General features: G+C 55.7%; 48 protein-coding genes (1 of these 48 cut by a window edge). 17 read left to right on the plus strand and 31 right to left on the minus strand.

The window, feature by feature from the left end:
- From pstC to O77CONTIG1_RS19810, 4 genes are all read right to left on the minus strand, one after another.
- Positions 1-511: the 5' portion of a phosphate ABC transporter permease subunit PstC gene (gene pstC, locus O77CONTIG1_RS19795; protein ID WP_317134147.1), read on the minus strand. The gene continues 494 nt to the left of window position 1, outside the view; only the first 511 of its 1,005 coding nucleotides appear in the window; it begins with the start codon at positions 509-511; its stop codon lies beyond the left edge, outside the window.
- A gap of 258 nt (positions 512-769) precedes the next feature.
- Complete coding sequence (locus tag O77CONTIG1_RS19800; protein WP_068514234.1) at positions 770-1,849, minus strand: PstS family phosphate ABC transporter substrate-binding protein; 1,080 nt, start codon at positions 1,847-1,849, stop codon at positions 770-772.
- A 298-nt stretch (positions 1,850-2,147) separates the two neighbouring features.
- A complete protein-coding gene (locus O77CONTIG1_RS19805; protein WP_172799731.1) occupies positions 2,148-2,717 on the minus strand; it encodes a DUF4126 domain-containing protein in 570 nt (189 codons plus the stop codon).
- Positions 2,718-3,116: 399 nt separating this feature from the next.
- Entirely contained in the window at positions 3,117-4,292 is a 1,176-nt protein-coding gene (locus O77CONTIG1_RS19810) for a bifunctional sterol desaturase/short chain dehydrogenase (RefSeq protein ID WP_068514240.1), read from the minus strand.
- Between the two features lie 223 nt (positions 4,293-4,515).
- Between O77CONTIG1_RS19810 and O77CONTIG1_RS19815 the strand changes: the two genes are divergently transcribed.
- Positions 4,516-5,400: an SDR family oxidoreductase gene (locus O77CONTIG1_RS19815; RefSeq protein ID WP_068514243.1), complete on the plus strand. Its 885-nt coding sequence runs from the start codon at positions 4,516-4,518 to the stop codon at positions 5,398-5,400.
- A 96-nt stretch (positions 5,401-5,496) separates the two neighbouring features.
- On the opposite strand, the gene O77CONTIG1_RS19820 is transcribed toward O77CONTIG1_RS19815, so the two are convergent.
- Positions 5,497-5,889, minus strand: coding sequence for a hypothetical protein (locus O77CONTIG1_RS19820; protein WP_068514247.1), 393 nt, complete (start codon positions 5,887-5,889; stop codon positions 5,497-5,499).
- A 303-nt stretch (positions 5,890-6,192) separates the two neighbouring features.
- Between O77CONTIG1_RS19820 and O77CONTIG1_RS19825 the strand changes: the two genes are divergently transcribed.
- From O77CONTIG1_RS19825 to O77CONTIG1_RS19835, 3 genes are all read left to right on the plus strand, one after another.
- Positions 6,193-9,237: an ATP-binding protein gene (locus O77CONTIG1_RS19825; RefSeq protein WP_172799732.1), complete on the plus strand. Its 3,045-nt coding sequence runs from the start codon at positions 6,193-6,195 to the stop codon at positions 9,235-9,237.
- A 184-nt stretch (positions 9,238-9,421) separates the two neighbouring features.
- A complete protein-coding gene (locus tag O77CONTIG1_RS19830) occupies positions 9,422-11,461 on the plus strand; it encodes a PAS domain-containing protein (RefSeq protein ID WP_068514253.1) in 2,040 nt (679 codons plus the stop codon).
- A complete protein-coding gene (locus O77CONTIG1_RS19835) occupies positions 11,440-12,645 on the plus strand; it encodes an ATP-binding protein (RefSeq protein ID WP_068514255.1) in 1,206 nt (401 codons plus the stop codon). Before O77CONTIG1_RS19830 ends, O77CONTIG1_RS19835 begins: the two co-directional genes overlap by 22 nt.
- A 149-nt stretch (positions 12,646-12,794) precedes the next feature.
- Here the strand turns inward: O77CONTIG1_RS19835 and O77CONTIG1_RS19840 are convergent, their stop codons facing one another.
- Complete coding sequence (locus O77CONTIG1_RS19840; RefSeq protein ID WP_068514258.1) at positions 12,795-13,427, minus strand: CP12 domain-containing protein; 633 nt, start codon at positions 13,425-13,427, stop codon at positions 12,795-12,797.
- Positions 13,428-13,685: 258 nt separating this feature from the next.
- On the opposite strand from O77CONTIG1_RS19840, the gene O77CONTIG1_RS24900 reads away from it, so the two are divergent.
- Positions 13,686-13,853 (plus strand): hypothetical protein, encoded by a 168-nt coding sequence (locus O77CONTIG1_RS24900; protein WP_156435498.1) that lies wholly within the window; start codon positions 13,686-13,688, stop codon positions 13,851-13,853.
- Positions 13,854-13,951: 98 nt separating this feature from the next.
- On the opposite strand, the gene cphA is transcribed toward O77CONTIG1_RS24900, so the two are convergent.
- Together cphA and O77CONTIG1_RS19850 are read right to left on the minus strand one after the other, a co-directional pair.
- Positions 13,952-16,684 carry a cyanophycin synthetase gene (gene cphA, locus O77CONTIG1_RS19845; protein WP_084782868.1) on the minus strand — a complete coding sequence of 911 codons (2,733 nt, stop codon included), beginning with the start codon at positions 16,682-16,684 and terminating at the stop codon, positions 13,952-13,954.
- A gap of 252 nt (positions 16,685-16,936) precedes the next feature.
- Entirely contained in the window at positions 16,937-17,854 is a 918-nt protein-coding gene (locus O77CONTIG1_RS19850) for a cyanophycinase (RefSeq protein WP_286132424.1), read from the minus strand.
- 523 nt (positions 17,855-18,377) lie between these two features.
- Between O77CONTIG1_RS19850 and trmD the strand changes: the two genes are divergently transcribed.
- Positions 18,378-19,112: a tRNA (guanosine(37)-N1)-methyltransferase TrmD gene (gene trmD, locus O77CONTIG1_RS19855; RefSeq protein ID WP_068514261.1), complete on the plus strand. Its 735-nt coding sequence runs from the start codon at positions 18,378-18,380 to the stop codon at positions 19,110-19,112.
- A gap of 114 nt (positions 19,113-19,226) precedes the next feature.
- Here the strand turns inward: trmD and O77CONTIG1_RS25270 are convergent, their stop codons facing one another.
- The 6 genes from O77CONTIG1_RS25270 to O77CONTIG1_RS19880 form a co-directional block, all read right to left on the minus strand.
- The gene (locus O77CONTIG1_RS25270; protein WP_172799733.1) at positions 19,227-19,403 is read right to left on the minus strand and encodes a hypothetical protein; all 177 of its coding nucleotides are present in this window, start codon (positions 19,401-19,403) and stop codon (positions 19,227-19,229) included.
- A gap of 122 nt (positions 19,404-19,525) precedes the next feature.
- Positions 19,526-19,999, minus strand: a complete 474-nt coding sequence (locus O77CONTIG1_RS19860) for an SRPBCC family protein (protein WP_068514265.1) — start codon at positions 19,997-19,999, stop codon at positions 19,526-19,528.
- 136 nt (positions 20,000-20,135) lie between these two features.
- The gene (locus O77CONTIG1_RS19865; RefSeq protein WP_197673249.1) at positions 20,136-21,650 is read right to left on the minus strand and encodes a GTP-binding protein; all 1,515 of its coding nucleotides are present in this window, start codon (positions 21,648-21,650) and stop codon (positions 20,136-20,138) included.
- Positions 21,651-21,968: 318 nt separating this feature from the next.
- Positions 21,969-23,231, minus strand: a complete 1,263-nt coding sequence (gene sigC / locus O77CONTIG1_RS19870; RefSeq protein WP_068514267.1) for an RNA polymerase sigma factor SigC — start codon at positions 23,229-23,231, stop codon at positions 21,969-21,971.
- 1,087 nt (positions 23,232-24,318) lie between these two features.
- The gene (locus tag O77CONTIG1_RS19875; protein WP_068514270.1) at positions 24,319-24,651 is read right to left on the minus strand and encodes a peptidoglycan-binding domain-containing protein; all 333 of its coding nucleotides are present in this window, start codon (positions 24,649-24,651) and stop codon (positions 24,319-24,321) included.
- A 635-nt stretch (positions 24,652-25,286) separates the two neighbouring features.
- Positions 25,287-26,282: a PRC-barrel domain-containing protein gene (locus O77CONTIG1_RS19880; RefSeq protein ID WP_068514272.1), complete on the minus strand. Its 996-nt coding sequence runs from the start codon at positions 26,280-26,282 to the stop codon at positions 25,287-25,289.
- A gap of 335 nt (positions 26,283-26,617) precedes the next feature.
- On the opposite strand from O77CONTIG1_RS19880, the gene O77CONTIG1_RS19885 reads away from it, so the two are divergent.
- Positions 26,618-28,168, plus strand: coding sequence for a sensor histidine kinase (locus O77CONTIG1_RS19885; protein WP_084783069.1), 1,551 nt, complete (start codon positions 26,618-26,620; stop codon positions 28,166-28,168).
- Between the two features lie 37 nt (positions 28,169-28,205).
- Here the strand turns inward: O77CONTIG1_RS19885 and O77CONTIG1_RS19890 are convergent, their stop codons facing one another.
- Both O77CONTIG1_RS19890 and O77CONTIG1_RS19895 read right to left on the minus strand, forming a co-directional pair.
- Entirely contained in the window at positions 28,206-28,409 is a 204-nt protein-coding gene (locus O77CONTIG1_RS19890; RefSeq protein ID WP_068514275.1) for a hypothetical protein, read from the minus strand.
- Positions 28,410-28,486: 77 nt separating this feature from the next.
- Complete coding sequence (locus O77CONTIG1_RS19895; RefSeq protein WP_068514278.1) at positions 28,487-28,738, minus strand: hypothetical protein; 252 nt, start codon at positions 28,736-28,738, stop codon at positions 28,487-28,489.
- A 461-nt stretch (positions 28,739-29,199) separates the two neighbouring features.
- Here O77CONTIG1_RS19895 and O77CONTIG1_RS19900 point away from each other — a divergent pair, with 461 nt between their 5' ends.
- Positions 29,200-29,769 (plus strand): cell division protein SepF, encoded by a 570-nt coding sequence (locus tag O77CONTIG1_RS19900; protein ID WP_068514282.1) that lies wholly within the window; start codon positions 29,200-29,202, stop codon positions 29,767-29,769.
- A gap of 83 nt (positions 29,770-29,852) precedes the next feature.
- On the opposite strand, the gene O77CONTIG1_RS19905 is transcribed toward O77CONTIG1_RS19900, so the two are convergent.
- Entirely contained in the window at positions 29,853-30,329 is a 477-nt protein-coding gene (locus O77CONTIG1_RS19905) for an acyl-CoA thioesterase (protein WP_068514286.1), read from the minus strand.
- A 163-nt stretch (positions 30,330-30,492) separates the two neighbouring features.
- Here O77CONTIG1_RS19905 and O77CONTIG1_RS27220 point away from each other — a divergent pair, with 163 nt between their 5' ends.
- Positions 30,493-30,624 carry a hypothetical protein gene (locus tag O77CONTIG1_RS27220; RefSeq protein ID WP_286132425.1) on the plus strand — a complete coding sequence of 44 codons (132 nt, stop codon included), beginning with the start codon at positions 30,493-30,495 and terminating at the stop codon, positions 30,622-30,624.
- 137 nt (positions 30,625-30,761) lie between these two features.
- Entirely contained in the window at positions 30,762-36,038 is a 5,277-nt protein-coding gene (locus O77CONTIG1_RS19910) for a helix-hairpin-helix domain-containing protein (protein WP_068514288.1), read from the plus strand.
- Between the two features lie 438 nt (positions 36,039-36,476).
- Here the strand turns inward: O77CONTIG1_RS19910 and O77CONTIG1_RS19915 are convergent, their stop codons facing one another.
- The 6 genes from O77CONTIG1_RS19915 to O77CONTIG1_RS19940 all read right to left on the minus strand — a co-directional run bounded on the left by O77CONTIG1_RS19915 (position 36,477) and on the right by O77CONTIG1_RS19940 (position 42,843).
- The gene (locus O77CONTIG1_RS19915) at positions 36,477-37,106 is read right to left on the minus strand and encodes a heme-copper oxidase subunit III (protein WP_068514291.1); all 630 of its coding nucleotides are present in this window, start codon (positions 37,104-37,106) and stop codon (positions 36,477-36,479) included.
- A gap of 186 nt (positions 37,107-37,292) precedes the next feature.
- Positions 37,293-38,945 (minus strand): cytochrome c oxidase subunit I, encoded by a 1,653-nt coding sequence (gene ctaD, locus O77CONTIG1_RS19920; RefSeq protein ID WP_068514294.1) that lies wholly within the window; start codon positions 38,943-38,945, stop codon positions 37,293-37,295.
- A 98-nt stretch (positions 38,946-39,043) separates the two neighbouring features.
- A complete protein-coding gene (locus O77CONTIG1_RS19925) occupies positions 39,044-40,126 on the minus strand; it encodes a cytochrome c oxidase subunit II (RefSeq protein ID WP_068514302.1) in 1,083 nt (360 codons plus the stop codon).
- A gap of 206 nt (positions 40,127-40,332) precedes the next feature.
- The gene (locus O77CONTIG1_RS19930) at positions 40,333-41,361 is read right to left on the minus strand and encodes a tetratricopeptide repeat protein (RefSeq protein ID WP_068514305.1); all 1,029 of its coding nucleotides are present in this window, start codon (positions 41,359-41,361) and stop codon (positions 40,333-40,335) included.
- Positions 41,362-41,564: 203 nt separating this feature from the next.
- Complete coding sequence (locus O77CONTIG1_RS19935; protein WP_156435500.1) at positions 41,565-41,903, minus strand: hypothetical protein; 339 nt, start codon at positions 41,901-41,903, stop codon at positions 41,565-41,567.
- 121 nt (positions 41,904-42,024) lie between these two features.
- Positions 42,025-42,843: a Uma2 family endonuclease gene (locus tag O77CONTIG1_RS19940; protein ID WP_317134148.1), complete on the minus strand. Its 819-nt coding sequence runs from the start codon at positions 42,841-42,843 to the stop codon at positions 42,025-42,027.
- Between the two features lie 173 nt (positions 42,844-43,016).
- On the opposite strand from O77CONTIG1_RS19940, the gene O77CONTIG1_RS19945 reads away from it, so the two are divergent.
- On the plus strand, positions 43,017-44,216 hold the full coding sequence (locus O77CONTIG1_RS19945; protein ID WP_068514310.1) for a Coenzyme F420 hydrogenase/dehydrogenase, beta subunit C-terminal domain: 1,200 nt from the start codon (positions 43,017-43,019) through the stop codon (positions 44,214-44,216).
- A 113-nt stretch (positions 44,217-44,329) separates the two neighbouring features.
- On the opposite strand, the gene O77CONTIG1_RS19950 is transcribed toward O77CONTIG1_RS19945, so the two are convergent.
- Positions 44,330-44,824, minus strand: coding sequence for a DUF4079 domain-containing protein (locus O77CONTIG1_RS19950; RefSeq protein WP_068514313.1), 495 nt, complete (start codon positions 44,822-44,824; stop codon positions 44,330-44,332).
- Between the two features lie 217 nt (positions 44,825-45,041).
- Between O77CONTIG1_RS19950 and O77CONTIG1_RS19955 the strand changes: the two genes are divergently transcribed.
- On the plus strand, positions 45,042-46,448 hold the full coding sequence (locus O77CONTIG1_RS19955) for a sensor histidine kinase (protein ID WP_068514316.1): 1,407 nt from the start codon (positions 45,042-45,044) through the stop codon (positions 46,446-46,448).
- Between the two features lie 138 nt (positions 46,449-46,586).
- On the plus strand, positions 46,587-47,252 hold the full coding sequence (locus O77CONTIG1_RS19960; RefSeq protein ID WP_068514319.1) for a response regulator transcription factor: 666 nt from the start codon (positions 46,587-46,589) through the stop codon (positions 47,250-47,252).
- Positions 47,253-47,397: 145 nt separating this feature from the next.
- Here the strand turns inward: O77CONTIG1_RS19960 and O77CONTIG1_RS19965 are convergent, their stop codons facing one another.
- Entirely contained in the window at positions 47,398-48,363 is a 966-nt protein-coding gene (locus O77CONTIG1_RS19965; protein ID WP_084781952.1) for a transposase, read from the minus strand.
- Positions 48,364-49,105: 742 nt separating this feature from the next.
- Here O77CONTIG1_RS19965 and O77CONTIG1_RS19970 point away from each other — a divergent pair.
- The 3 genes from O77CONTIG1_RS19970 to O77CONTIG1_RS19980 all read left to right on the plus strand — a co-directional run bounded on the left by O77CONTIG1_RS19970 (position 49,106) and on the right by O77CONTIG1_RS19980 (position 51,691).
- Complete coding sequence (locus tag O77CONTIG1_RS19970; protein ID WP_068514323.1) at positions 49,106-50,026, plus strand: hypothetical protein; 921 nt, start codon at positions 49,106-49,108, stop codon at positions 50,024-50,026.
- Positions 50,023-51,228, plus strand: coding sequence for a tocopherol cyclase family protein (locus O77CONTIG1_RS19975; protein ID WP_068514326.1), 1,206 nt, complete (start codon positions 50,023-50,025; stop codon positions 51,226-51,228). The genes O77CONTIG1_RS19970 and O77CONTIG1_RS19975 overlap by 4 nt, the downstream gene beginning before the upstream one ends.
- A gap of 238 nt (positions 51,229-51,466) precedes the next feature.
- The gene (locus O77CONTIG1_RS19980; RefSeq protein ID WP_068514330.1) at positions 51,467-51,691 is read left to right on the plus strand and encodes a hypothetical protein; all 225 of its coding nucleotides are present in this window, start codon (positions 51,467-51,469) and stop codon (positions 51,689-51,691) included.
- 89 nt (positions 51,692-51,780) lie between these two features.
- On the opposite strand, the gene O77CONTIG1_RS19985 is transcribed toward O77CONTIG1_RS19980, so the two are convergent.
- The 5 genes from O77CONTIG1_RS19985 to O77CONTIG1_RS20005 all read right to left on the minus strand — a co-directional run bounded on the left by O77CONTIG1_RS19985 (position 51,781) and on the right by O77CONTIG1_RS20005 (position 56,103).
- A complete protein-coding gene (locus O77CONTIG1_RS19985) occupies positions 51,781-52,272 on the minus strand; it encodes a YajQ family cyclic di-GMP-binding protein (protein ID WP_068514333.1) in 492 nt (163 codons plus the stop codon).
- Positions 52,273-52,346: 74 nt separating this feature from the next.
- Complete coding sequence (locus O77CONTIG1_RS19990; protein ID WP_068514336.1) at positions 52,347-52,772, minus strand: MAPEG family protein; 426 nt, start codon at positions 52,770-52,772, stop codon at positions 52,347-52,349.
- Between the two features lie 26 nt (positions 52,773-52,798).
- On the minus strand, positions 52,799-53,302 hold the full coding sequence (locus tag O77CONTIG1_RS19995; protein WP_068514339.1) for a DNA recombination-mediator protein A: 504 nt from the start codon (positions 53,300-53,302) through the stop codon (positions 52,799-52,801).
- An 82-nt stretch (positions 53,303-53,384) separates the two neighbouring features.
- Positions 53,385-54,194, minus strand: coding sequence for an FHA domain-containing protein (locus O77CONTIG1_RS20000; protein ID WP_068514342.1), 810 nt, complete (start codon positions 54,192-54,194; stop codon positions 53,385-53,387).
- Positions 54,195-54,906: 712 nt separating this feature from the next.
- A complete protein-coding gene (locus tag O77CONTIG1_RS20005; RefSeq protein WP_068514344.1) occupies positions 54,907-56,103 on the minus strand; it encodes a glycosyltransferase family 4 protein in 1,197 nt (398 codons plus the stop codon).
- 199 nt (positions 56,104-56,302) lie between these two features.
- On the opposite strand from O77CONTIG1_RS20005, the gene O77CONTIG1_RS24905 reads away from it, so the two are divergent.
- A complete protein-coding gene (locus O77CONTIG1_RS24905) occupies positions 56,303-56,680 on the plus strand; it encodes a hypothetical protein (RefSeq protein WP_156435502.1) in 378 nt (125 codons plus the stop codon).
- A gap of 65 nt (positions 56,681-56,745) precedes the next feature.
- On the opposite strand, the gene O77CONTIG1_RS20010 is transcribed toward O77CONTIG1_RS24905, so the two are convergent.
- Complete coding sequence (locus O77CONTIG1_RS20010) at positions 56,746-57,621, minus strand: LysR family transcriptional regulator (protein WP_068516852.1); 876 nt, start codon at positions 57,619-57,621, stop codon at positions 56,746-56,748.
- Positions 57,622-57,671 lie beyond the last annotated feature (50 nt).

The raw sequence follows: 57,671 nt of genomic DNA on the forward strand, positions 1-57,671 counted from the left end.
TTACCGTGAGGAGGGCAAAGTAGCCAAACACCACGCTAGGCACCCCAGCCAAGATTTCGAGCGCTGGCTTTAGCCATTTGCGAACCTTGGGATTTGCATATTCACTCAAATAAACTGCTGCCAGCAGCCCGAGGGGCAGCGCTACCAAAATGGCAATGCCAGTGGTCAGCAGCGTAGCGCTAACTAGCACCCAGATACCATACTGGGCATTGGAAAACAGCGGCGTCCACTGGCGATCGCTCAGGAATCTCCAGAGTGGCACCTCCCGAAAGAACTCAAAGGTTTCAAAAATAAGGGTGAGGACGATACCGAGCGTCGTTACCACAGAAATTAAAGCGAAGCCTCCAAACAAAACCTTTACAATGGCTTCAACTCTTTTATTAAGTTGCCGATTGGGTTGCCAAAGCCCAGCCGCCTGAGCATTGGGTGAGTCACTAGTCATGCCAGATAGCCCGTAGAAAGAACAAAGAACGCCGCAATAATAAAGCCTGAAAAGCCTGAAAGAAGCCAATCCGCTCGACAGGAGTTGGGAGCGCGTCTGGCATTAGCCAACCAATCACGACTCAAAGCTGCAAAGTACACTGAGAAAGTAGACTGAGGCGAGCAATAGTCTAGCCAGTCTTCTGTTAAACCAGACCCACCTCAGCCCAATCGATCACAGGATTTGATTCGTGCGTGAGCTGAAAGGCTTGATTGAGGGAGGCAGCCATCCATTGATGCGGCTGCCTCAATCAAGAGAATTCAACCAGAAGCCTCAACCGAGAGGTTCCTATTGTTCCTTGCTCAGAAGCTCGCTCAGCTTCAAACCGACAGCAGATCCGCCGTTAAACAACGTCCCGATTTTGCGCTCGTCGATGCGGGCGGTGGAAGGAGCTTGAATTTCAGGAGGCAGAGGCACATAGCCCACTTCAGAGACTAAGCCAGCATTGGCGGGGTCAATCTGAAAGCGCGCAAAAGCCTCGACTGCTGGATTGTCTAAAGAGGTGGACTTGACATAGAAGAACTCAGGACGCGACAGCGGGGCATAGCTGCCGTCTGCAATCGTTTCTGGGCTGGGGGCAACACAGCCGTTCCCGTTGTCAATCTCAACTGCCTTCAGTTTGCCCTCGTTTTCGATGTAGTAGGCGTAGCCGAAGAACCCGACGCTATTGGGGTCGGCACTGACGCCCTGCACGATCACGTTGTCATCTTCACTGGCGGTATAGTCTCCCCGGCTTTCGCCCTCTTTGCCCACGATGGCAGCGGTGAAGTAGTCATAGGTGCCAGAGTCGGTGCCCGCACCGTAGAGGGACAAGGGACGATTGGGAAAATCAGGGCGAATCTGGTTCCAGTTGGTGATGGTGCCTTGGGCGGCGGGTTCCCACATCTTTTTCAGCTCGTCTACAGTCAGACAACTCACGAAATCGTTGTCGGGGTGAACCACCACCGTTAGACCGTCAAACGCAATAGGTATTTCGACGTACTCAATACCGTTCTGTTTGCAGAGTTCAATTTCTTCGGCCTTGATGGGACGAGACGCGTTGGAGATGTCGGTTTCACCCGCGCAGAACTTCTTGAAGCCGCCGCCCGTGCCAGACACGCCCACAGTGACGCGGACGCCGGGGTTTGCTTTCATGAACTCTTCTGCCATTGCTTCAGAGATAGGGAAAACGGTGCTGGAGCCATCGACTAGCACGCTGCCCGTGAGGTCAGACGCGGTGGTGGTGCCGCCAGCGGCTGGGCTTTCGGCGGTGGTGGTGCCGCCGCCTGTGGTGGTGCCGCCGCAGGCAACTGCCAGACCCAGAGTAGCCGCTGTCAGAGCCGCAAACGCAGCAGAGCGCTTAGAACGAAGATGGAGTTGGAATGCCATAGTCTAGAAATTCCTGTTAGGGTTTGTTTCTGTCAAACGTTGGCATTCTACAGTTTCATCGTAAAGAAGAGGTTAAGCCGATCCGAAGAAATGTATCTTAGACGACTGAAAATGGTCTTTGGGGTTCGGATCGATGGCAGAGGAGGGCGATCGCCATTTTGTAAATCCGTTGTAGAGCGGGGATTCCAGCGATCGGGCGACGCCAGCCCAAATTCATTCAGCGGCTTTTCTCAGCCTGTGGGAACCAGGTCATGAAATCGACATTTAGCAAAAGAATTCGGCTTTTCTGGGGGGCAGGCTATCTAAACCGACGGCGACGACCAAAGAAGCGCCACACTTTGTAAGCCGCGTAGCCGAGCAGGCCGATAATAACGACCCCCGTGAGCAGCGGAATCAGAATCGCCATCACCGAAATCACCGATGAGGTGAACAATTCCATCGTGGAGAGCGCGGGGTTGGCGATGCCGCCTGTGGTGGCGGTGGAGGTGAGGCGGGCCACGTCGGTCATGCCTTTGGTGAGTCCGGCGGCTCCGGCTCCGGCGATGATGGCCAGCGTCCACTGGAGGAAGGGGCTAATATCCACCAGGGTGGAGGCGGTTAGCACCGCTCCCGCAACGAGGGCCGCGGGCGTGGTGATCAAATCCAAAATTTCATCGACCCAGGGGATGTAGTAGCCTGCCACTTCGACCCCGGTAGCCACGGCAAAGGCCGTAATGGCGACTGGAGAGCCGATCCATTCAAAGCCCTGGGCGGGGGTCATGTGCCCTGTGGCTGTGGCGATGCTCATCACCAAAAACGGCACAAACAGCCGAAACCCGGTGGCAGCGCTGAGGCTGACGCCCGCCAGCAAGCTGATTAAAGTTTCCAAAGAATCCTCCAGCCCATGAGGGAAGTATTGCAGGTTTATTGATGCATCTGCTGTTAAGCGCTTCTTAAAATCCGGTTTCTAGCAAAATTGGATCGTTTTAGCCCAAACCAGCCCGAAATTAGCGCAGTTTGCTAGATTTTTCCTAACTTGATTTTTCCAAAGTATTTTAGATGATTTTTAGTCAGGCGCGATAGATTTCGCCGCAACTAGAGGCTGTCATCAGTTATCGGCGAAATATTAGATTTCTTAGGAGTTTCAGCCCCTAGCCTGGTTTGTTTGGGCGGGTGCTGCTGATTCCTCAAGGGTTCTGAGGTGAGTTGATGACGCGCCCCAGACCTGCTGTGGCGATCGCGATCTTGATTTGCTGATTCGCTGTGCTGTCTCAGCAGTGGGGCGAGTTTATCGAGAAAACAGGCGAAAATAGAGCGATTTCAGCGCTTCTTTAATCGGAAACGCAATGTAGGTCAGCGGATTAATCGTGACGATAATGTCGCGAAAATCGCGCTTGGCCAGCGCCACGATCGCCCCAGCCACCCAGGTTGCATCCATCACGCCGATCGGGTTGAGGTTGCTTTTGAACGGGCCCAGGATCAGCTTGCGAATCACGCAGGGCGCATCCAGCCGCCGCAGCGTAATCAGGTCGCCCAGCGTCCGCTTCGACATTTCATAAAGCGGGCTGAGGGCGGGGCTGACTTCGGCTTCGGAGGTGTTGATCCAAAGTTCCTTCAGCGCTCGGTGTTCTGACTTTTGCACGGTGCTGAGGAACAGTTCCGCTAGGTTCCACGCTGAAAACGTGTTGACCTGGAAGGATTTTTGGATGGCTTCGGGTGTGCGATCGCCATGCACGTTGATCCCGTGATTAATAATTAGAATATCTACAGTTTGCAGCCGTTCCGCTAACTCAAACTCGCGCCCCGCACACCAGGGCAGCACCTCGACGCGATCGCCAAACTCGGCCCCCTCGCAGGTGGTGATGGCGATCGGCTTTGCGCCCTGCTGCTGCAACTGGTGGATCAGCGCCCGCCCCAGCGTGCCCGATGCGCCCGTCACCGCAACCGTTTTCCCTTTGAGCGAAAGCGCCGTGCCCAGTATCTTGTCCACGATGGTAAAGTACCCGCAATAATAAGCATTGCCCTGGTCAAAATGATGCCGCCAGTGGTACGTGCGGTTTACCGTCCACTGCGAAGGAATCGTATCCAAATCGCCGGGTTTGTGCGTCAGGTCGGTGGCCAGCAGCCAGCCCCGCGATCGCGAGTATGCGGTAATCAGAAACCCCAGCGAATAGAGGCAGCCCGCTGCCAGCGCCAGGTTTTGAGTCATCGCCACCAGCAGCGCCCCGGCCGACAGCATGGCGATCGCCTCTGGCACGTCATTATAAAGTTGCGCTTGCTTGTATGCCTCCAGGCTGACGATGCTGAGGTCGCGGCGATAGGCCTTGTGGTGCAGATTGTGGCTGCGCTGGAGCGGTTGCCAATAGTGCCCCGCAATGTGATAACAGTCGCGCACCAGTTCGGCAAACACCACGGATGCCGCCGCCAACAGGATAAAGCCGAGAAGACCGCCGGGGGTAATCATTTAGAAAAACTAGCAATAAACGGTTGAATACGCAGAGTAAAAGTGGAAGCGAATGTCTAACGTAGGGCCAATGCCCGATCTTCAAGGGCTGCGGTATGGTGGAAATCATAGACAGTGTAACGTAATGTGACATCGTTTCAGAAGACGCGATCGCTCTGCTAGCAAGCTGAGAAACGGGCGATCGCCAGCAAGCTTGTAAAATCCAGGATTCAGGACGGGCGATATGTTTTTAGTCACCGGGGCAACGGGCGGATTGGGCAAGCGCATTGTGCGGCAACTGCGCGACCAAGGACAGCCCGTGCGGGCATTTGTGCGGCTCACTTCTCGCTACAGCGAATTAGAAAAGCGCGGCGCAGACATTTTCATCGGTGATCTAACGCAAGAGCGAGATCTGCAAAAAGCGCTCCAGGGCGTGCAATTTGTCATCAGCGCTCACGGCTCAAACGAAGCCAGCGGAGGCGCTCAGGCGCTCGACTATCGCGCCAATATCGATCTGATCGATTTGTCGAAATCGGCGGGCGTGCAGCATTTCACCTTTATCTCGGTGATGGGAGCTGACCGCAACTATGAAGATGCGCCCGTGTTCAAAGCGAAGTCGGCGGTCGAAAAATACCTGCAAGCCAGCGGGCTAAACTACACCATTCTGCGGCCAGCGGGCTTTGCATCGAATCTGCTGCCGCTGGCGGAGCAGTTCCGCAAGAGCGGCGTGTATCTGCTGATTGGCGACCCCAAAACGCGCACCTCTATTATTAGCACTGATGATCTGGCCAAACTGGCGATCGCCTCGGCCACCACACCCGCTGCCCACGGACAAATCTTCAATGCAGGCGGCCCGGAAATCCTGGAGCGCGGCGAAATTCCCAATATCTTTGCCCGCATCTTCAAAAAGGAGCCGATTTTGATCAACCCGCCGCTGCTGGCAATCGACGGGCTGCGGGCAGCAATCGGTCTGGTGAATCCAGAACTCAAAGCCTCGCTGGGCACCTTCCGCACGCTGCTAGCCAACGAGTTTTACACTACGCCTGCCGAAGTCGAGCAACTTCAATCTGCCTACGGTATCCAGCTAGAAACGCTGGATACCTTCCTGCGGCGATATCTCAGCGCCTAAGAATGAACAGTCGAGCAATTATCCCGCAATTGATCAAGCTGCTGCTCGGGCTACTCCGCCGTTCAAGCCATAGGCAGAAATCTAGAAGCGCTATCCCTACTCCTCCTGCGCTTCCTCAATCGGCTTGGCTTTAATCTCGACAGCCTGCACATCAATCGTGCCTGGTGGCGTGATGCGATAAAACGCGCCCTTCTCGACGCGCAGCGCTTCGCCGCAATTGGGGCAGCGGAGTTGGGTGCCATTAATCCCTGCGGAACGGGTTTCGCAGACGGGGCAGAGCGCTTCTACCAGGTTGCGGCTGAGCCACCAGCGAAAGGCAAAAAAGGCAATCACGGGCGTTAGAATCAGTAACCCAATCAGCACAATAAAAGACTTCACCAGCCAGCCCAGCCCTACCATGCCCAATAGCCAGGCGATCGCCAGCAAAGTCATCCAAAATCCTAATCCTGACAGGGTAAACCGCAACCCTCCATAGCCGTTTTGATTCATGGCTGTCTCCCTAAACAATCGGGATTTCTGCGAATCCACTCCTTTATTGTGATAACGCGCATCATACCAAGCCCAGATGGAAAGCTCGAATTTCCCAGGAGAGATTTCCGAATTCTGAGTCTGTTCCTGGACGGCTCGAAAATTCAGACTGGGCAGATGGGAAAAACTCACCCTAAAAAATCAATTTTTGAAACAGACCTACTTGTGAATGCAGATTCCGTAAGCCGCCTGGGGTTATATAGAAACAGCGGTGTGTAACTGCAAAGAAATGCTGAGTGGCATAGGTAGATGCTGTAAAGCCTCTTGGAAAGGGCAGGCGATATGGGGCTAAAGCGCCAACTGGGGCAACTCACTGGTTTTCCTCTCCGGCGCAGAAGTATTCTGGGTCTACTGATTTTGCTCGTCGCCAGCTACCTGGGCAATCTGGCGCGATGGAACTTGTTTTTTAATATTGACCTGATTTTTGGCTCCATTGCCGTGTGGCTGGTGGTGGGGTTTTATGGGGTTCGCTGGGGCGTTTTGGCGGGTGCGCTGAGTGGTGCCTGTACCTACTTTCTGTGGGGACACCCTTATGCAGGAATGGTTTTTACGCTGGAAGCGCTGTTTGTTGGGTTTTTGTTTTATCACAGCTGCTCCGCAAGCCGTCCAAACCTTGTGCTGCTGAATGGACTCTTCTGGCTGCTGATCGGGGTTCCCCTGGGCTGGTTTTTCTACGATAAAGTGTTGCAGATTGATCCTGTGCAGGTGCAAATTATTTTACTCAAGCAGCCTGTGAATGGCATCTTCAACGCACTGATTGCCAGTCTGCTGATGATCTACTTGCCCATCCATCGCTGGATCGATCGCCCCAAAGCGCTCAACTCTCTTGCGCTACAGCAAGCGCTGTTTAACCTGCTGGTGGCTTTTGTATTTTTGCCGACGCTGCTGCTGATTATGTTTGCCAGCCGCGATGTGATTGATACGATTCGCTCCGATGCTCAGGCAGACTTGAGTCGCGTATCGGGCCATGCCGTAGCGTCGCTGCGATTGTGGCATCAGGAACACTTGCAATCGGCAAGTGAGCTGGCGCTGCAAGTTGCGAAATATGGCGAGTCTGATCAGGAGCATTTGCAGCACCATCTCGAATCGTCTCAGCGGCTCTTGCCCGATTTGCATCGGGTGCAGGTGTGGGATCGGGAGGGTCGGGTAATTGTATCTAGCGATACCATGTCTGATGGGGAGTCGGATGTAGCGATCGCCCTCCGGCAAGAAGATATCCGCTTGGCCCGACAGACGCTTCAGCCCATCTTGTCGGATGTGATTCCTGGAGCGCTGCCACGTGTGGTTTGGAGTGTACCTATTGTGCAGAGGCTGCGGCTGGAGGGACTGATCCTCAGCGAGGTGGGGTTGGGCCGCGTGGAGACGCTGCTGCGGCAAAGCCTCAGCGGGGAGGGAATGGATCTCACACTCGTCGGGCGAAACCAGACTGTGGTGCTGAGTACGCGGGGCGATCGCCCGCCAGGCTCCCGGTTTCAACAGCCACAGGACAGTATCGTAGAACCTTTGGGCGACAATTTTTATCAGGTGTTTCCTGAGCGAAGCCGGCCCATCATGGCCCGCTGGATGAACTCCTGGTTTGGGCAGGCGGTGCCTGTGGCAGCGGGGCTACCGTGGACGCTAGTTGCCGAGGCTTCAGCTCAATCCGATGTCCGCAACATCCAGCGCATCTATTCCCGCAATCTGGCGCTGCTGCTGGCGATCGCGCTCTTGGCGCTGCTGGTGTCGGCGCTGGTGAGCCAGCGGATGGTGCGCCCCCTGTCCCGACTTGCCCAGGTCACGACCAATCTACCCGACAAGCTGCTGGCTGGGCAGCCCATCGACTGGCCCGACAGCCAGATCACCGAACTCGCGTTTCTGGTCAAAAACTTTAGAACGATGGGCAAAACGCTGACCCAGCAGTTTGGCGCGATTCAGCAGGCGCTGAGCTACGAAGCATTGGTCAGGCGCATTACCGACAGCGTGCGCGACAGCCTGGACGAGTCGCAGATTTTGCAGACGGCGGTGCAGGCGCTGGGGCAAGAGCTAAACCTCCTCTGTTGTGATGCAGCGCTCTACAGTGCCGACCAAAAGTATTCGACAATTCAGTACGAATATACAATTGCCCTGCCGTCGGCGCTGGGCACGAGCTTTGCCATTCCCAATGAGTTTTCAGAGGTTCATGGTTTGCTGCTGCGGGGAGAATCCTGCCAGTTTTGCGCCGCGCTGCCCCATCCAGTCCGCCCCACTGCCTGCATGATGACGGTGCTGGCCCATCCAATTTGGGACGATCAGGGCGTGTTGGGGGATCTATGGCTATTTAAGCCCCAGGGCGAATGCTTTGAGGAGCCAGAGGTGCGGCTGGTGCAGCAGGTGGCCAGCCAGTGTGCGATCGCCCTACGGCAGGCGCGGCTATATGAAGCAGCCCAAATTCAGCTCAAGGCGCTGGAAGACCTGAATCTGCTCAAAGACGATTTTCTCAGCACCGTCTCTCACGAACTGCGAACCCCGATTACCAACATCAAAATGGCGATTAATATGCTGAAACTGTCGCAGCAGAACGAACGGCGCGAGCAATATCTGAAGATTTTAGAGGCGGAGTGCGAACGTGAGGCTAATTTAATCAACGACCTGCTCGATTTACAGCGCCTCGCCTCCGGGACGCAGGCCCTTGAGTTGGAACCCATCTCCCTCCAGGACTGGGTGCTGCACATTGTCGAGTCGTTTCAGGAGCGCATCCGCAACCGCCAGCAGACTTTGCAGATTGAAATTTCCGACAAGCTGCCCGTCATCACGTCCGACCCAGCCTGCCTAGAGCGCATTTTGACAGAACTGCTCAACAATGCCTGCAAATACACACCGCCCGGTGAAAAAATTCGGGTGGCTGCTTGCGCTGTCGGCCTGTTTGACTGCGAAGCTGCGGTGATGACTGAAACGACGGCTGAAACGACGGCTGAAACGATAGCCAAAACGACCGGGGGCGATCGCCCGTTTGCCCTCAAGCCCTTCTCCGCTGCCCCAAATCTCGACTCAGCGCAAAATTTCGCCTCTCTTCCCTCGCCCAATCCAGGCTTTTTTGTGCTGCGTGTCTGCAACTCTGGCGTGGAAATCCCTGCCGAGGCGCTGGAGCATATTTTTGAGAAGTTCTATCGCGTCCCTGGCATCGACCGCTGGAAACAAGGGGGCACAGGGCTGGGGCTGGCCTTGGTGCAAAAGATGACGGAACATTTGGGTGGCAGCATTCAGGTCGCCAGTGCCGCCCGACAAACCTGTTTCACCGTCGCGCTGCCTGTGTCCCCACCCCACCAGACAGCCCCCCAATCCACTGTATAGTCTTTCAGAGGGAAGGGAACTCTAGGAAAGATAGGCGATTGGGGGCGTTGTCCCCTCGTCTGGCGCTGGTATTTTGGAAAATACTGAACCGAGTCAGAACCGAGTCAGAAATTTTCCGTCGCTTCATACGTTCGCAGCCCGTGCCTATCCGCCCCTCATTTCTCTTGCTTTCCGTGCCACAACTATGCCAGTTCCCGACTTTGCTACGCTCGATGTGCTGCGTCAGTACAACATTTTAGATAGCACGCCCGAAGAGGGGTTTGATGGGCTGGCGCGGTTAGCAGCGCAATTAGGAGGCGTGTCGGTGGGGCTGATCGCCTTTTTGCGAGGCGACAGTTCGGCGCTGGCAGGCGAAGACCGCTACTGGCTGAAGGCGCTGACGGGCTGGCCTGAGAACACGCCCTGCCATCCGCTGGTGTGTTTGGACAGCACGCTGACCGCCGAAGACGGGCTGCTGGTGACAGATTTGCAGCAGGATGAGCGGTTTGTGTTTGAGCCGATTGCCGTGGGCACCCCTGCGGTGCGGTTCTATGCGGGCGTGCCGCTGCTAAGTCCGGCGGGGGCGGCGCTGGGCGTGTTGGCGGTGATGGGTTGGGAGGTGGGAAATCCATCGGAAGGGCTGATGGATGGCTTGCGGCTGCTGGCGCGACAGGTCATTGCTCAACTTGAGCTACGGCGGCGCACGGCGGCTCTGACAGAGGCGATCGCCCAGCACCACGCCGCCGAAACCGAGCAAAAGCTGCTGTTTTCCCTGTCGGCCCATCTGGCCTGCGTGATGGGCGCAGACGGCTACCTCAAGCGGCTTAACCCCGCCTGGCGCAAGCTGCTGGGCTATACAGCAGCAGAACTCATGGCCAAGCCGTTCCTGGAATTTATCCATCCCGATGACTGGGAAATCACCCTCAACCACATTCAAAAAGTCGTCGCCAAGGGCAAAAAGGTGACGTTTCAAAACCGATGCCGCCACCGCAACGGCAGCTATCATCGCCTCCAGTGGCGGATTGGGCCGCTGCAAGATCGCCAGCTCTTGTGCGCCACTGCCAGCGAAGTTTCAGCAGACGCGCCGCCCGACTCCGCGCCGCCGCAATACGACTTGCTCTCTGATCTGGCCTTCGCGCTAAATCAGCACTCCATCGCCGCCATCACCGACCCCCAAGGCAAGATCCTCTACGCCAACGATAAATTCTGCGAGATCTCCTGGTACTCTCGCGAGGAGCTAATCGGGCAAGATCATCGGCTGATTAGCTCTGGCTATCACTCGCGGGAGTTTTTTCGCGACCTGTGGCAGACGATCGCCTCTGGCAACGTGTGGCGCGGCGAAATTTGCAACCGGGCTAAGAATAACATCCTCTACTGGGTGGATACGACCATCGTGCCCATCCTCGACGACTCAGGCAAGCCCCAGCGCTATATCGCCCTGCGAACCGATATTACCGAGCGCAAAGAAGCCGAGCAGGAACTCAAAGCGCGATCGCACCTAGCAGAACTGGGCGCGGCTGTTGGCGTAACCCTGTCTCAGGGCGGCACCGTCACCGACATTCTGAAGCGCTGCACCGCCCAACTGGTGCAATATCTCGATGCCCATTCTGCGTATGTGTGGACGCTGAATCCTGAAACCCGGCTCCTGGAGCTACGAGCTAGCGCAGGCGGCTTATCCTGCCCCAAGGAGTTTCAAAACCGCATCCCCATTGGCATATCGGTCATTGGCTACGCCGCCCAGACGCGCCGCCCCTACCTCACTGACAACGTGCTAAACGACATGTGCATCGGCTCCAAAGACTGGCTGGAGCAAGAGCGCGTGGTCGGCTTTGCGGCCTACCCGCTGGTGACGGAAGACCGCCTGATTGGGGTCATGGCACTGTTTAGCCATCTGCCCTTTGCCCAAACGGTGCATAAAACCCTGGGCTGGATTTCCAACAGCTTGGCTGTGGCCATCGACCGGACGCTGGCGCGAGAGGAACTGCTGAGTCGGCGGGAAGCGCTGCTGTTTCGCCTGGCAAGTCAGATTCGCGCCTCGCTCGATCTGGTGGCAATTTTGGAAACGACAGTGAGCGAGGTGTGGTCGTTGCTTCAGGTCGATCGCTGCCAGTTTCTCTGGTGTCGATCGACGCTAGAGGCGACGCGGCTGGAGATTACGCACGAAGCGCGGAATCCGGCGTTGATTAGTTTGCTGGGGGATTATCCACTCGGGGCCAGGACGGGGTGCTGGGCGAAAAGGTGCTGAACCTAGAAATGGTGCGGATTGCCGATGGGCGACCGGGGACGGTGGAACCCGGATTGCTAGAGGTGCTGAACCGGGCCGATGCAGTAGCGCTGCTGCTGCTGCCGCTGGAGACCCATTCCCACAAACTAGGGGCGATCGCCTGCTATCACAGTAGCCCCCGCGCCTGGACAGACAGCGAGGTAGAACTGCTGCAAGCCGTCGCCGACCAGGTAGCGATCGCCATCGACCAGGCAGAGCTATATGCCCGCAGCCGAGAAGCGGCGATCGCCGCCGAAGCCCAAGCCGCCCAGCTCAGCCAGACCTTGCAGCACCTCCAGCAGACCCAGGCGCACCTGATTCAATCTGAAAAAATGTCCAGTCTGGGGCAGATGGTGGCGGGCATTGCCCACGAAATCAACAATCCGGTGAATTTCATCAACGGCAATCTGGTTCATGCCAACAACTACACCAAAGACCTGCTGCACCTGCTGCATCTGTATCAAAACCACCTTCCTGATCCACCGCCTGAGGTGGCCCAGGCGCTCCAATCTATCGACTTGGACTTTATTGGCGACGATCTGCCCAAGCTGATGGCCTCAATGAAAATTGGCGCGGATCGCATCCGCCAGATCGTGCTGTCGCTGCGAAACTTCTCTCGGCTCGACGAAGCAGAGAAAAAGCCTGTGGATATTCACGAAGGCATCGACAGCACGCTGTTGATCTTGCAAAATCGCCTGAAAAATTACGCTGAAGGGACGGGAATTGACGTTGAAAAAGAATACGGATCGCTGCCCAAGGTGGAATGCTATGCGAGCCAGCTAAATCAGGTGTTTATGAACATTCTGGCGAACGCAATCGACGCGCTGGAGGGCTGCCCCCCGCCTCGTCGGATCACTATTTCGACCGAGTTTGAGCCGCAGCCCGCGATCGCCCCCGTACCTGCTGCCCAATCCGCAACCCCCCAGTCGCAAGAGCCTACTGGCTTCGTTGTTATTCGCATTGCCGACAACGGCCCGGGCATGTCTGCCGAAACGCGCGATCGCCTGTTTGACCCTTTCTTTACCACCAAGCCCGTCGGCAAAGGCACCGGACTGGGCCTGTCCATCAGCTACCAGATTGTGGTGCAGCGTCACGGCGGCAGCCTGGAATGCGAATCGGAACCGGGCAAAGGGACGACCTTTACGATTCGCATTCCGCTAACCTAAGAGCGTAGGGAGTGGTTAAAAAGTCGAAAATCAGAAAGTCGAAAACCAGGATGGTTAGGATAAACATTAAACTTCAAAGCTTCATTTAGCAGAGATTTCAGCCCTAACCGCTAACCCCCAACCCCTAACCCCCAACCCCTAACCCCTACTCACGAATCGTACATCCGGGCTTCGGGTGCGTCGGGATTTTCTTCACAATATTGCTCGAAGGCCGACTTGCCGCCCGTGATATCGCCGTAGGCGCGATCGGCTTTTTGGTGGGCGGCTTCGGCTCGCAGTTCTTCCACAATGTCCCAGGCAGCGGCGCAGTCGGGCGAGTCGATGCCTTTGGCGGCGCAAACCTGGCGGGCATAGGCGATCGCCTCTTGCAGTTGGTTTTCCAGCAGCACGGCTTTGGGCTGTTCTACAAAGTCGCCCTTGGTGAGAATGTCGTTCAGCGTGATCAGCCCCAGCAGCCCACCCTGAATCACCGGGGCGCTGTGGATGCCCGTGTTGGCAAACAGCCGCGCTACGTATTCTACGCCCAGGTCAGGGTTCACCACGATGCAGGGCTTGGTCATGATTTCAAACACGCGCACCCGCGCTGGGTCGAGGCCGTAGGCAACGACTTTGTAAACTACGTCGGTCTCGGTCACAATCCCATAGGCATCCTGGTCATGGTGCAGCTCGACAATCAGCGTCCAGGTTGCCTTTTCCTTCATCAGCTTGACTGCTTCGTAGACCGTGGCCGAACCGCGAATGGTCACCACCTCTTTTGACATCACCTCAGACGCTTTCAGCATGATTCTTTCCTTTGAGAAACCCTAGAAAAACTGAATGTTGCCGATTATTGCAAAATGCTACCAATCATTTCTGAATTGCCCAAACCTTAGCCCACACGTTGAGCCAGCACTATCCTCACATAGTTTGCCCCTGGCTGCTTGGCACAGAGCCAAAAAGCTCGAAACCTGGCTTGTCCGAGAGAACGGCGAGCTGTGAAATTTGGCTAACCCGACTGAATGCTTACATTGCAGTGAAAGTGCCGCGGTGAAAGTGCCGCAGTGAGCCTGCCTGAAATCTGGCTCTACGACTCAGGCACACTCCAGATAAACGTTTTGCAGGGCGATCGCTCCGTTGAATCTGCAACCAGTCCGACTTTTCCTGGCCTCCCCATTGCCAAAATTATTCCAAATGCTGTAAAGCGAGCAAAGCAAATGGGCACCAGCTAGGCGCTCAGGCAATTTGAAGACTGGCTCAATCGGCACTATACCTGAAACAGGCTCACAGGTCTTTCGACCGTACCCAAGCGCTAAACCCTGATCCCGGTCTACCCCTCTGCCACAGACGGCACAAACTCTTCAAAGCCTGTTTCAAAGGGGTTGCCTTCTAGCTTTGGCGGCTCTGGTGGAGCTTCCGGTGTAGGCTGGAGCGTGGTCGCCTCCGAAATCGGGCGACGGGCATCGATCAGGCTCATGGCGCGGCTGACGCTTTCTGGAAGGATTACCACCAGCGCATCCTTCGGGGCCCGATCCAGCGCGGTGTTGATGGCCTCGATTTCATCCAAGATGACATCATATTTCATCCCCGGCTGGATCTGTCGAATGCCTTCTTCGATGAGAGCAGCAGCGCTGCCCCGCGCTCGTCCACGGGTGTCGTTGTCTTCTTTGATGTAGATCCGGTCGAAGATGGCGGCCGAGAGGCGGCCCAGCGTGATGAAGTCCTCATCGCGGCGATCGCCCGGCCCACCAATCACCCCAATCCGCTCGCCATTCCAGTTCCGCACAAAGCCACCCAGCGCCTCATAGCTGTGCGGGTTGTGGGCATAGTCTAGCAGGACGTGAAACTCGCCCAGGTTAAACAGGTTCATGCGGCCGGGGGTCTGACTGGCGGAAGCCTGGAAGGTGGCAAGCCCCTGCCGGATGGCTTCGACCGGAACGCCTTGGGCAAAGGCCGCCAGCGAAGCCGCCAGCGCATTGGCAATCATAAACGGCGCACGGCCGCCCATCGTCAGCGGTACGCTAGCCGCCTCCATTAGCCGCAGCGCCCAGTCGCCCTTCACCAGCGTCAAGTAGCCGTTTTCGTAAATTGCTGCCAACCCGCCCTGAGCGACATGGCTTTGCACCACAGGATTCTCTGGATTCATGGCAAAGTAGGCCACCTGCGACTTGACGCGGCTAGCCATCGCCGCCACCAGCGGGTCATCCGCATTCAGCACAGCATAGCCACCCACGCCGACGCTCTCCGCCACGACGCTCTTGAGGTGCGCCAGTTGCTCCACCGTGTCGATATCGCCGATGCCCAGGTGGTCGGCTGCCACGTTTAGCACCACACCCACGTCGCACTGGTTAAAGCCCAGCCCAGAGCGCAAAATCCCTCCCCGCGCCGTTTCCAGGACTGCCACCTGCACCGTCGGGTCTTGCAAGATCACCTGGGCACTCTGGGGCCCCGTGGTGTCGCCTTTTTCCACCAGATAGTCGCCGATGTAGATGCCGTCGGTGGTGGTATAGCCGACAATCTGCCCGGTTTGTTTGAAAATGTGGGCGATCAGGCGGTTGGTGGTGGTTTTGCCATTCGTCCCCGTCACCGCCACAATGGGCACGCGGCCAGGCGTTCCAGGCGGAAACAGCATATCGATGATGGCTTCGCCCACGTTGCGCGGCGTGCCCTCGCTGGGCGAAAAGTGCATCCGCAGACCCGGCGCGGCGTTGACTTCTACGATTACGCCATCCACCTCGCGCATGGGTTTAGAAATGTCAGGGGTTACCACGTCCAGTCCGGCAATGTCTAGCCCGATGATCTTGGCGGCGCGTTCGGCAATCCAGCGGTTTTCGGGGTGAATGTCGTCTGTGCGGTCGATGGCGATGCCGCCTGTGCTGAGGTTTGCCGTCGCTTTCAAGTAGCATACTTGGCCCATCGGCAGCACGGTGTCTAGGGCATAGCCCTGGCGCTCCAGCATTTGAAAGGCAGCGCGATCGAGTTCGATCTGGGTCAACACGTTGTCATGGCCTGTACCCCGGCGGGGGTCGCGATTCGTCTCGTCTACCAGTTCTGCAATGGTAGAGCAGCCGTTGCCAATGACGTGAGCAGGGACGCGCTCTGCCACCGCCACCACTTTGCCACCGACGAGCAAAACCCGGTGGTCGCGTCCGCGATAGAAGCGTTCGACAATCACCGCATGGGATTTTGAGGCAGCTTGGGCAGCATCATAGGCTTCTTCGGCTTCTGCCATTGAGTTGATGTCGATGGTGATGCCGCGGCCGTGGTTGCCGTCTAGCGGTTTGATGACGACTGGGAATCCGCCCACGTCTTCAATGGCTTGCTCCAGTTCATCCAGGTAGTAAATCGTGGTGCCACGAGGAACCGGAACACCCGCTTCGGCCAGCAGCCGCTTTGTGCCTTCCTTGTCGCTGGCTAACTCGACCCCCAAGATGCCCGTGCTGCTGCTGAGGCTGGCCTGGATGCGTTTTTGGTGTTCACCGTAGCCAAGCTGGATGAGCGATCGCGTGCTGAGGGGCATCCAGGGAATCCCCCGCGCCTCGGCCGCTGCGACGATATGCTCGGTGCTGGGGCCGAGCGCCGCTTCCATCGCCAGTTCCCGCAGGTCGTTCAGGTCTTGCTCCAGTTCTTCGACGGGATAGCGTCCCGTGTCTACAATGCTTTGGCAGAGGCGAACCGCCGCCCGCGCTGCGTAGCGACCCGCCTGCTCGTTTTTGTACTCCATCACAACTTGGTAAACGCCGGGAGTCGAGGTTTCGCGGGTGCGCCCAAAGCCGACGGGCATCCCGGCCAGCGTTTGCAATTCCAGCGCGACGTGTTCCACAATATGCCCCATCATCGTGCCTTCCTGGACGCGGCTGAGGAATCCGCCCCGGCAGCCGGGTGAGCAGTAGTGTTCGACCAAGCTAGGCAGGAGGGATACCAACCCGTCGTAAAATCCGGGGATTTCGTTAGACGGGCGATCGCTCAGGTCTTCGAGATCGAGCCGGATGATCACCAGCTTGGGGTATCGAATGCTCCAGTAGTTGGGGCCTCGCAACGTCTGAGTCTTGAGAATCTTCATAGCGCTGGGATTCCAGGATAGAGTGCGGCTTTAGAAGCACGATAGTCTAGTGTCGAGCGGGATAACAACGACAAACTGTATTGTTTGAAACAGTTTCAGGTTTGTTTTAGAACTGCCTGCTCCCATCCCCCTGCCTGAATCCTGACGCATTTTTATCCCACGCGCAATGAATCACAGGATGTTTTTGTGAGTAATTACTTATTGGGATAGATCTGGAGACTGGTCGCAGGCAGGGCGATCGCCCCGAATGGGTTACCGATTCAGGACAACGCGCTTGTAGAAATCGAAGCGATCGCCATGACTGAGAATATGTACCCGCAGATTGTGGATACTGAGAGGATCGTCCGTGCCCGCGTCAGGCTGGTTGGTAAAGGAAATCTGTTCTGGGTCGATTACCGTCACCGTCCCCTTGCCAATCACCTCAAAGGTGCCATTGCCCTGGAACATAGCGCAGGTGTCTTCGTCAATGCCGATGCCCAGCTTTTCGGGATAAGCGGCGATCGCGCTCATCAGTCGCGCCATCCGGTTGCGATTGTGAAAATGCTGATCCACCAGCACTTCAGGAATAATATTCAGCCCAGAGGTCAAATCCACCAGCGACCGATTGGGCGGTTCTCCACTGCCACCCCCCGCGATCATGTGCTGACCCATCACCGCCGCGCCCGCACTCGTGCCCGCCAGCGTAATCTCGCCAAGCTGAGCGCGAATTCGCACCTTCTCCATGATGGGCGTATCTGACAGCAGGCCACACAGCCGCAACTGGTCACCCCCGGTCATAAACACGCCCGTACAGTCTTCCAGAAACGCCTGCCAATCAGGATGGCTCCCCTGATCCCGATCTTGGATGTCGAAAATGGCAATCTCCTTTGCGCCCATGTCCTCAAAAATCTCGCGGTAGCGGCTGCCAATCACCCCTGGCTCTCGTGAAGCCGAAGGAATAATGGCAATCCGCGCATCTGCACCGCGCGATCGATGAAAAAACGTGCGAAGAATTTCACGACCGTGGACTTTGTCTTCGGCACCGCCGATGACCATAACCGCTGTTTCTGTAGACTGGGGCATCCGTTGACGCTGGAGGGTAGGATCAGGTTGAAACATCCGCTCTGAAGGCGGACGGCGCGACACTAGCCGTTCTAATAGTTTGCCAAGCCCGTGTTGAGTTCTACTCATGACTCAAGAATGAAGGTTGCTGGCGAGTGGGGACTCAAGAAAAACAGCAAAGAAATCTTCTAGCGTGCAGTGAAGGTGCAACGAAACCAGCGGTCAAGGCATGAACAGTGGGATAAATCGTCGAAATACGAGCAATGGTGCAGCAGCAATCTCGCAAGCGCGATCTCGCACATCATCGCCGACTCTGCTTTATCCTGATAAAGTTCAGTCAAATAGAATTTAGATTCGGCAAGTTAAATCAGCAAATCTAATGGGAATGGGTCTAGAGTCTAAGCGTAATTATTTAACCATACTCTCAAGCCTTTAACGGTAGTTTTTGTGCGAACCCTATCCTAGCTTCATTACATCCCCCCTGAGCATAGGTGCAAAAACCTATCGCCCTCTATCACCACCTACCAACCAAAGCCGCCGGAGACCACCCCGAAAATTTTTCCAAAAAACAGTAATCCGAAGCGGCCACCTCTCCCCTTCCAGCCCTCTTCGTTCTTCCCTCTTCGTTCTTTCTTTCTTCCCCCTTTCCCCCGTGCGCTTCGACCTAATCACCCTGTTTCCCGATTTCTTTTCTTCGCCCCTGCAATCCGGACTGCTGGGCAAAGCGCTGGCAAACCGGATTGCGGAGGTGCATCTGACCAATCCCCGCGATTTCACCACCGATAAGCATCACAAGGTTGATGACGAACCCTATGGCGGCGGCGTGGGGATGCTGATGAAACCAGAGCCAATCTTTGCGGCGGTGGAGTCGCTGCCCGTGCTGCCCCGACGGGAGGTGCTGCTGATGACTCCGCAGGGGGAGCCGATGTGCCAGCGGATGTTTCAAGAGTTTGCTAGCAGCCGGGATCAACTGGTCATTATCTGTGGGCACTACGAGGGCGTAGACGAGCGGGTGCTGCATCTAGTGACGCGGGAAGTGTCGCTAGGGGACTTTGTGTTGACCTGTGGCGAAATTCCGGCGCTGGCGCTGCTGAACGGCGTGATTCGCCTGCTGCCGGGGACAGTGGGCAAAGTCGAGTCGCTGAAGCTGGAAAGCTTTGAAGACGGGCTGCTGGACTATCCACAATACACTCGTCCGGCGGAGTTTCGTGGATGGCGGGTGCCGGAGGTGCTGCTGTCGGGAAATCACCAGGCGATCGCCCACTGGCGGCACGAACAGCAGATCGAGCGCACGCAGAAACGCCGCCCCGACCTTTGGCAGGCATGGCAGGAGCGGCAAAAGTCTGCATCTTTAGATGAGAGAGAAAAAGACGACCACAAACTCTAGAAACTCGGCAGATGGAAATTCCGCCAGCAGGGGTCGATGAAACGGATTCTTGCGTGGAGCTTCTTTATCTAGGGCTATATTAGGGCATCCAGGGCTATGTAGAGCTTCTGGCTGCTACGTGGGGCTGTAGTGGTCAATCAGCAGGGCTGCCAGGACTGCAAAAGCAGTGATACTAAGGGCGATCGCCGGATGTTGCCCTTGGCTAATGGCAAATGTGGTAACTGCGCCAGCACCCAGCGTTGCGGTCAGCGTTGCGCTAACCCAATCTTTCTTTGTGTTTTTATCGTACATTTGGCTAAACCGAGGCAAATCTGATGGTGTTATTCGATACTCATCAAACTATCACCCAGGTCGGAAATTCCCAATTGAAGACTGGGAATTTGTAATCAAGGTTTAGTTTTGCATACGTTTCTTCACTTTTTGGGCGCAGTTTGTGAGCTATTGTAAAGCGCTTCTGCTACGCGCTTTAGCCGCCGCAACTGCGCCTGCATATCCTGTCGGGTCCACTCTGCCGCAAACGTATTAAACCCATAGCGGACGATGGGATTGGGAATGCGAAACTCAAAGCGATTGACCAGCGTCGTGCCCGTGGAAGTCGGCTGACACTCCCAGCGATCGCGCCCCTGAAAGAATCCCCTAAACTCCCACACAATCAGCCCCGGCTCCCGCTCGACCACCGTGCTGTGGAGCGCAGGCTGCACCAGCGGCGTTTGAATCAGAAATCGGCTCTTGCTGCCCAGTTCCGTACTCCAAACGCCCACAGGCTCGCAGCGCAGCGCCGGATTGAGCCATCGATGCATCAACGCCAGGTCTGTAAGACACTGTTCCACCGCCGTCGCGCTGGCGCTGATTTGGATAGATTGCTCGAAGATTTGAGAGTCGGGCATTTGGGTGATGGGGTGGCGGGGTGATGGGGTGACGAAAGAGAGAGGGAGAGGGAGGGAGAGGGAGGGAGAGGGAGGGAGAGGGAGGGAGAGAGGGGGTGAGGAGAAAGCTTGCTCCAACACTCCAACACTCCCTCACCTAACGCCGGCCCTCCAGCTTCGCCTGTAGTTCGTCCTTGATGCGGCTCAGAATGGAGGCTTCGTCAAGGGAGTCAAGAATTTCGCTGACGACGGTTTTCAGACCGGTGGGGCCCCAGGATGCGCCGTTGGCGAGGTAGGTTTTGGTAAGCTGACCGATGACGTAGGTGGACACGCCCGCGACACCTGCCTGGGCGATCGCCACGGAGGCATAGGGCAACACCGACGCGCCACCCGTCGCTGGAGCCGCTGCTCCCAGCAGACTTTTTAGCGAACCCAGCCCCAGCGTTAGCAGCAGGTCGCTGGCCGTCACGCCGCCCAGCCCGATTGCCATTTTTTGCAGCAGCATGAGGGCATTTTGCTGGGTCATGGGGATGCCGTAGAGCCGCGACAGGGTGACGATCAGGGCAATTTCAATCACCGCGCCGCCCAGCAGATCTAGCACGGTAATCGGGTTGAGGGCGATCGCCACGGCTTTGGTCATCACGCCCTGCCAGATCAGGTCATCGGCGCTGCGATCGCGGATTTCGAGCTTGCGCTGCAACAGGCGATCGCTCACATCGTCGGCATAGAGCATCGTGTTCAGCGCCACCAGCGACTTGCCCTCGCGGTGCAAAATCTCCAGAATCTTGAGCTTTAGGTCGTCTATCTGGGGTTTCCCGGCTTCTCGGCGCACCACAAGCCGACCATCAGGCTGACGCACAGCCGTCGTCGTCATCGGCGAAGCCGCCGCCATGACGATTTCGTCCGGCGACAGCAGTTCTCGCACGCGCTGGTCGCGGATGGTCTGATAAATCGCTTGACGATCGGCATCGGGATACTGATCCACCTTGTTGAACACCAGCAGCATCGGTTTAGCCGCCTGCCGCAGCGCCGACAGCGCCTCATATTCCACGCGGGTAATATCGCCCGACACGACGAACAGGATTAGATCTGCCTGTTTGGCAATTTGCTGTGCCAGTTGTTCGCGTCCTTCGCCATCGACTTCATCGATTCCCGGTGTGTCGATCAGCTCTACCTGCGACTGGCCCGTTCCCGGCAGCGACACCCGCAGAACCTCCTGAGCGCTTCCGGCGATCGCCTCCTGCCGAATCTCCCAGTTCGCCGCCTGCACCGCCTGCGTGATGCCATGCACGGGCCCCGTTTCAAACACCGACTGCCCTAGCAGCGCATTCAGCAGCGACGATTTGCCCCGCCCCACCATGCCAAACACCGCAATTTGCACCACCATGCGGTCGAGCTTGTGGAGCAGGGTTTGCAGGCTGGTTAGCTCTGTTTCTAGCCCCGATCGCTCGCGTGGGGTCAAGTCCAGCCCACTGACGAGATCCCGCAATGCGTCTTGGGCCTGGCAATAGGTCAGGTCTGCCTGAATTTCTCGAAAGCTGGCGATCGCCTCGTCCAGTTCTTGATCTAGCGTTGGATCGGAGGGCGATCGCGACGTTGCCCTAGAAGCCTGGGTAGCGCGGGCCGGAGGCCTTCCCTCTAAGCGCTCTGGCACGTTTCCAACATCCGTCAACACAAACCTCCTGCGGAAAATCAGCCGCCTTGCCTCATCAGCGTGAGTTCTGATGGTGCATCTATCGCTGACGCATCTATCTCCAATCGTAGCGACTTCCGTTGTGTCTGTGCGCTCGCGCACAAGCCGCCTTGCCCATTTTTAGTGTCTCCTCGCTGTCTTCTGAAACTTCCGGGCTATGCCCAGAGGGTTGGGTTAGGAACGTAAGGTTGCCCCCTTTGTGAAAGATGAAGACGAAGTAGGCAAAACAAAGGGCAGAAGGAACCTAAATTCCTTTCCGCCCTAAATCTCCAGATCCGGAATTCCGGCTTCCGCTATTTAAGACAGCGCCTCCAGGTAATCACGGACGCGGTTGCGGCGCTTGGGCTGACGCAGCTTTTGTAGCGCCTTCGCCTCAATTTGGCGCACCCGCTCACGGGACAGATCCAGCGCCCGGCCAATTTCCGCCAGGGAATAGGGCTGTCCGTCGCCCAGCCCAAAGCGCATCTGAATCACGTCGCGCTCTCGACTGGTAAGGTCGGTGAGCAACTGCTGCAAATCGCGGATCAGGGATTCCCGCATCAGCAGTTCCTCTGGCGATGCGCCTTCGGTTTCCAGCAGGTCGCCCAGTTCCGTGTCGCGCTCCTTGCCCACCTTGGTTTCTAGCGACACGGCGCGGGGGACGCGCTGCAACACCTCGCGCACCTGGGGTGCGGTCATGTCGAGTTCGGCGGCGATGTCCTCATAGGTGGCGGTGCGGCCCTTTTCCTGGGAGACTTTGCGCTGCGCCTTTTTGATTTTGTTGAGCTTTTCGGTGATGTGGACGGGCAGGCGGATGATGCGGCTCTGGGTGGCGATCGCCCGCGTAATCCCCTGCCGAATCCACCAGTAGGCGTAGGTGCTAAAGCGATAGCCCTTCGTCGGGTCAAACTTCTCCACTGCTCGCTCCAGACCCAGCGTGCCCTCTTGAATCAGATCCAGCAATTCCAGTCCGCGATTCTGATACTTCTTGGCCACCGACACCACTAGGCGCAGGTTGGCCTTGATCATGTGATCCTTGGCAGACAGCCCTTCCGACTGCACCAGTTCTAGCTCTTCTACCGGACGCTGCACTAGCTCGGCCCAGCGACGCTTGCCCTGTGCCAGCAGCGGCTTCAGTTCCGTTACAGCGATTCCCGCTGCCTCGGCCCAGCGCTCTAGCGAGGGACGATGCCCCAGCATCGATGCCAGCCGATCCTGAGTTTCCATAATTTGCAGGTAGCGCTGGAGCGCTTGGTCCCCCTGTTCGGCTGCTTTGTGGCAAGCCTCTAGCAAAGACATATAGCGCTGCACCTTTTGAGCTTCCGAGACTTCTTCATCGCGCCCCAGGAGCCGCACCCGCCCAATTTCCTGGAGATACAGCCGCACCAGGTCAGTCGTGCGCCGCGCCGTAGCATTTTTGCCAATCGCGGCTGCCCCGTACTCCATTTCCAGGCTTGCCAAATCCTCGCTCAGTTGCACCTCAAAGTCGTCGTCTTGAGTATTGACAGCGCCAGTTTGAAGTTCAAAGCCATTCGAGGAGTCGTTGTAGTCCGCCTCAGCGGAGAAAGTTCTTGCTGGCATAGTACTCGTCTCAGTTGCTCCAGGTAACAAGGGGCTTCTTTCTTTCACTGCTTACCGATAGTGTTCCCGGTATTCAGGACTAATTCATCAGGACTGAAAAAGAATATTCAGGTTCCATTCGACCGTTTCTTGAGTGACTCAGCTAGGGATAGTTTCCGGCCCTCAGCACGCAGCAGCGAACTGACCCTGCGACTAGAGTCGAGTGCCACATCCGACAGGAGGACTTGCGGAGGCGTAGCCATGCTTGGCAGATTGCGGCAGGCTTCCAGGCTAAGAAGCTGGACTCGTCAACAGGTTGCCCTCTAATTCGGTGTTGGCAAACTGCAACTTAATAAAAATCCGAATGCTGACTCAGCTCCAAGGATTCGGTCTGTAAACATCTATCGGCTTTGGCCAATTAGTTTATGCAGGTTCTATGCAGGTCTTATGACGCAGTGTTGATGCTAATGGTCTAGACACACCCGATTCTGGCCACAAACTGCTTAATACCCGTTCCCATAAAGCTGCATTGAAGCAGGACATAGACTCAAGCGAGCCATAAACAGGGTAATAGAAGCAGTTTGCACAAAGCTCTTACATAAAGTTCTACAGGCTGCCCTCCGAAAATTCCCGAGGGAGACTCTGAAGTTCACACTTCCTACATCAAAAGAATCAGCATTCGGTGGGTATTTTGTCCGCAAGAAGGCGGATTCTGGTTTCAAGGAATACAAATTTGAAACTCAAATTCCGGCGGCGCGTGAGATTTGGGTGGGCGATCGCCCCTTTCCCTTTTTCAGACTATATTTTCTGCTGGCTCTATGGCTGCCAGACAGCGTGACCGCCGAGTTGCACAAATGGCTGATCTCAGGCACATCTCGCGCTTCTAGACGAGGGATTTAAGGGCTGCATGAATCGAGTTAGGTGCAGGCAGCGTGAATAAAACAGGGCGATCGCCCGGCTGTGCAATCTGCTTTGTTAATAGTTTGTATAGATATCGTCCCGGGACTTGCAAAATTTTGAGTCTTTAGGATGCGGATGATGAGGATGCAGATGACAGCTTTGGGACAACGTTGATTACGTGCCCTGGCTTTGGGTCGATTCCAGCCCACTAATTTGCACAGGGACAAGGGGTACGCCGATTGTCAGCACGGCCGAGGGCTTGCCGGAGCTGCTGCTTGAGGTCTTCTTCAATAGCGCTGCGGACGCTAGCCGTGGCAACGCCAGTCACAGGCAGTTTGCGTTGCGCTTGAAACTTCTCAACGGCGCTAACGGTGCGCGGCCCATAAAACTCGCTGATGGACAGATCCGGACTCACGGTTTGCTTGAGTCCGTGGTGCAGGTTGCGGACAAGCTGGCGTGCTTTTTCCTGGGTAAGCTGGTCTGCCTCGCCCGTTAGCGGCAGCCCATAATGCGCCTGAAATGTGCGGATGGCCAGTTTCAAGTCATCACTCGGCAGTTTGCTCTGTACGTCGCTGCATCCTAGGTGCGAGTTACTGTGTACGCTATCCGAGTTTGCGAAATATCCCAAACCCAATAAGACTGCGATGAACTGTTGCAAAGAATAAACCGTTTTCATAATCACGAATCCTGAAGTTGGGTCGTGGATTGAGCGCTGTGGCGCTGCAAAGGATTGACCAGTTCCCTGCAAGGGAACCTCTCTAAGAACTGCTACTTAATCCTGAAGGACTGGTGTTGGAACCATGCACTGGAACACTGTCTGGAAGGAAGGGCGGGGGTGCAATGGGAACACCCCCACTTGCAGAAGGTTCGTTCACCAAGTCGAGATACAACCTGAATCGCTCTCTTCTATCAAGATAGAAAGAGGCGCGAAATTACTCTTCATGCTGCGGTGTAAATCTCGATCACCCACTCCGATCACCCGCTAGTATGAACTGATGGGCTTGTTGCAAAAGGGCGATCGCCCAATCCGTCCTTCTCCATCAAACGCTATCGAAAAAGGTGTGGATTGTGCGATCGCCCTTGTCATCCCGACTATCCCCTGGAAATCCATTCTTGTGGATTCAGACGGGTTTAGACCTACTGCTAACGGTAGGAGACTATGGATTAAGGAACGGATTAAAGATCAGCGGAATCAGACAAGTCTTCTGGGCTGGCGGCGGGCGGCTCGGTGGGCTGGCGGCGCTGGGTTGCCTCGGCGATCGCCCCCTGAGCCTGTTCCGAAAGCTGCTGTGCTTTGTCCTGCGCCTGGGCTGTGAGATTAGCCACAGACTCTTTGGCTCTTTCCCCCGTTACTTGCACCTGGGTCGTCGCGTCGGCTAGTCTCTCTTTGGCCTGGGCTGCGGCATTTTCAGCCGTTTGCTGAAGCTGTCCGGCTTTATCCGAAAGGGTTTCCTTTGCCTTTTCAGTCGTTTGCTGAAGCTGCTCAGCTTTCTCTGCAAGGGTGGCTTTGGTTTGCTCGGTTAGCGACTGGGCGCTGCTTTGCACCTGCCCGACCAACCCCGTCAGTTTTTGCTTGAGGTTGCTGACATCTGCCTTGGTTTGAGAATAATCTTTCTTGAGGAACTCCCGCGCCTGCTGCACTTTCTGCACCACGCCGGGGCTTTCCAACTCCGCCGCCTCGACCGAAGACACGGTACACACCAAACGGCGATCGCTCACACCGATCACGCCCGCCGGGTGCAGCCGATATAGCCCGCTCGTCAGCCCGCCCCAGTCGTCGGTTGTAAATAGATAATCCAGCACGCGCCCGCTCGTCGGGTCAAGGCGATAATCCACCACCAGCCCGGCGCGACTGCCGCCGTCCGTCCAGACCTCATCTCCCAGCACAAACACAACCGTATCGGGCTTGGTCGCTTCTGGGCCAATGTGGGCCTTGAGAATGACCCCTTCAGAGCCGATGCTAGCGATTTGCAGCCAATTATAGGCATGGCGCTTGATCCCTAATGCCCCCGCTGTGCATTCCAATCCCACAATTTGATGCGCTTTGGGATCAAGCCAGAGCCGACTGACGCGCCCGACTTCCTCCGCCGTATCGGGCTTGATGACAACTTTGCCGATCACCTCACTTTGCAACATGACCGGATTTGCCGCAGCAGTGGAATCAGTAGTCATAAAGGAATGGGGGGGTAGAGGTTTAAAGAGGCAGGAAAATGGGGGTTGCAGGCGAGTCGGAATGGGAAACGGTTGTTTAGCCTAATTTTCAGCCTTCACGCCAAATCCTGACCGCCTACGTCCCTCTATACGCCCTTCTAAAGGATAGATGCTGTTTTTTGATTCCTGGGCATTCTAAACAAATAATTTCGTCTGATTGCTTTGTAATTTTTTTGATAATTTCCGTCTAACAGTTTCCGAATTGACAGCGATCGCCCAGTTTTACAGAGATCCCTTGCCAGGACTGGCTCAGTCTGCCGCTGGGACTGTTTTCTGAATTTATGGATAACCTGTTCATGATATCGAGCGATTTCCCGACAGATTGCCCAGCAGCATCTCCTTTACCGGAGGTACTGCCTCAGGGCTTTTTGATTCCCCGATTGCGCGAGACCAACATTCAGGTGCTTAGCTCAGAGTCTACGCTGGAGGAACTGCCGCTGCACGACTTTCAGGCAGACTATGAGCAGACGGGCTTGCAAGTTGCAGCGGTGTTTGAGCAGCATCCAGCGCTGCCGGGAGTCGTGCTGTGGGATGCAGCGCGGTTTGTGGGAATGCTGTCACGTCAGCGCTTGCTGGAATACCTGCTGCGTCCGCATGGAACAGAGTTGTTTCTCAGTCGCCCACTGAAGGTATTGCATAGCTATGCTTGCCAGCCGCCGCTGGTGTTGCCGGGTCATACGCCGATTTTGGCAGCGGCGCAGCAGGTCTTACGGCGATCGCCCGACCAGTTCAACGAACCAATCGTAGTGCAGGCAGACGGGGCCTATTATCTGCTCAGCCCCCACGAGCTAAATCGGGCCCACTGGCAGATTCGCGGCATCGAAACCCAGGTGCGCTATGAGCGAACCCAGGTGCAACTGATTCAGAGCGAAAAAATGGCCGGGCTGGGGCGACTGGTGGACGGCGTGGCCCATGAAATTCTTGATCCGGTAGGCTTTATCTGGGGAAACCTCAGCCATGTGTCGAGCTATGCTGCCGACCTGTTGGATCTGGTCGCCGCCTACGAAGCCAGCCTGCCGTCGGTGCCGCCTGCGGTGCAACAGCTTCAGCACGCTATCGAGCTAGAGTATGTGAAACGCGACTTGCCCCAGGCGATCGCCAGCATTCGCGCCGGGGCCGAGCGGCTCAAGAACCTGGCCACCAGCCTGCAAAACTTTTGCCATGTCGATGAAGTCTATCCCAAGCCCGCCAACCTGCATGAGTGCCTTGACAGCATTGTCTTGCTGCTGAAAAGCCGCCTGACTGGAGAAATTGACATCGTGTGTGAGTATGGACACCTGCCGCCCGTGCCCTGCTTTATTGGGCAACTGAGTCAGGTGTTTATGAATATCCTGATCAACGCGGTTGAGGCCCTGCTAGACTCGGCTACCTACCAAAGTTGGGTTGAGGGGATGGGCGATCGCCCCACCCACGCTGCGGCCGGTTCTCTCCGCAAACCCCAGATCGTCATCACTACAGCTATCCAGGGACTGTCAGACCCATCACCCAGCGGCGGGACATCGGCCAACCCATCGGGGGCGATCGCTCCAGCCGACTCAGAACCTTTCAAAACAACCACCAAAACCGCTCAGTTTCCCCCAGGCTCAACAGCGCGAAACGAACGTCGCTGGGTGTCTGTTCGCATTACTGACAACGGGCCAGGACTTTCGCCCGAAACCCAGCAGCGTATTCTAGAGTCGTTCACCGTCGAGCGCCGTGCCGCCAAGGAAACCAGTCTCTCGGTCAGCTATCAGATTGTCACCGCCAAACACGGCGGTCAGTTTCGCCTTAAATCGCCTGCGCTTTTTCCTACCGATGCGCCCGCTGGCATCGGCACCGAATTTGAGATTCTTTTGCCACTCTTTTAGAGTCTGTCGTTGAAATCTCATCCCTCACCTCTCACCCCTACCCCTCCCTGGAATCCAAGTGCGATCGCCGGGCCTCTTGTTCGACCAGCATTTTGGCAATGCCCTGAAGGTTTTGCGCGGCAAATTGGAAGTAGGTGGCGGCTTTGGTATCGGCTCCGAGTTCTAGGAAATAAACGGCGTGTTCCAGCGCCGCTTGGGCGATCGCATACTGTCGCGTAATCGGTGATTGCATAACGTTCATGGTTAGTCACATAGGTCACAACAGAGGTCGGCGCTGCAAAGTTGTGAAGTACCGCACAGCGCTGACTCTACTCGCGACTACAGCCCAGAATTGACCAGAAGCTGCGATCGCCACAGCCCTGCCCGACACACAAACGCGCAATATTGCCGAATTAACGCCCGCTGGCTGGAGGGCGGCAGCCGCCGGGCTGTGTCGTATCGGGCGATCGCCCAAGCAATGACATCGGCAGCATCAATGGGCACTCCCGCCTCGATTAGCCTGCGCCAATAGGTGGGCTTGATTTCGCGAGTCAAATTGCGTCGAGGTAGGGCTGGCCGAGTCTCATTCATAGCTGGAACACTCTCTGGATTAGCTGTGACTACTATCTCCTGTTTCACGCTCCAGCCGGGTGATTCCACAAAACCAGGGGGGTGATAATTCTCTAAGAATCGGGTGACTGCCAGGGCCCCTGCGTTGTGATGGGCCGTCCCAGGACATGTGACGAGCATCACCGGGATTGGGCAGGTAGAACTCGCCGTCCGGAGTAGACCGCGAAGCGCCTGAACTTTCGCCTTCGTTACAAAACTTGACCCGTCACAACACTTGAGCGGAACCACTTTAGGATTTCGGGCACACAGGTTAAAATAGAACAAGCGAACTAAATTCAGGCTTGATTTGATTTTTTGAGTTCTAAGTTTGAGTTCTAAGTTTGAGTTCTAAGTTTGAGTTCTATGTTTTGATTCCTGTACTGTCCGTAGCGATCTCTGCGCCGCCATAGCCACCCCCTCCGTCCTCTCACCCTCCCACAGCCATGAGCTTCTTCCAGCGAATTCAAGACGTGTTTGGTTTGGGCGAACCCTACGACGATGCCGAGTACGAAGATCTGGGATACGCCGCTGAAGACGAGTCCTACGGCTATGCCAATGCCTACCCCGAGCAAGTTCCGCCCCCGTCGCCCGCCCCTCGCCGCCGTAGGGGTGCTGCACCCAATAGCGTCCCCAATAATGTCGTAGGCCTGCCCCGTGCTGCTGGGCATCAGCCCGAAGTGGTCTTGATGGAGCCGCGCTCCTTTGAAGAAATTCCCCAAGCGGTGCGGGCGCTGCGAGAGCGCAAGTCCGTCATTCTGAATTTAGGGCTAATGGAGCCAGACCAGGCCCAGCGGGCGGCCGACTATGTGGCGGGTGGAGCCTATGCAGTGGATGGACACCAGGAGCGGCTGGGCGACCACATTTTCCTATTCACTCCCAGCTTTGTGCAGATCAGCAGCTTTACCTCGATGGGCCGGGGCGATCTGCCGCTGGGCAACTTGAGCTATCCCCCCGCTCCGACCCCAAAGGGGCCGCCCACCTCGCCGCCACCCTGGCCCGGCAATGCGTTCTGATCGCCGCCTGATTGCCGCTTCTGAACGTCGAACGTCTGCCTTGGACGAGCGATCGCCCATCCGCCCCCTACCGAGAGTAAGTTCTAAAGCAACGTTTCCAAATCATCAAACACCTTTTCTCCTTCGCGGCTCCACTGGCTGAGCCACTTCATCACCTCTAGCGGTAGGGGCGATCGCGCACGCTGGGCGCTGTCAATGCACACATGCTTGGTAAAGGCGCGGGCAACGCAGGTTTCCTGGATTTCGGGAATTTCCTTGCCCACTCGCTCCACCGTAAACACTTCGTACTCGATCTCAAACTCGCTGTCCTTCAGCTTTTTGGGCGTGACGTAAATCTTCTGCTCGTCCCCACAAAAAGACGGCCGCATAAAATCTACCGTGGCGTGGGTGATGGGAATCGCAATACGCGGGTAGCAAAAAAAGGCATTGAGATTAATCCCTGAGGCGGCGAGGGAGGCTTCATAGGCTTCGTGGCACATGGCCAGCACGTTGGCAAAATACACAACGCCGGCCGCGTCGGTGTCTTGAAAGCGGACAGTGCGAGAGTAAGTGAAGGGCATACCCAAATAACGGCTCAATGACAGCTCTGTACTTGATGAGAATCCTATCAACTCTTTTGCCCATCTTTTGCACCACGCGACTCATGAAATCGCCAAGGAATCGCTAAAGTCTTGCGGCGCGTTGTGCCAGATTTAGCAATCTAAAATCACCAATCTCATCATTATGGTGGGTAAGGGGATTGTTCTGGCGATCGCCCCTGCAAACACGCCGCAAACTTTGGAATTGCTTAAGGTGCATGGGCATTGCTTGTGTTCTGTACAACTGACGCAAATCCGTCCTCTGGACTATCTCTAGAGGAGATGGTAGCGCGCTGGGTGGTAGCGCTGTTTTTTGCATTTGGCAGCATTGTGGGGGGTTGGGTTAGCGTTCCGGGAGTCTTCGGATAGCCTGCACTGCACGATTTTTATTCACCTTTCGCCAATATCCTCCTCATGTCACAGAATTTTGGTTTTTGGGCAAACCGTTTTGCTTCGGCTGGACTGGCTGCATCAGGTCTTTTGCTTGTGCTGCTAGGAATGATGCCTGCTGGCATGGCCGCGCCCAATACGGTTGGGCGGGATGTTCAGCCAGATGTAGCGGATTTGCAAGCTGTAAACCCGGAACCTGCAACGCTCATCCGGATAGACGGGGCCCGCGATCTGCTGCCGCTGAATCGGGCGCTAAAGCAGCAGCTTGAGGCAGAATCACCCAGCCTCAGGGTGGAGGTGCAGGCCAATGGAACTGAGGCGGGGCTGGCGGCGCTGAAGCGAGGCGAGGTCGATTTGGTGGCACTGGAGCGATCGCTCACGCCAGACGAACTCGCTCAGGGCTTCAAAGCATTGTGGCTGGATCAAGCGCAAATTGCAGTCATTGTGGGTGAGGATAATCCCTTCAAGGGACATTTGACGGTGCCGCAGTTCGAGCAAATCCTGCGCGGAGAGATTACCAACTGGACGCAGGTGGGCGGGCCCGATCGCCCGATTCGCCTAATCGATCGCCCGGCCACTAGCGAAACACGGGCGGTTTTGCAGCAATATGGATTGGTGCCGCCAGGTGTACCGCCAGCAGCAGTGAACCGAGTGCTGCTGAAAACTGATGACACGGCTGAGGTCATTGCCAAGTTGGGGAAAGATGGGATTGGCTATGCGATCGCCGACCAGTTGACCCAGCAGACCAAAGCCCGCGTGGTAAAGCTAGCGGTTTCCCAAGCAGTCTTGCCGACAGATGCGCGGTATCCGCTGGAGCAGGTGGGGGCGATCGCCTATCGACCCGGTTCTCCCGCATCAGCCGTGGTGCAAAACCTGACCTCATCGCCCGATGGACAGGCGCTGCTGAGCGAGGCAAAGCGAGCGATCGCGCTGGATGCAGGCAGCCGCAAAACCGTGGCGATCGCCCCTGGCGAGGTGGTTCCTGGTGGGCGTGGCATTGGCTCTTTGCTGAAGTGGGTGCTGCTGCCGCTGCTGGTGCTGGGCGGGTTGCTGACGCTGGTGCAAACGGTTCTGGCGCGACAGGCTCGGCAGCGAAATCGAGCGTTGTCTGCGGCGGAACAGGCCGGGTCGTTCGGGCGATCGCCAGACTTTGCCCCAACTCGCCCAGCAGCGACGGTTGCCAAAACCATGACCAATAGCGCCCAAGTTCGCATCCCAAACAACACAGCCTGGACTTCCGTAGCGGACGCAGGGGTGATTGAAGATAGTCCAGACGTTGAACAAGAAACCGAAGCAGCAGAGGAACAGATTGATGATATCGACATCATTCCACAGATCGATGCTGAGCAGAACAGCATCGATTCCGAAGCTGGTACAGCAGAATTTCCAGAATCAGAATTAAATCTCGAACTTGAGAATGAATCACTCCTAGAATCAAATGCTGATGTGACAGTGACAGATGTTGACACGGATGTTGACACGGTTGATGCCAAAGCAAGTGATGCTGAAGTGATTGATGAGGTGGAGGATAAACCAGAACCAGAATCTGAAGCCGTCATCGAGCCGGACGCAGAAGAGTTAGACGTAGAACTCCTCACAGAAAATACGCCGCTAGCAGAGGGCGATCGCGCTTCGTTGACAACTGAACAGGAACGTATAGAGGAACATGAAAATGAGCCTAATACGCCTATAGATGAACCCACAGGTGAATTCACATCAGAGGAAGTTCAAACTGCTCTGGTGACCGGACTAGCGCTTTCACGAGCATTGACCGGCGAACCCAAGCAAGTGTCTTCAATCGTAGAAACGCTTCGGTCCGAAAAGCAAACATTGGAACTGGAACTCGAGGCGCTGCGATCGCGCTTGCAGGATGCTGACACTCGGCAAATTGAGCTAGAGGCAGCGTTGGAAACTGCACGCGCAGAACAGTCCGAGCGCACGGCTGACCTAGACGAACTGCGCCAAGCGCTGGCAGGCGTTACCCAGGAAAAGGAAAGCTACTGGCAGGCGCTGAGCGGCTTTTATGCCGCCTTTGTGGGCGAATCGCTGAACCCTGGAGAGCGAGTCGATTTCGCCCAGCTTCGCCCCCAAATTGAGCTTCGTCAGGCAGATCTGGCGGCATTGCACGATCAGCTTGAAACAAGCCAGCGCGAACGAGAGGCGATCGCCGCTGATTTGGAAGCCGCAAGCGCAGAGCTACGCCAGGTGAACGCCGAGCGGAACGAACTGACGAATCAGATTGTCTTGCTTCAGCGAGAGCTAGAAGCACAGCGAAGTTCGGAAACGGCTGCTGAAGAAGAAACACAGAATCTTCGAGTTTTGTTGCAGGCAGCGCAAGCAGAGAAGACGGATCTAGACGCGCAGCTAGATGATCTGCGATCGCAGTTTGAACGCATTCAAGCTGAAAAGAATGACGTAGAGGGAGAACTGATATCGCTGCGATCGCGGCTCACGGAACTGGAAGGCTTGGAGTCAGAACTGCGAACGGAACTGGAAACCGCGCGATCGCAGGCTGCAAACGCTGAAGCAGTCATTTCTGAAACGGAAAACACTTTGTCAGCATTGCGCCTAGAGCTTGACGCTGAGAAGGCAACCCGAAGCGAGTTGGACGCAGAAGTGACGCTGCTGCGGGCCAGCGTAGCCGAAGCCACTCGCGTTCGGGCAGAGGAAGAGGCAGCGCGGGCAGAACTGTTGTTGCAAACCGAGGCGCTGGCAACCGAGCGGGATGCGCTTGGGGATGAGCTTGCGACCTTCCGCACTCGTGTAGAAGACCTTCAGAAAGAACTGGAGGCTGCACAAGCTGCCCATGCAGCGGAGCTTGTGACCCTGAGGGCCGAGTTGGATGCGTTCGTTAAGGAACAAACGGCCGCCCAGCAAGCCGCAGCTGCAGACCTAGAAGACCTGCAAGCCCGGTTAAACCATCTCATAGAGGAACGTGACGCGCTGGATTTAGAACTGGCCACAGTTCGCACTCAGCTTTCGGATGCCACTGCCGCAGGCGAAGCAGGGGCGCGAGAGTTAACGGAATTGCGAACTCAATTAGAGGCGATCGCCGCTGAGCGAGAAGCCGTAGTCTTACAACTTGCAACGCTGCAAACTCAGTTTGACGAAATAGTTGAGGAGCGGGAGGCACTGACGGCAGACCTAGCGAATCTCAACACCCAGGTAGCAGACAAAACGGCTGCACAGGAAACGCTAGAATCCGAACCGGCAGCCCTGCGAACGCAGTTGGGCAACATCACGAAAGAACGCAATGAGTTTGTAACTCAGCTTGATGAGTTGCGGGCCCATCTTGATGAGATTGCTGAACAGCGCTCTGCGTTTGAAGCTGAGCTGACTACACTACGTCCCCAGATGCAGAATCTAACCGCTGAACGGGATGCATTTGAGGCAGAAATTGCACCGCTTCGGGTGCAGCTAGACGCAATGACTCAAGAGCGCGATCGCCGTGAAGCTGAGCTATCTACACTGCGCTCTCAGATAAACGACATCACCCTGGAGAAGGATGCGTTTGAGGCAGAGAGCGCGATGCTTCGCGCACGACTGGATGAACTTGAGCATGAACGCAATACCTTTGAAGCAGATTTAACCGCGCTACAAGTTCAGTTCGATGAATTTGAAAGCGGACGAGAGGCGCTGGAATCAGAATTGAGCATACTGCGGACTCAGTTGAAAGCGGTTCAGGATGATGCGATAGGTGTAAAGGCTTCTCTCGAGTCAGAACTGGGAACGCTGCGAGAGCAATTAGTTCAAGTGACAAATGAACGAAACCAGTTTGAGACTGAGTTAGCCTCTACACAAAAACAGCAGGAAGATATTGCCCAGGAACATGAGCAAGAACGTCTGGCGCTACAGAAACGGATTGATGCCTTGCAAGAGCAGATTGCGACGGTGAGCGGCGATCGCACAACGATTGAAACAGAACTGGTCGCTCTCCGCGCTCGGCTAGAGGATACCGAGGTGGAATGGCGATCGCGCGTCCAGACGCTTGAAGCCGAGTCCGAAACGCTTCGACAAGCGCAGGCAGAAACCCAGGCTCAGCGAGAAGCGCTTCAGGCAGAACGAGACACTCTTGTGGCGGAGCTTGCCGAGGTGCGGTTGCAGTTAGAATCGCTGCCGCTGGCGCTGACGGCGGAGGCTGGTGAAACAGGAGCGAGTGCGGTAGGGGCGATCGCCCCTACGGACTCAGACACGTCTGGCATCGAGACTGAATCGCAGGGTCGCGAAATTGTCCAAGCAACAGGGCTGATTACTGACGCTCGGCGCGATCCGTTGCGCGATATCAGCGGCATCGGCCCGATTTACGAACAAAAGCTATTTAATGCGGGCATCTACACGTTTGCGGATCTGGCGGCGCTAACTCCAGAGCAGGTGCAAGCTATCATTCGCCCTGCGGCCTGGCAGCAGATTTTTCCCGCCCTATGGATTCAGGAAGCCGCTCGGCTGGCTCAAGGAGTAGACGTTCCCGCAGGCATCGACCATGACCCGCTGCGCGATATTAACGGCATCGGCCCAGTGTATGAGCAGAAGCTATTTGACGGCGGTATCTTTACCTTTACGGATTTGGCTGCTGCAACACCGGAGCAGTTGCGAACCTTGATTCAGCCGGAAAGCTGGCAGCGATTTGATCCGGAAGCGTGGATTGCCGAAGCGCAGGTGATTAGTGGGCGATCGCCCTCTCCCATTCCCGCTGAGATTCCCCGCGATCCGCTGCTGGATATCAACGGCATTGGCCCGGTATATGAGCAAAAGCTGTTTGCGGCCGGAATCACCACCTTTGCCGATCTGGCCGCCGCCACGCCGGAACGACTGCGAGAGATCCTCCAGCCGGAGCGATGGCAACGGTTTACGCCAGATGCCTGGATTGCCGAAGCAGCAGCACTCGCAGCGCGATCGCCCGAATCGCATCCCGACCGTGATCCGCTGTATGAAATTAACGGGATTGGCCCGGTTTATGAGCAAAAGCTGTTTGCCGCCGGAATCACCACGTTTGCAGCCTTGGCGGAAACCACCGAGGCACAGATTTTAGAAATCATTCAGCCCGCATCCTGGCAGCGTATTTTCCCGAACTTGTGGATTGAAGAGGCGCGAGAGCGATCGCACCAGTCAATCCAACCCCAGCCCGACCAAACAGCGTCTACTGAATCCACTGAAACTCCTGCTGAAGCCTCCGCTACTGAAACGCCTGCCCAAATAGAACCGCCAGCCGCCAGCCCAATTGCAAAGCCGCCTAGCAGTCCTCCACCCAAGTCCACGCCATCTCGGAAAAAGCCGCCCAGCAAGCGAGGCAAGCGCCGCTAAAACACGGGCGATCGCCCACGTTGGTTGTAGGGGTTCGTCACGTTTCTGCAATTGCCAAAGCAAACGGCACAGAATACGAGTTAAACCTCCCGATACGCTGCCCCGATGAATCTATCGGGGGCCCTGTAGCTGTATTGAGCCTGAATTACGGGCAAGTGTGCATGGTTCGCCGCTGCTGGAGTGCCGAGAGGGGGCTGTGACTTGAGGATTGGGGCGATCGCCTTGGCCCAAAACCTGACGCGGGCGACTCACGAGACACGAGAGTGTAGGCACATCAATGGTTTGTAGGCACATCAATGGTTTAAGGATTGACGACTGGGAAGCAGCAGGATCAATAAAAAAGAACAAAAAAAGACACGGTCTTTCGTTTGGAAAAACCGTGTGCTGGATTGGTGAAGTGAAACCGATTCGGAATGAAATCTGGAGGCTAGTGCGAACTTAAGGAAACTGCGTCAGGATATAGAGCAGCGCAAACAAGATGATCCAAATGATGTCTACAAAGTGCCAGTAGATTTCTGCCATCTCTACGCCCGTGTGCTTGTGGTCAGAATAGTGACCCGCACGGCGCGATCGCCACAGCACGCCTAAAATCAGCACCAGCCCAATGAAGACGTGCAGCCCGTGAAAGCCCGTCATCAGGTAAAAGCAATTGGCAAAGATATTTGTTTTGAGTCCATAGCCCAGCGTCGCATATTCGTAGGCCTGCCCAGCCAGGAAGACTGCGCCCATCAGCGCTGTGACGATGTACCACTTCCGCAGGCCGTTCACGTCGTTTTTCTTGATGGCGACATCGCCCAGGTGAATCACAAAGCTGCTCGACACCAGAATGATCGTATTGATCGTCGGCAGCAGCAGTTCTACCTCGGTTCCTTCCGGCGGCCAGTGGCTTGCGGCCCCGCGCACCATCAAGTAGGCGGCAAAAAAACCGCCAAACATTAGCGATTCGGAAATCAGGAACGTCAGCAGCCCCCAAACGCGCAAATCGGGATGCGCGTGGTCGTGGGCCTGAGCCTCGGCGGTAATTTCGGGGGCGATCGCCGTTCCGGTGGGTGCAGTTGCGTCAGTCATGGTTGGGTATTTGTCGGGAGTTCAGGTCAGTTGGGCAGGAAGAGGGAAGAGGGAAGAGGGAAGAACGAAGAGGGAAGAACGAAGAGGGAAGAACGAAGAGGGAAGAGGTCTCATTTTTCGTTTTTCGTTTTTCATTTTTCGTTTTTCGTTTTTTGTTTTTCGTTTTTCGTTCTTCCCTCTTCCCCATCACTCTACCGCCAGCGCTTCCTCCGCCATCCCATACTCATACGGGCCGTGCGTCACTACAGGCAGCACTTCCCAGTTTTCGATGATCGGCGGCGAGGCGGTCGTCCATTCCAGCGTCAGCGCATTCCAGGGGTTGTCGCTGGCTTTGGGGCCGCGCATCCAGCTCCACACCGCGTTGATGATGAAGGGGATCAGCGAAGCCGCCAGCATGAATGCGCCAAAGGTGCAGAGCTGGTTTAGGGCAGTAAACTGCGGGTCATACATGGCGACGCGGCGCGGCATTCCGTGCGCTCCCAGCGAGTGCATCGGCAAAAAGGTAAGGTTTGCCCCGATGAAGGTCATCACGAAATGCACCTGACCCAGTTGCTCGTTCATCATGCGGCCCGTCATTTTGGGGAACCAGTGATAAATCGCGGCATACAGCCCAAACACCGACCCACCAAACAGCACGTAGTGGAAGTGCGCCACGATGTAATACGTATCGTGAACGTGGATGTCGAACGGCGCAGCGCCCAGCGTGATGCCGCTGAGTCCGCCCAGCACGAACATGCCCAGCAGACCAATCGCAAACAGCATCGCCGTCGTGAAGCGGATCTTGCCGCCCCACAGCGTTGCCACCCAGCTAAAGATCTTGACCCCGGTGGGGACGGCCACAATCAGCGTGGAAATCGTGAAAAATAGGCGCATCCAGGGCGGCGTGCCGCTGGTGAACATATGGTGTACCCAGACAAACAGACCCACCAGGCAAATGGCCAGACTGGAATAGGCGATCGCCTTATAGCCAAAAATCGGCTTGCGGGCATAGACCGGGATAATTTCCGACATCATGCCGAAAATCGGCAAAATCATCAGATACACCGCCGGATGCGAATAGAACCAGAACAAATGCTGGTAAATGATGATATTTCCGCCCGCATCTGGCTTGTAAAATGACGTGCCAAAGTTGATATCAAACAGCAGCAGGATCAGGCCCGCCGCCAGCACAGGGGTAGACACCAGCGCCAGCGCCGAAGTCGCCAAGATTGCCCAGCAAAACAGCGGCAGCTTGTCCCACGTCATACTCGGAACCCGCATCATGATGATGGTGACGATGAAGTTCACCGCGCCCAGGATCGAGGATGTGCCCACCAGCACGATCGCCATAATCCACATCGACTGGGCGATCGGAGCGGTGATTTCGCTCAGCGGTGGGTAGGAAGTCCACCCGGCCTGCGCCCCGCCAAAAAAGAAACTGCCCAGCAATAGCAAGCCAGCGGGCGGGTTGAGCCAGAAGGCGATCGCATTCAGGTTGGGAAACGCCATGTCTCGTGCGCCGATCATCAGGGGAATTAGGTAGTTGCCAAAGCCCCCGATCGCCGCAGGCACGATCCACAGAAAGATCATGATCGTGCCGTGGTTGGTCAGCAGCGCGTTATACAGGCTTGGATCGACAAAATCGGGATCGGGCGTGGCTAGCTCCATCCTCATGCCCACGGCCATCAGCCCGCCGATGAGATAAAACACAAACGCCGTCACTAGGTATTGAATGCCAATCACCTTGTGATCGATGTTGTAGCCGAAGTAGTGATACCACTTCCAGGCTTTGTGAACCTGGGGGTGGTCATGGTCTGCAACAAGCGCTGCGTCGTCGAGTGGAACTTGTGCTTGAGTCATACGCAGAGGGAATATACCAGTTTTTTATCAAGATTCGGAACGAGGGAATGAATGCGGAAATGAACGCACTTAAGAGGCAGAAACGTGAATCTGCAAACTTAAGAGGGCGATCGCAGTTGCGAAAGCACCTGATCGCTCACGCCCATCTCCTGGGCGTAGGGCGCAAGATAGTCTCCATCCGACAGATCCGCCGGATTCACCGCCACAGTTTGTGCTGGGTTTTGCTGCTGCGCGATGGCGTTTTGCTGGAGCCATTCGTCAAACTCGTCTTGGGCATGGACAATCACCTGAGTCCTCATGCCGCCGTGATAGCTGCCGCAGAGTTCTGCACAGACCACCGGATAGGTGCCCACCTTCGTTGCCACAAACCGCAGCCCGGAGGTTTGACCTGGCAGCGCGTCTTGCTTCAGGCGAAACTGCGGCACCCAGAAGGAGTGGATCACGTCCTGGGCAGAAATATTCAACTGAATGTCTTTGCCGACAGGGATATGCAGTTCGCCCGTCATAATGCCGCTGTCTGGATAGTTAAACAGCCAAGCATATTGCATTCCGGTAACATTCACCACCAAATCGGGCACCTGTCCTTCCTCTTCAGGGTTTGCGCCAAAGCCATAGCGGGGAACGGGCGTGGCGGGTGGCTCTGCGCCGTCGGGCAGTTCCGCTAGCATTTCGGCCGTCGCGTCGGTGGCGATCGCCCCCTCACCGGGAACCTGCGCCATCATCGCGGCGGAATCCTGCGGCATCGGATGCATTTCGTGCGACGGCATTTCCTGCGATACTGCGCCGCCCATCATGCCGTGCCCGACGTGGATGCTGCCGGGGTCAAAGCCGCCCATTTCCTGAAACACCTGGACGCTGTAAACCCCCAGCCCAATGACCAAAATAGCGGGAATCGCCGTCCAGAAGGCTTCTAGCGGCAGGTTGCCTTCGATGGGGATGCCGTCGCCCTCGTCTCCTGGCGCACGGCGATAGCGAAAGCAAAACAGCAGAATTGCTCCAATGACCACCAGAAACAGCGCAGTGGCGATCATCACCATCACGTCAAAAAGCTGGTCTACCAAAACCGCCGCTTCCGACGCTTGCTCTGGCAACAGACCATGATGCTGACTCACCCACAGGCTGACCAGGGTGATCAGAATGCCAGCGGTTAGCGTTAACAGGGATGCTGGAATCTGTTTCATGAATCCTCAAAGTGTGAGTCGCAGATCGAGCGGGTGTCGCGGGGGTTGTAACGTTTTGTGGCGATCGCCCCCACCAAATACCCAAACTCTCTTCCTGTAATACCATCCGAATTCTGGGGATCGCTGGAAACTTTCGATTTGCTTCAGATCCCCTGGAGTTTACGTTGAGATTTCATGACGTTTTTTACCGTTTCCGGTTTTACTGCCTAGCCCTGCTCTAGCCGCCACAGCATATCCTGCACTTGCAGCACACGGTGAGATTCATGTTTTGCCGCAAACAGGTCGCGGGCGCGGTTTAAATGGGTGGCCGCCGCCTGAACATCGTGCTGTTTGTAATGAACCATGCCCAGACGATAGTGGGTTTCGGCATCGTCGGGATTGGTCTGGAGCGCCTGCTGATACTGGGCGATCGCCGCTTCGGGGCTGCTGGGCACTGGGGCTGGTTTTGCGCGTTCAGGATTGACCGCAGGCTGAGGGCTGGGAGCGGCCACAAACTCGCTAATTAAGCGGGCGACTTTCTCCTTGTGCCTCAGACCGGGGTACAGAGTGCGCGTCAGGGGAAAGCGATCGCCCGACTTCAGGTGCAGCACAATCCGTCCGGTCGATCTCGCCTTGCCTGTGCCCTGCTCCACGTCTGCATAAGCCACTTGATGCAGCGGCAGCACCGATTCTTTTTGCCCGATTGCGCCCTGGCGGACATGGTGCAGTTTGCCGCTGGCTTTGTCTAATGTGGCGTGGTTAATCTCGCACATACCCAGCAGCCCGCCAATCCCCATCGCCGCAGTGATGCCGCCGATGAATAACATCACCACTCGGTCGTCGTTTTCGACGTAGAGCGAGGGCTGGGTATTGTCCATGAAAAAGGCGTTGACTCGGTTGGCGATCGCCTCCTGACGACTCCAGCTTGACGACCTGGAACTGATTGTAATGGATTGACCCTTGGTTCGCAGAATGACGCTGTAGCGAACACTGCCGCGTCCACTCGATCGCCGCTTTACGACCGCCCCGTGAATGCTGCTGGGAGGAATCGGGCGACGGGTAGACACCAGGAAATTTGTCTCCTCTAGCGTGCATTGGGCGCTCAGCGTACTGGCCCGCTGGCACGAAAAAATCGTGTGCCTGCCCAGGGGCATGATGCCTAGCCCGATCAGCGCCATCGGCAAAAACGTGAGCCACAGCGACCAGCCGCGATCGCGCAGTTTCATCCGCCCTGGGGTTTGCTCCACGATTTTCATAGCCACGCTCCGCCGCTCGGCATATTTCAGCTTTAGTCAGCTTTAATCAGCTTGGGTCAGCTTTATTCAGCTTGGGTCAGCGCTTTTTGCTCAGCGCTTACTAGATAGCCTCAGTGTGCCCATCGATGAATCCGGAAGCGACGACCCGGCGATCGCCCTGTCACGCCTCTTCAAAGCGCAGTTTGTGGGCAAGTCTGGACAAATCACGAGCGACCCTGGCGATCGTTAAGCAGCCTGTCTTGTATTTCCCTCTTTAATTGAGCCGCGAACGTCTTGCCATACCGCGCTTCTAGGAGTCCAGATTCAAAAAAAGATTTCGAGTATTCAGCGGCGATCGCCCCGCGAGTCGTCAGCCCTTTTTCGCTATACAGTTCGGCAATTTCCCGAAACTCTTCGGTCGGGTCGATTGCACCCGGAGCGCCGGAAGCTATGCGCCCTGAAAGACAGCCCTCCCCAGATACAAAACCGTAAATCGCGTTGATGCGGCTTTCCAGCCTTTCCTGCCAATAGCGACGAGCGTTTTCAATTCGTGGATCGTCCACAAGTCCTATCCAAATCAGTTCTGTGCAAATTTCTGTGCGAATTTCTGTGCAAATTTCTGTGCAAATTTCTGTGCGAATTTCTGTGCAAATTTCTATGCGATTTTCTCTGCAATTGCCACAGCTATAGGGCATCCGGATCAACGCCCAGTTCGCGCAGTTTCGCGGCAAGCTGTTCAGCCCGTCGGTCGGAGGCTTGGCGCTGCTGTTGCTCCTGTTCGGCCGCTTCGGCAGGCGTGGGAACCAGCGTGCCGTCGGGTGTAAAAAAGCGCAGCCTGCGGTCGTGGATGCCCAAAAAAAGCTGAAGCTGTTCGCTCCACAGCCAGTTGCGATCGCCCGGTTGTAGGGGCTGATACTGTCCACCCACAAGCGTAAATCCGGCAAATTCCAGCGTTACTGGGTCAAACCAGAAATAATCAAACACTCGCAGCACGTCCTGATAAAGCTGCTTTTTCGCGCCGCGATCTTGCTGGGCCGTGCTGTCCGACAAAATTTCGACAATCACGTTGGGCATTTTGCCGTCCTCTTCCCAAACAGTCCAGCTTTTGCGCGGGCGCTTTTCTGTATTCAGCACCACGAAGAAATCGGGGCCGCGAAAGTCGCGGGTCTTAATTTTGCTCGTACTGTAGTAAATCGTGAGATTGCCGCTGGCGTAATAGTCCGTGCGATCGCGCCACAGCCAGTTCAGGCACTCCAAAAACAGAATCATTTGCTGGAGATGAAGATCGGATTCCAAGGGCGGCTCGTCGCTGTCGAGATTACAGGGGGGCATCACGGGCAACTCGCGATCGCCCTCCTTAGAAAAGTGAGCTTCAGCAGGCTCCTCCAACGCAGATTGCTCAGGCGACAATTGCATCGGGTCTGACGGATCAATCTCTGGCGTATCTGGCGCGAGGAGTTCGGGTTCTGGCATCGGCAGCGTGCCCCCACGACGAGCATACAACTGCCTTCAGTTTAGTGGATTCGGTCGAGTGGACAGGGGGCGGGGTGTTGGGGTGTCAGGATGTTGGAGTGTTCGCGAAGGGCGATGACGAGAAAGGGCGATCGCCCGTCCCCCACCCTACGGTATTGTGAAAACAGGTCGCCTGACCCCTGAAACCTGACCCCTGATCCCTCATGACCGCCGTTTCGCCCAACGCCCACAAAAAAGCCCGCGCCCTCAAACCCGGCAGCCGCCGCCCCGCCAAGGACCTGTGCAGCGAGTGCGGCCTCTGCGACACGTACTATGTGCATTACGTCAAGGAAGCCTGCGCCTTTATTACCCAGCAAATTGCCAAACTGGAGCAAGAATTTCACGGACGCAGCCGCGATCTGGAGCAAGAAAACGACCTGTATTTCGGCGTGCATCAGGATATGATGGCGGCGCGTAAGACTGAGCCGATCGAGGGCGCACAGTGGACGGGCATCGTCAGCAGCATTGCCATTGAAATGCTGAATCGGGGGCTGGTGGAAGGCGTGGTCTGCGTGCAAAACACCGAGGAAGACCGCTTTCAGCCGAAGCCCGTGATCGCCACCACACCAGAGGAAATCCTGGCGGCGCGGGTGAACAAGCCCACGCTGTCGCCCAACCTGTCGGTGCTAGAACTGGTGGAGCAGTCGGGCATGAAGAAGCTGCTGGTGATTGGCGTGGGCTGCCAGATCCAGGCGCTGCGGGCGGTGCAGGACAAGCTGGGCTTAGAAAAACTCTACGTGCTGGGAACGCCCTGCGTGGACAACGTGACCCGTGCTGGATTGCAAAAATTCCTGGATACCACCAGCCGATCGCCCGATACGGTGGTCTATTACGAGTTTATGCAGGATTTTCGCGTGCATTTCAAGCACGAAGACGGTTCTACAGAGACGGTGCCGTTTTTTGGGCTGAAGACGAACGAACTGAAGGATGTGTTTGCGCCGTCCTGCATGACCTGCTTTGACTATGTGAATTCGCTGGCAGATCTGGTGGTGGGCTATATGGGCGCACCCTATGGCTGGCAGTGGATCGTGGTGCGAAACGAGACGGGCGCAGAGATGCTGGATCTGGTGAAAGACCAGCTTGAGACGCAGCCGGTAATGTCGCAGGGCGATCGCCACAATGCCGTCCAGCAGAGCATCCCCGCCTACGACAAGGGCGTGACGCTGCCGATGTGGGCGGCGAAGCTGATGGGCGTGTTTATCGAAAAAATTGGCCCCAAGGGTCTGGAATATGCCCGCTTTTCCATCGATTCGCACTTCACCCGCAACTATCTCTATGTGAAGCGCAACTACCCCGAAAAGCTGGAGCAGCACGTCCCCGACTACGCCAAGCGCATCGTCGGGCAATATAAACTGCCAGAATAGCAAAACAGCTAAGCGAGGCAGAACAATATAGGTGCGCTGCTTGCTGCTTAGCCGTTTTAGCGGTTACTGGCGTAGGCTAATCAAGGGCGATCGCCCTCAATCCACAAAATCAACTAAATCGACAGGCCCAGCTTTAGCCCAAAGATGCCGTGGATCAGCAGCAGCGCCAAGGCCGCGCTGCCCAAATAAGTGTGAACCGTGCGGAAGCCTTTGCCCTGCGAAAAGCCCACCGCAGCAATCAGCCCATTCACCGCCAGCATTCCCAGCGCCACCGAACCCGTCCAGAAATGGGGACTTTGCAAAATCGGCTGGTTTTGCATGACCAGCGACAGAATGCCGCCCGTATAGCCCAGCGCGATAAAGAGAAACATCAGTCCGGCAATTTTCTTATGATCCGTGCGCTTTTTGGCAGCCAGCGCATCATCGGTGGCCGTCAGCAGGCGGCCTTGCCAGCCCGTGACTGCGGCAAAGCTGCCCATCACCAGCACCACAATCCCCATCATTGCGGGATGCCCCCAATGCACAATCGGTTCCGGCACATTGAGGTTGCGAAAGACATCGGCGATGGGGTCTAGCCATTCGCTTAAGCGAGTTGCAAACTCTGACATGGTGTTCTCCTTGCCCTTGGAATGGTTTCTTAAAAAAATGTTAAGCCTGCGCTCAAGCCTATTCTATAGCGGGAACTGGGCTGGACGGAGAAGAAAAGCGAGAGAATCCTGATACACCATATCCTGAGCAGGAACCACTTCCACCGGAACCTTTTTCTACTGCTACGGTCAAGAAGCCCACTCAGGCTTGCAATCTGCCCGTCCTATTCATTCACCCATGCGACTCAATCGGCTATTCTCCAGTCTTCGGACGCGAATTCTGGGTTGGTATATTTTGCTCGTGGCGGCTTCGATGCTGGTGTCGATTGTGGGAATCCGCCAAACACTGCTGGCCCGCCTGTATGAGCGCATCGAGCAATCGCTGGAGCAAGAGGTGCTAGAACTGCGCCAGCTCAAAACGGGGCTAAATCCCAGAACCAGCGAGCCGTTTGGAAACGACATTGATGCTCTGTTTCGCGTTTTTCTCAGTCGCAATATTCCTGCCGATAACGAGTTTTTGCTGACGTTTTTGGATGGCGAGTTTGATCGCTCCAGTCCCCGCGCTGTCCCCAAGTCCCTAGATTTATCTAGCCCGCTGGCTCAAGAGTTTGCAGAAATTGCCACACCCCGGCGGCGCTGGGTGACGCTGCCGGATGGAGAAATCATCATTTATCAGGCAGAACCGATTTTTCGGGAAGGTAGCCAGGGCGTGTTTGTCGTAGCACATCTGCTATCGGCTGAACTGAGGGGGATAGACGAGGCGATCGCCATCGTGATTCAGGTGATGCTGACAGTGCTGGCGCTGACCACCATTGTGGCCTGGTTTGTCGTGCGGCGGGCGCTGGAGCCGCTCAACCTGTTGACCCATGCGGCCAAAACCGTGAGCGAGTCTGATCTGACCCGCCGCATCCCGGTACATGGCGTAGACGAAATCAGCGAACTGACGCTGCGGTTTAACGAAATGCTGGATCGTTTGCAGCTTGCCTTTGCCGCCCAGCGCAATTTCATCAGCGACGCAGGGCACGAGTTGCGAACGCCGATTACGATTATTCGCGGGCATCTGGAGTTGCTGGGCGACGACCCTGCCGAACAGCGCGAAACCCTTGACCTGGTGACCGACGAGCTAGACCGTATGAGCCGCTTTGTAGATGACCTGCTGCTGCTGGCGCGGGCAGAGCAGCCTAATTTTTTGCGGATGGAAATGGTGAATGTGGCGACTCTAGCAGAAGAACTATTTGCCAAGGCAAAGGCCCTGGGCGATCGCCAGTGGCGACTGGAAAACTACGCTAAAGGCTGGATTGTGGGCGATCGCCAGCGGCTCACCCAGGCGGTGATGAATCTAGCTCAAAATGCCACTCAGCACACTCAGCCCGAAGATACGATTACGCTGGGTACGGCGCTTCATCAAGATATGGTTCATATTTGGGTGCGCGACACGGGCGAAGGCATTGCCCAAGCAGACCAGGCTCGAATCTTTGAGCGGTTTGCCCGCGCTAGCTCCAGCAGGCGACGGTCGGAAGGTGCGGGGCTGGGGCTGGCAATCGTGCGGGCGATCGCCCAGTCCCACGGCGGCACTGTCGAACTGGTCAGCCAGCCCCAACAGGGCGCAACCTTCACGCTCGTCATCCCGGTTGATCCCCCCTAAAGCTGATGTCAATTTCTCTCTACAGCGCTATCTGTGGAATTAGCTAAACGCCCTGCCAGTCCTTGACTTAGGCAGCAGATTAGTCATGCAAAATCACCAATCTAAACTCCAAAATCAGTACATCCAGAAACGAAAACCATGACCCGCGTGTTGATTGCAGAAGATGAGCCGCGCATTGCTGCTTTTTTAGAAAAGGGATTTCGGGCTAACGGCTTTGCAACGGCGATCGCCCCGGATGGACAAACCGCCTGCGAAATGATTGCCAGTCAAGAGTTTGACTTGTTGATTTTGGATTTGGGATTGCCTAAAAAAGACGGCTGGACGGTGCTAGAAGAACTGCGCGGGCAGGGCGAGCAATTGCCTATCATTATCCTCACTGCCAGCGACAGCGTCTACGACACCGTGGCCGGACTAGAGAGCGGCGCAGATGATTACGTCACCAAGCCCTTCCGGTTTGAGGAACTGCTGGCCCGCGCCCGTCTGCGCCTGCGCTCCACACACACTGCCCAAAGCGCAGAAATGCGGCTGCAAGTGGGCAGCATCGAGCTAGATTTGCAATCCCATCAGCTCCAAGTGGGCGATCGCCAGATGGAGTTGTCGGCCCGTGAATTTGCCCTGGCAGAAACGTTCCTGCGAAATCCGGGACGAGTCCTCAGCCACGAGCATTTGCTCAAGCACGTCTGGGGCTATGACTACGACCCCGGCTCCAACATTGTCAATGTCTACGTCGGCTATCTACGAAAAAAGATGGGGAATGGGTACATCGAAACGGTCCGCGGCATGGGCTATCGCTTTCAGCCGTAGTCAATGTCTGTCTGAAATTTCAAAACTAAAATTTCAAAACTATTCAAAACTAAAATTTCAAAACTAAAATTTCAAAAATGTCCTGGGCTTCAAACTCAGAAGTGTTGAATCCAGATAGAAAACTTTACATTTTAGCTTACAAGAGTCATACGAGTGTTTCGGGCAGCAGATCGTAGCTCCAATGAACCATTGAGCAGCGACGGCTCAGTTCCAGTTGTAAATACCGAAACTTGTCGAGCAATTCACTGCCATAGAATGCTGGAATTTCGATTAACAATAAGATTAAATACGTGATGAGCACCATATAAATCTGAATACTCACCCCATTCACATTCTTGGTGATGAGACGATCGAGCTTTAAGTGCATCTTGAGAAACTTCCATAACACCTCAATTTGCCAACGATGCCGATAGGTATCACTGATTTCTTCGTCGCTCATCTCATTGACATTAGTTGCCAGACGAAACTCGCTCCGACTCTCCAAATCACAGAACCAAACCACGCGGTAACGGTCGTGGTCAAGTTCAGTCTTCATATTGTTCTTGATTCGCACCACAAACTTTGTTTGAGTGAGACTCATTTGGTCGAGAAATTCCCAGCTTGCGAAGCCTCTATCCATGATGCCGATGCCGTTTTCGGGAATCATCGTGCTAATCGAATCGGCAAACTTTGCATCATGTCCTTGCCCAAAATGAATCAAGCATTCACTCGAATATCCTTGCTCTAAGTTGATTCCATTCAGTAATTTAACTTGGTGATATCCTTGCAGCCAAAATAGCTTGCTGGTAAGTGTAACGATGGTTGAATCAATCGGAAAAAGTATCTGAGCCGCGGTCGGCTGTTTGCGCTTTACTTGCTCAATCAACTGTGCATAGATTCGACAAAAGTGCCCATCCGTTCGAGTTTTGCAAGCTTTAGAAAAGGTGGATATATCGACCTCAACACCTGTACGATTTAGGCGGTAAAATAAGTCTCTCATGCTGGTTAAGCCCTTGTCCAACACAAAGGTCAACCAGATTTCAAAGAACAAGCGCGAGTTCAAAACGGGATAGTCATGCGGACAAAGCTGCATCAAGATCGATTTGACAAGCTTCGGAAATGAGGCTATCATCAGGCATCATTTTTTGTTTACTAGGGGACAGAATACTGCATTCTGTCCCTTTTTTCGTCGCTTAATCTATCTTTCAACACTTCTGCATGTAACCCAAGAGAAATCTGGAGCAAAAGAAACCCGGAGCAGAGGTATAGCTGGTTGAATTGAATACTGCGAAGTGAGGATACTTACTCTGAAAATGCGATCCTAAATGTCAATATCACGACACTATTCCCAAAGATAGATATTTTTATATTTCTTCAGAAAAAATTCTTAAAAGTACTCTTAAACACAGTTATTTTTCCGGTTACGTGCGTCTGAAGAAATATGCGATGCCTGGAGAAGTCGAGTGTGCCTTGGGTGATTGAACGACCAAAATTTCGGGGAACAAACAAGCTACGGTGATCAATATCAATTCACAACAGCAATTCACAGCTTGACGGGCAGCCGTATGAAGATGTGTTTCCGGCTGGCAACCGTGCGCCTCGAAGAATTCTTTGGATTGAAGTGGATTGAAGTTTGAGCGAAGTTCGATACAGTTTGGCATCTAGCTTGAAAAAAACACAAACTCTGTAATGCTCTGTAATGCAGTTTGCAACGTGGCGTTATGCTGGGTCGCCTTGCGTTAAAAGAAAGTGAGAAACAGTTGCAGGATTCCCAAAAGCCCGCACAATGGAGGTCAAACAGGGGCAATTCCAGAACCGACCTTGCTCCCCCGAACTCGCTCCCCGAACTCGCTCCTTAGTTAGGGTTTTGCACTATGACGGCCTCCGCCCTGACTCATCCCCTACCGCCCACCCACAGCGCCACCGCCGCCCGCGACCAGTTGCAAATTGCGCTGGCGATCGCCGATGAATCTACCCTAAAATCGCTGCTGATCCGCTGCACGCCGCCCATCGCCCAGCCTCATCGCCTCGGCTCGGTGTCGTCGCAGGTGGGCGTGCCCGTCGATTCGCGGCAGGCAATTGACGGCATTCTCAGCTTTGAAGATATTACCTGCGTGCTGGCTAGCTCGCCAGAGGAAATCAGCCGCCAAGTTGCTGCCAATATTGACCCCAAAAAGCTGGATCGAGAGTATGCCAAGCTGACTCGCTGCGAATCGGAACTGCACACGCTGGGCAATAACCTGACGCTGGCGCAGGCGATCGCCCGTTTGTCTCACGCGGGCTTTCCCCCCAAGCAGGTAGACGAAATCCTTAATTTACCCAATGAAGCCTGGCACAAGTCCTGGTGGTATGCGCTGGACGAAGTAGGACACTTTACCGTACCTTTTTTGCGGCTGATGCGACCGCTGCGCTATCCCGACGGAACCTTCACACTGCAATATCGCGATCACTTTGCCCAGGATAAGCCGCCCTCTTTTAGTACGCAGGGACAAAAGGTGCTGGTGGAAATCAAAACGCCCGCGCAGACCTTCCGGCGCACCATCGAGCGGATTAACTTATTTCGGCACCAGATGGGCATCCAAAAGGCGCTAATCATTGGCGATCGCCTCACGGAACTGGAGGCACGGGGCTTCATCAGCCAGGGCATCAGCGTCTACACCACCCAGCAGCCGGTTGCCATCCATGCCGAAGCCGACTGCACCGCTTGCGCCAATTTCAACTGTCCCATGTATCGCCGCCCTGACTCGCCCGTGGTCATGTGCCGCAGCTTTTGCCTGGATGCCACAGCAGAATGAGTTTGACGGGTTTGCAGACTCCCCACAGCGGTTATCACTGGAGTCATCCCGGAACAGGTACGGGCAGCCGCTTTTTTGAGGGCTGGTATCTGCGGCTGACGCTGCCAGAGTTGGGCGAAAGCTTCGCCTTTATGTATTCCATCGAAGACCCCCAGGGTGGCACACCCTACAGCGGCGGCACGGCTCAAATCCTCGGCCCGCGTCATGAGTACCTTTGCCGCACGTTTCCCGATGTGCGCCTGTTTTGGGGCGATCGCCACACCCTTGCCCTCTGTCACTCGCGCAGACCCCCCAATCCGCTGAACAAAAGATCTTCAGACGTTTTCCCTTTTACTCAAAGTAGTATCTCTGACTATTCCCTAAAGCAGTCATCTGATCGTTCCGCTCTGGGTTCTCATCAGCGTTCTCGAGCATCTCTGTCTAATGACCCTGGTCAATTCGTATATGAAGGCTATCAGCTTACTGCCACCCATCATCAGGGCATCCTCAGCGAACCCGGTCGGCATTCCGCTCGATGGTGTTATAGCATTCAACCCGTCTATGGCTGGGGCAATTGCGATCGCCCCCAACAGTCCACCGCAGGCTGGCTATCGCAGTTCCAAATTTTTGAACCGGGCTGGCAAATTTTAATGGCCCACGGACTGGCAACGGGCTGGGTCGAGTGGAACGGAACCCGCTATCACTTTAGCCAAGCGCCCGCCTATGCAGAAAAAAACTGGGGCGGGGCTTTCCCCCAGCAATGGTTTTGGATACAGTGCAATGCGTTTGACGGCGAGGCGGATCTGGCGCTAACGGCGGGCGGCGGGCGGCGGCGCGTGCTGGGCTGGATGGAGTCGGTGGGCATGGTGGGGATTCACCACCGGGGACGGTTCTACGAGTTTGTGCCCTGGAATGGAACCGTGCGCTGGCGAGTGCAGCCCTGGGGATACTGGCAGATGCAGGCAGAAAACGCGGGTCATATGGTGGAACTGCTGGGGACGTGCGATCGCCCTCCCACGCTTATCCGTGTGCCGACGGCGCAGGGCATGGTCTTTGCCTGCCAGGACACCACCCAGGGCAAGCTGACAGTCAAGCTGTGGGAAAAACAGGGCGATCGCCCCACGCTGTTGCTGCAAGCCCAGAGCCATCTTGCAGGACTGGAAACAGGCGGCGATTTCTCAGCGACCGATACCAGGGGCTACAGCAATTTCTGGTATTTCTAAAGGCATAAGGCCAGGCAGCGCTGCGGGGCTGATTTCTATCTGGAGTAAGACATTTTACTCGAATCAGCTCAAAGCTTCCGCAAAAGTGCCAGGATGAGCAAATTAATACGATAGAAAGATTTTATAGCACAGCTTAAAGACTGTCTAAAAACCCTATTAAATTGCCAGAATTCACGGTTTACGCTGAAGGCTACGCAGAGGATGATGGGTATAAGAATATGCATTGATCATTAAGTGTATGCAAGCGCCCATTCATCTACCAGGGTCCCAGACCCCTCCTTCGGAAACGCCAATTGACCAGCTTATTCGTGATATTCTGGCAGCCCGACGCATTACGCGGGCAGACCAGGAGCGATTCATGGCGCTCTTTTTGTCTAAGTCATCTTTGGGGGAGAAGGAGCAAACTCAGATCAATCTGCTGTTCGACGCACTGCGAGCGGGTCGCCTGCGAGTTGTGGATTAGCCTACAGTCGCTTCTGGAATTGCGTGAGAAGTACTCGGGTTGATCGTAAATCGGCCGATGGCGCATCTAAACGATCCAATACCCAGAGTCTAGCGATAGTTCGTGAACTGGAGGGCAGCGGGATAGTCTTCCTGCTTGAGCCGCTGAATCACTGCCTGCAACTCATCCTTAGACTTTGCAGAAACCCGCACCGCGTCCCCTTGAATGGAGGCCTGCACTTTTTTAAATTCATCTCGAATCAGCTTAGAAATTTGCTTGCCCAATTCGGCACTGATGCCCTTTTGCAGCTTAATTTCCTGACGGACTCGGTTGCCGCTGGCAGATTCGATCTTGCCATAGTCAAAAATTTTAAGCGAGAGGTTTCGCTTGGCGGCTTTGGTTTGCAGGATGGTGTGAACCGCTTGCAGGGTGAACTCGCTGTCGGTGTTAACCGTGATTGCCGACTCGCCTAGCTCCAGCGTGGTGTTGGTATCTTTCAGGTCGTAGCGACTTTGCACCTCGCGCATGGTTTGGTCGATTGCGTTTACCAATTCTTGCCGATCGAAGTCGCTCACAATGTCAAAGGAGAATGCTGAAGCCATAGCTAGATCATGGATTGCAAACGGGCTGTAAGCTGGTTTAAAGTTTCCGCCTAGCGATTTTCTGAAAGGCGTGTTCAGGCTTTCAAACTCATCAGGCTGAGGAAAAACAGGGTCGCGATGCTGGCGCTGCCGATGCCAAACATGAGCGATCGCCCAAGGGGGATATTCTGAATATAGAAGATGGAATAAAATAACCGTGCCGCGACGTAGGCGATCGCCGCCAAGTTAACCCAGCCGCCGCTCTGCTGCGTGACGTAGGCCATCAGGGCAGCCGCCGAAAAGATCGTGAACGACTCGAACGAGTTTTGATGGGCCCAGGTCGCCCGCTGTGCATAGGGGGGCAGCTTGTCAAACAGGGCACGGGGGGCCGCCATATCGTAGCCTACCTGCACCCGACCCAGCGCCACTGCCCCAAACGGGACATAGACCAGAATCGCCGCCGCCACAATGGCATACAGCAGAACCGTAGGGCTAGGAAGCTGCTCCAAACTTGCAATCATGCCGCTTTCCCTCTGGCTGCAAAAAACTAGTCAAAATAAAACAACGTCACGAGCTTGCGCTGATCCTCTGCATCGCGACAGGTCTTCAGAAGCGTGTTGCTATCGTGAAACGCAAAGCAGATCAACTGCTGACAGCGGGAAATAATTTCCTGATTGCACAGGGCACTGGCTTCTGCGAGAGAGAGCGAGTCATTGGCAGGATTTTCCACCAGATGCATGACTTGCTCTAGCTGCTCTCGCGACTCGCGAGGCTGGCGGGCTAGACTCTGCGGCAAGATCACCGTGAGCAAATTGGGGTCGGCCCGCATGGCCCCCCGAATTGCCGCAGAATTGGTTCCGGTTGCGCCAGAGGTCAGCAGGCGATTGCCCGCTAGCACCAGCGCATAGCTCATCATTTCGATCAGATGCTGATGCGTAATAGGAACATGGCGCGACCCCAACAGGGCGATGCGTTTCGACCCAGTCTGCTGGATCGTGGCTAGCTCCTGGAGAAAGTCATCAATTTTGGGTAGGTCGATCGACTGGCTCAACGATCACACACAGGCTGAACAACGGAGCTATTCTATCAGGTGTCAGTAACTCTGGCGCGACTTGTCCGATGCGCGACTCGTTCTAGTGGGAAGACCGCATAAACATGAGCGTGTCTTCTAGCGGGTTGACCTGAGCAGGGAGCGCATCCTCCGGGCTTTGCAGACAAGTCTCTGAGTCGCTTTCGGACACAGATTCTTCCCAATTCTTTGTCAGGGGCGACGAGAATGCAGGCTGTATGGAGGAGGCGGGAAGCGGGGAGGGCTGGCTGGCGCTGGGGGCCGTGGGATGGGCGATCGCCCGCTTGGGTTCAGACGCAGCCGACAACGCCCGCACCTGCGACAGCAGTTCTTCAGAAACAGGCGGCAACACCTGAGCCGTATTGCAGACAAAAAACGAGAAGGTAAGGCTGCCTAATCGAATGCGATCGCCATCTTTGAGGCGCACGGAATGGCGGATCAGTTCGCCGTTGAGGTAGGAACCGTTGCTGCTGTTGAGATCAACGAGGCGAAATCCCCCTTCGTCATACACGATGGCGGCATGGCAACGGGAGAGGCGCTTGTCTTGAATAGGCAGCACCACGCGCCGAGAGTCGCGCCCAATCGTCCAAATGTTTTGGGGCTGAGACAGCGACTGGGTTGCGCCCTTCAGCAGATTGGTGACAAGGTGGACGCGATCGCCCAGCACGAGTCCCTGGACATAGGGCAGCGCCACGCCCGCTAGCGACTTGCAACCCGAGTTTTCCAGATTAAGAATCTCATCGAGCAGTTCGCGGTTATGCTCGTAGAGCTTCAGAAAAACGCGATAAAGCCCCAAACGCTGCTGCAAAGCGTGATCAGGAGAAGTTTCCAGCGAGTCGGCAGGAAAGGCGGCCAGGGGGTTGAGGTTAATCATAAACAACTGACGAAACAGAGGGTTTGGGCGATCTAACCGGAAACCAGTCGCAAGCGAGTAGATGCGAAGCCATCGCTCTAAAGTTGAGACTTATATGCCTATTGCTTGCGATAGTTTGCCGGGTCTGGCTTCATCCATCGATTCAGCTTTAGCGATTAAGAAGCGGAGGAGCCTCGCCGAAAGGGGATTGTGGTGAGCGGGCGACCCGCACACTCTGTCATTGTGCCCCCAAGACTGGAGCGATGCCCCAGGATCAACACAGGAGCAACCTTAGGTGTCATCCCCAATTGACTGAAGAAACCGACCCGTGCGCGTATCCACCTTCTAGCCTAAATGGACTTTCAAGCTGGAGTAACCGCACGACCACGGTTGAGTCTATAAAGCTCCCCGAAAATTTTAGGATTTCTCCAAGTTTTCCCAGAAAGCGCTCCGAATAAACATCACCTAGCGTTACAGTCGTCGCTTTAAACTTTCGAGTCTTTACGGAGAGCAGCGGCAATGAAGAAATAGCTAGAGAATCCTGTTCCAAACTACGAAACTCCTGGCCGCCTCTGGGGTGGAACCTGCTCATGGGGGCCTCTGCGAGATCCGTATTGTGTTCTATATTACTTAGGTGACTTTGCCGAAACGGAGGCGATCGCCCTCCCTGGCTGCTCGGTCATTCCTCATCGGGTTTCCTTAGACAAAAAATACTACAGGACGGGTAGACCTTCTACCGGATTTTCTGGGGCTGTAGCAAGACCTGCCGCACCTGTCGTGCAATCCTCTGCCAGTTAAACTGGTCAACGGCATATTGACGGCAGAGATCACGACCGGGCAGGGGGCATTCTCCCGTCAGGAGCGCAATCAGCCGCTGGGCGATCGCCACTGGTTCGGTCGAGTCTGTCACTAGGTCTGGGCAAAAAGGCATGAGAATTTCTGGCATTCCGCCGACGGGTGTGCAGAGGGCGGGCGTTCCAGCCGCAAGCGACTCTAGCAGCACCAGGCCGAATCCTTCCAGGCTGAGGCTGGGCATCACGGTCAGGTCGGCCGCCTGATAGGCGAGGGGCAAGTCTGCTTCCGGCAAAAAGCCGAGAAACTGGACGTGGTGTTGCAGGCCCAGTTCGGCTGCCTGCTGCTCTAGGGCTTGGCGGAGGGGGCCCTTGCCCGCGATCGCCAGCCATACTTCTGGTACAGCAGCTTTCACCCAGACCAGCGCTTGCAGCAGATGGTCTAGCCCCATCCGCTGCACCAGCCTGCGAGTCGTGAACAAAATGGGGCGATCGCCCGGCCAGCCCAACGCCGCACGGGCCTCGAAACGCGACCGTGTAGGGGCAAAGTGGTGCGTGTCTACCCCGCCAGGAACGACGTGGATCTGGCTCCAGGGAATGCCGTAGGACTCGTGCAGGATCGCGCCAAAGGCTTTGCTCAAGACCAAGAAGCGATCGCACTGGGCAAAAACCCGCTGCTCGACCCATTGCTTTAGCGCGACGCTCAGCTTGCTGGCGCCCTCCTGGCGGCTTTCGAGCGCCCAGGGCCCGTGAAAGGTAAAAGTGACGGGCACATCCGGCGGCAGCAGGTCGAGCAGCGGCAAGCTATAGAGAGCAAAGTGGAGGTTGATTGCGTCGATGTCCCGAAAATCGGCTTGCCTGGTGCGCTGGGCAAACCGACGACGCACCTCCCAGAGCCGTTGGGGCAACGGGCGATCGGGTTCAGACAAATTCGTCAAACGAAGAGAGCCGCGTTCTAAGCCGTCGGGCAGACCGACCCCGCCCAACTCCAGGCGATCGCCCCTGGCGAGCTGAGTTGCCAACTCATAGACATATCGCTCCATGCCCCCTGGCGTTTGGGGAAACCAGCCCGTCCCCAACAGCAAGAGACTGGCGTTGGCAGGTTGAGCCACTCTATTCGCGCTGGTTGCGTCGTCCATGCATTCACCCGTCTTAAGCCTGGGGCGTGTTTTCAATATCTGGCTGAACCGAGCCTATCACCATCCCTCAGCCCATTCATCCAGTTTCTAGCCCTTGAGAGACTCTATCAAACCTATTCATGGAAGCTATGGAGCCTACTTTTTGTATCTTAAGATACTGTTTTCTAGACTGGAGCTATCAAAAAGGAGGTAGATACTTATGAAATGGCAATTAGGGCACGGGCAATCAAAATTCTCGGCAAACCCTCAGCAACGATTTCAGTCCGAATCCCAATCGCGTCTGAACTGGCACCAAAATCGACACCATGTTGAAACTCTGGAGCGCATCTTTCATCGGACGGCAACCCCCAAACGCAACTGGAATACAAGGCTGAACGAACTGTGGGAAAGGGCGATCGCCGCTCTGGATGTATCGGATGAGCCGCGTGTGTGGCGATCGCAGGATGGGCATGGGGATGTTTTGTGGAATGCCTATGATCCAAAAACCGGAAAGTCAGTGAATTGTGTTTCGGAAGCGGATTTGCGAGTCTGGCTGGAAGCGCGATATTCCCAAATACCCACTTCCCTAACGCCTTGAGCGCTGGCGGTAGAGATGCCAAAACCCTGCTAACGACCGGGTGTCTCGTGACGTTCAGACGGTTATCAAGACTGATACTGTTTCTTCAGCACGTCCAAAAACGCATAGACACTGGGCGGCAGCAAGGCATTTGCCAGCGTCACGACTCCGATCAATCGCTCTAGGGGCGTAGGCAGGCTGTAGGTTTTCACGCCAGCAGGAATAGGTTCCGCAGCAAGTCGCGGCAAGATCGCAGCGCCCAACCCTTCTGCCACAAGGCTGACAATCGTGGCATCAGTTTCCACCTCATAGTCAGCCTTGAGCGAATGCCCCAAGGTTTTGGCATGGTCGTAAACAGGGCGCATCATGAGGTAATCTCTGGGCGGCATAATCAGTGGGTGCTGCAACAGTTCTGCCCAGGTTAGCTGTGGACCCGCAGGCTGAAACGAAGACGGCAGCAGCGCAATAAATTCATCCTGAAAGACTCGCCAGACTTCAAACTCTTCAGTCGTGGGCATAAACGTAAACCCCACATCGGACTGCCCTTCGCGGAGGGACTGCTCGACGTGGGGATAGTTGTCATGTTCCGACAGGCTGATGGTAATGCTGGGGTGCTGCTGGTGAAATTGGGCAATCACAGACGGCAGCAGGTTGGTGGCAACGCTGCGAAAAGACGCAACCCGCACCTGTCCTCGTTTCAAGCCTCTGGCATCTTCCGCTGCCTGGGCGATCGCATCCGCCCGCACCACAATTTCGCGGGCATGAACAAGTATCGCTTCGCCCACTGGCGTGAGCCGTGCCCCATGTCGCCCCCGGCTAAACAACACAACACCCAAGAAGTTTTCTAAAGCGGCGATCGCATGACTGACAGCAGACTGCGACATTTCCAGGTGCAGCGCTGCCTCGCTAAAACTACCCTGCTCCGCCACGGCAACGAGAATGCGGAGCTGGGATAATTTCATCTGGTTTTGGTTGTTTGCGTCTAGCAACTTGCCCTATTTCACTTGCCCTA

The sequence above is a fragment of the Leptolyngbya sp. O-77 genome (assembly GCF_001548395.1).
GTDB lineage: Bacteria > Cyanobacteriota > Cyanobacteriia > Elainellales > Elainellaceae > Thermoleptolyngbya.

Coding starts and splice junctions, on each gene's coding strand:
- O77CONTIG1_RS19800 (WP_068514234.1), bottom strand. CDS start 1,849: ATGGCATTCCAACTCCATCTTCGTTCTAAGCGCTCTGCTGCGTTTGCG.
- O77CONTIG1_RS19810 (WP_068514240.1), bottom strand. CDS start 4,292: ATGATTACCCCCGGCGGTCTTCTCGGCTTTATCCTGTTGGCGGCGGCA.
- O77CONTIG1_RS19815 (WP_068514243.1), top strand. CDS start 4,516: ATGTTTTTAGTCACCGGGGCAACGGGCGGATTGGGCAAGCGCATTGTG.
- O77CONTIG1_RS19820 (WP_068514247.1), bottom strand. CDS start 5,889: ATGAATCAAAACGGCTATGGAGGGTTGCGGTTTACCCTGTCAGGATTA.
- O77CONTIG1_RS19830 (WP_068514253.1), top strand. CDS start 9,422: ATGCCAGTTCCCGACTTTGCTACGCTCGATGTGCTGCGTCAGTACAAC.
- O77CONTIG1_RS19840 (WP_068514258.1), bottom strand. CDS start 13,427: ATGCTGAAAGCGTCTGAGGTGATGTCAAAAGAGGTGGTGACCATTCGC.
- cphA (WP_084782868.1), bottom strand. CDS start 16,684: ATGAAGATTCTCAAGACTCAGACGTTGCGAGGCCCCAACTACTGGAGC.
- O77CONTIG1_RS19850 (WP_286132424.1), bottom strand. CDS start 17,854: ATGAGTAGAACTCAACACGGGCTTGGCAAACTATTAGAACGGCTAGTG.
- O77CONTIG1_RS25270 (WP_172799733.1), bottom strand. CDS start 19,403: ATGTACGATAAAAACACAAAGAAAGATTGGGTTAGCGCAACGCTGACC.
- O77CONTIG1_RS19860 (WP_068514265.1), bottom strand. CDS start 19,999: ATGCCCGACTCTCAAATCTTCGAGCAATCTATCCAAATCAGCGCCAGC.
- sigC (WP_068514267.1), bottom strand. CDS start 23,231: ATGCCAGCAAGAACTTTCTCCGCTGAGGCGGACTACAACGACTCCTCG.
- O77CONTIG1_RS19880 (WP_068514272.1), bottom strand. CDS start 26,282: ATGACTACTGATTCCACTGCTGCGGCAAATCCGGTCATGTTGCAAAGT.
- O77CONTIG1_RS19885 (WP_084783069.1), top strand. CDS start 26,618: ATGATATCGAGCGATTTCCCGACAGATTGCCCAGCAGCATCTCCTTTA.
- O77CONTIG1_RS19890 (WP_068514275.1), bottom strand. CDS start 28,409: ATGAACGTTATGCAATCACCGATTACGCGACAGTATGCGATCGCCCAA.
- O77CONTIG1_RS19895 (WP_068514278.1), bottom strand. CDS start 28,738: ATGAATGAGACTCGGCCAGCCCTACCTCGACGCAATTTGACTCGCGAA.
- O77CONTIG1_RS19900 (WP_068514282.1), top strand. CDS start 29,200: ATGAGCTTCTTCCAGCGAATTCAAGACGTGTTTGGTTTGGGCGAACCC.
- O77CONTIG1_RS19905 (WP_068514286.1), bottom strand. CDS start 30,329: ATGCCCTTCACTTACTCTCGCACTGTCCGCTTTCAAGACACCGACGCG.
- O77CONTIG1_RS27220 (WP_286132425.1), top strand. CDS start 30,493: ATGGTGGGTAAGGGGATTGTTCTGGCGATCGCCCCTGCAAACACGCCG.
- O77CONTIG1_RS19910 (WP_068514288.1), top strand. CDS start 30,762: ATGTCACAGAATTTTGGTTTTTGGGCAAACCGTTTTGCTTCGGCTGGA.
- O77CONTIG1_RS19915 (WP_068514291.1), bottom strand. CDS start 37,106: ATGACTGACGCAACTGCACCCACCGGAACGGCGATCGCCCCCGAAATT.
- ctaD (WP_068514294.1), bottom strand. CDS start 38,945: ATGACTCAAGCACAAGTTCCACTCGACGACGCAGCGCTTGTTGCAGAC.
- O77CONTIG1_RS19925 (WP_068514302.1), bottom strand. CDS start 40,126: ATGAAACAGATTCCAGCATCCCTGTTAACGCTAACCGCTGGCATTCTG.
- O77CONTIG1_RS19930 (WP_068514305.1), bottom strand. CDS start 41,361: ATGAAAATCGTGGAGCAAACCCCAGGGCGGATGAAACTGCGCGATCGC.
- O77CONTIG1_RS19945 (WP_068514310.1), top strand. CDS start 43,017: ATGACCGCCGTTTCGCCCAACGCCCACAAAAAAGCCCGCGCCCTCAAA.
- O77CONTIG1_RS19950 (WP_068514313.1), bottom strand. CDS start 44,824: ATGTCAGAGTTTGCAACTCGCTTAAGCGAATGGCTAGACCCCATCGCC.
- O77CONTIG1_RS19955 (WP_068514316.1), top strand. CDS start 45,042: ATGCGACTCAATCGGCTATTCTCCAGTCTTCGGACGCGAATTCTGGGT.
- O77CONTIG1_RS19960 (WP_068514319.1), top strand. CDS start 46,587: ATGACCCGCGTGTTGATTGCAGAAGATGAGCCGCGCATTGCTGCTTTT.
- O77CONTIG1_RS19965 (WP_084781952.1), bottom strand. CDS start 48,363: ATGATAGCCTCATTTCCGAAGCTTGTCAAATCGATCTTGATGCAGCTT.
- O77CONTIG1_RS19970 (WP_068514323.1), top strand. CDS start 49,106: ATGACGGCCTCCGCCCTGACTCATCCCCTACCGCCCACCCACAGCGCC.
- O77CONTIG1_RS19975 (WP_068514326.1), top strand. CDS start 50,023: ATGAGTTTGACGGGTTTGCAGACTCCCCACAGCGGTTATCACTGGAGT.
- O77CONTIG1_RS19980 (WP_068514330.1), top strand. CDS start 51,467: ATGCAAGCGCCCATTCATCTACCAGGGTCCCAGACCCCTCCTTCGGAA.
- O77CONTIG1_RS19985 (WP_068514333.1), bottom strand. CDS start 52,272: ATGGCTTCAGCATTCTCCTTTGACATTGTGAGCGACTTCGATCGGCAA.
- O77CONTIG1_RS19990 (WP_068514336.1), bottom strand. CDS start 52,772: ATGATTGCAAGTTTGGAGCAGCTTCCTAGCCCTACGGTTCTGCTGTAT.
- O77CONTIG1_RS20000 (WP_068514342.1), bottom strand. CDS start 54,194: ATGATTAACCTCAACCCCCTGGCCGCCTTTCCTGCCGACTCGCTGGAA.
- O77CONTIG1_RS20005 (WP_068514344.1), bottom strand. CDS start 56,103: ATGGACGACGCAACCAGCGCGAATAGAGTGGCTCAACCTGCCAACGCC.
- O77CONTIG1_RS24905 (WP_156435502.1), top strand. CDS start 56,303: ATGAAATGGCAATTAGGGCACGGGCAATCAAAATTCTCGGCAAACCCT.
- O77CONTIG1_RS20010 (WP_068516852.1), bottom strand. CDS start 57,621: ATGAAATTATCCCAGCTCCGCATTCTCGTTGCCGTGGCGGAGCAGGGT.